This window comes from Amycolatopsis sp. CA-128772 (assembly GCF_002904295.1).
Lineage (GTDB): Bacteria > Actinomycetota > Actinomycetes > Mycobacteriales > Pseudonocardiaceae > Amycolatopsis.
In genome coordinates this window covers 72,513-129,314 of record NZ_PPHG01000052.1, presented here as the reverse complement: position 1 = coordinate 129,314, position 56,802 = coordinate 72,513, and the positions used below count along the sequence as shown (strand labels likewise).

Below are 56,802 nucleotides of genomic sequence, written 5' to 3'. Positions count from 1 at the left end.
CGCGGCCTGGCAGCAGGCGCTCGTCGAGTACGGCAACCAGCAGGGCTTCACGGTCAGCGCCGGATGACCGTCGACATCGAAGGCGACGCGGGCCAGGTCATCGGCCCCGTCCCGCGTCGCCTCTTCGGCTCGTTCGTCGAGCACATGGGCCGGTCCGTCTACACCGGGCTGTACGAGCCCGGTCACCCCACTGCTGACAACCGCGGCTTCCGCGGCGACGTCCTCGAGCTGGTCCGGGAACTCGGGCCGACCGTCATCCGCTACCCCGGCGGCAACTTCGTCTCCGGCTACCGCTGGGAAGACGGCGTCGGACCGGCCGAGACCCGGCCGCTCCGGCTGGACCCGGCGTGGCACAGCGTCGAATCCAACCGCTTCGGCCTGCACGAATTCGTCGGGTGGGCCGAAGCCGCGGGTGCCGAGGTGATGTACGCCGTCAACCTCGGCACCCGCGGCATCCAGGAAGCCGCCGACGTCCTCGAATACTGCAACCACGCCGGCGGCACGGAACTGAGCGAGCGGCGGCGCGCCAACGGCGCCGACCGCCCGTTCGGCTTCAAGCTGTGGTGCCTGGGCAACGAGATGGACGGCCCGTGGCAGATCGGCCACAAGACGGCCGACGAGTACGGCCGCCTGGCCGCGGAAACCGCGCGGCTGATGCGGATGCTCGACCCGGACCTCGAGCTGGTCGTGGCGGGCAGTTCGCACGCGGACATGCCGACGTTCGGCTCGTGGGAACGCACGGTGCTGCGCCACACCGCCGAGCTGGTCGACCACATCTCGCTGCACGCCTACTACCAGGAGCTGCACGGCGACACCGACAGCTACCTCGCGAGCGGCGCCGCGCTGGACCGCTACATCCGCACGACGGCGGGGGTCATCGACGAAACCCTCGCCGAGCTGGGCCTGGACAAGAGGATCGGGATCAGCGTCGACGAGTGGAACGTCTGGGACCTGCGGCGCTGGAACGAGGTCGACCAGGCGGAGCTCGCCGCGGGCGGCTGGCGGCAGCACCCGCGGATCATCGAGGACACCTACACCGTCACCGACGCGGTCGTGGTCGGCTCGCTGCTGAGTGCGCTGCTGCGCAACGTCGACCGCGTCACCATGGCGAACCAGGCGCAGCTGGTCAACGTCATCGCGCCGATCCGCTCCGAACCCGGCGGCCCGGCGTGGCGGCAGACGACGTTCCACCCGTTCCGGCAGGTCGCCGCGCTGGCCGGCGGCGCGAGCCTGCGCCTGTCCGTCGAAGGCGAGCGGCTCCGCACCGCGCAGCACGGGGAAGTCGACCTCGTCGACGTCGCCGCGACGGTGGCGGACTCCGGGCGGGGCGCGGTGTTCCTGACCAACCGCGCGACGGCGTCACCGACCGAGGTCCGGATCCGCCTGCGTGGCGCCCGGTTCGGCGTGTATGCCGCGGAAACGCTGACCACACCCGAGGGCGAAACCCGCCACACCGTGAACACCGCCGACGCACAACCGGTCCGGCCGGTGCCGCTACCCGGCGCCACCGCGACGTCCGATCCCGGGGGGACCACCATCACCGTGACACTGCCACCGCTGTCCTGGACCGTGCTCCAGCTGACCCCGCAGGCGGGTACGCATGCCTGAGTTCGTGATCGGGGAGCACGACTTCCTGCTCGACGGCCGCCCGTTCCGCATCCTGTCCGGGGCCCTGCACTACTTCCGCGTGCACCCGGACCTGTGGGCCGACCGGATCGACAAGGCCCGGCGGATGGGCCTCAACACCATCGAGACGTACGTGGCGTGGAACGCGCACGCCCCCGAGCCCGGCGTGTTCGACCTGTCGGGCGGCCTCGACCTGGACCGCTTCCTGCGGCTCGTCGCCGACGCCGGGATGTACGCGATCGTGCGGCCCGGCCCGTACATCTGCGCCGAGTGGGACAACGGCGGGCTGCCGGCGTGGCTGTTCCGCGACCCGTCGGTCGGGGTGCGCCGGTACGAGCCGAAGTACCTGGACGCCGTCCGCGACTACCTGACCAAGGTGTACGAAGTCGTCGTCCCGCACCAGATCGACCGCGGGGGGCCGGTGCTGCTGGTCCAGGTGGAGAACGAGTACGGCGCGTTCGGCGACGACAAGCGGTACCTGAAAGCGCTCGCCGAGCACACGCGCGACTCGGGCATCACCGTGCCACTGACCACAGTGGACCAGCCGACGCCGGAAATGCTGGCGGCGGGCAGCCTCGACGGGCTGCACCGGACGGCGTCGTTCGGCTCCGGCGCCGAGGCGCGGCTGGCCGTCCTGCGGGAGCACCAGCCGACCGGGCCGCTGATGTGCAGCGAGTTCTGGAACGGCTGGTTCGACCACTGGGGCGCCCACCACCACACGACGCCGGCCGCGGACTCGGCGGCGGAGCTCGACGCGCTGCTCGCCGCCGGCGCCTCGGTGAACCTGTACATGTTCCACGGGGGCACCAACTTCGGGCTCACCAGCGGCGCCAACGACAAGGGCGTCTACCAGCCGCTGATCACCTCGTACGACTACGACGCGCCGCTGGACGAAGCCGGCGACCCCACGCCGAAGTACCACGCCTTCCGCGACGTGATCGCCCGCTACCACAAGGTGCCCGACACGGTCCCGCCGCCGGCGCGGCCCGCGCCGACGCCATCCGGTGCGCTGGGCGACCCCGTCCGGCTGCTCGACGCCCCGGATCGCTGGGGCACCTGGGAGTTCCACGAGGAACTGCCCGCGTTCGACGACCTCACGCCGATGCCGCAGCTCGCGCTGCTGCGCACGGCCGTCGAGGGCGAGCGGCCGGGCGTGCTGACCTTCGGCGAGGTCCGCGACCGCGCCACGGTGTTCTTCGACGGCGACCTCGTCGGCACGCTCAGCCGGGACCACCACGAGCGGGCGATCCCGCTGCCGCGCGCGGCCGGTGAGCTGCTGGTGCTGGTCGAGGACCAGGGCCGCGTCGACTACGGCCCGCGCATCGGCGAGGCGAAGGGCATCATCGGCGGGGCGTCGCTGCACGGCGAACCGCTGGCCGGCTGGGATGTGCTGCCGTTCGACCTGGCCGCGCTGCCGTCGCTGCGGCCGACGCGGCCGGAGCCGGTGGCGGGCGCGGTGGCCGGGCCGGTGGTGCTGCGCGCCCGGATCGACGTCGACGAGCCCGCCGACCTCTTCCTCGACACGGGGGAGTGGGGCAAGGGTGTCGCGTGGCTCAACGGGTTCGCGCTCGGCCGGTACTGGCGGCGCGGTCCGCAGCGGACGCTGTTCGTGCCGCGCCCGGTGGTCCGGGCCGGCGCCAACGAACTGGTCGTGCTCGAACTCGCCGCGATGCTCGACCCTGCGGCCCGGTTCGTGCCGCGGCCGCTGCTCGGCCACACCGAGGCCTGAACCAGTCCCCACCGCACCGAAGGGCAGTTCGACGATGAACCTGCGGCGTTTGCTCACCGTCCTTTGTGTACCGATTGTGGCGACCGGCCTGGCGGCCGCGCCGGCTGAGGCGGCCACCGCGGTCACGGTGAAGCCGGACCCGACCTACCGGCAGCAGCCGTTCGACGGCTGGGGCGCGAGCCTGGCGTGGATGGCCGAGGCGACCGGCGGCTACCCCGACGCCGTCCGGAACAGACTGGCGGACCTGGTCTTCGGCCCGGACGGGCTGAACCTGAACATCGCCCGGTTCAACGTCGGCGGCGGCAACGCCCCCGACGTCCCGGCGTACCTGCGCGCGGGCGCCGCGGTGCCGGGCTGGTGGAAAGCGCCGGCCGGCACCACCCGCGCCGACAAGGACTGGTGGACGCCGGGCAACGCGGCCGAGTTCGACCCGAAGGCCGACCCGAACCAGCGGTGGTGGGTCGACAAGATCAAGAACCGCGTGACGAAGTGGGAGGCGTTCAGCAACTCGCCGCCGTACTTCCAGACCGTGTCCGGGTACGTCTCGGGCGGGTTCACCGCCACCGACGAGCAGCTGCGCGCCGACAAGATCGGTGACTTCACCGCGTACCTGACGCAGGTCGTGCGGACCCTCGAAAAGGCGCACGGCATCAAGTTCGCGTCGGTGAACCCGATGAACGAGCCCAACACGAACTACTGGAAGACCACGCTCGGTGCCGGCGAGCTCCCGACCGGCGGGCGCCAGGAAGGCGCGCACATCGGGCCGTTGGTCCAGTCGCAGCTGATCCCGGCGATGGCCTCGGCGCTGAAGGCGGCCGGCTCGCGGGCGATCGTCTCCGCGCCCGACGAGACCAACCCGGACATCTTCGCCGCGGACTGGAGCGGCTGGTCGGCCGACGCCCGCGCGGCGGCGGGCCGGCTCAACGTGCACACCTACGGCACCGGCAACCGGCCGGTCCCGCGTGACCTGGCCAAGGGCGCGGGCAAGCCGTTGTGGATGAGCGAGGTCGGCGGCAGCTGGCTGGACCGCCAGGACTTCACCGACATGGACCCCGGCCTCGGCATGGCCAAGCAGATCACCGACGACCTGCGGCTCCTGGAACCGAGCGCGTGGGTCAGCTGGCAGCCGATCGAGGACTACGACAACATGAAGCCGGGCGGCGAGTCCGCGGCCGGGATGAACTGGGGCGAGATCCAGGTCCCGTTCGACTGCCCGGAGAACGCCACCCTGGCCACCTGCCAGGTCAGGACGAACACCAAGTTCGACACGATGCGCAACTTCACCCACTACATCCGGCCGGGTGACCGGCTGGTCGGGGTGAACGACACCGCGTCGACGGCCGCGATGCGCGGCGAGGACCTGGCGACGGTCGTGCACACCAACGCGGGCACCGACGACCAGGACGTCACGCTGGACCTTTCCGGCTTCCGGAACGTCCGGCCCGGCGCTTCGGTGACGCCGGTGGTCACCGACGTCACCGGGGCCCTGAAGCGGGGCAAGCCGGTGCGGGTGAACGCGGGCCAGGCGACGCTGCGGGTGCCGGCGCGGTCGGTGACGAGCTTCCTCGTCGACGGCGTCTCCGCGACGGCGGCCGGCACGGGCCTCGGCTCGGGCAAGCCGGTCACCTTCACCGGGGTGCAGAGCGGCAAGTCGCTGTCGGCGGAGAACGGCTCGCTGGTCCAGCGCACGACCGACGCGTCGGAGGCGGCGCAGCGCTGGACGCTGACCGACCGCACGGGCCGCTACGGCAACCGCGACCGGTTCACCATCACCAACAGCGGGACCGGCCAGGTGCTCAGCACGGCGGGCGGCGCGGTGACGCTGGCCGCGGCGGGTGCGTGCGACCCGGCGGCGGAATGGACGTTCTCCACCACCGGGGACGGCACCTGGACATTCGTCAACGTGGCGAGCGGCCAGCTCCTCGACGTCACCAGCGAGTCGCGTGAGGACGGCGCCCGGATCGGCCTGTACAAGCCGACCAACGGGCCCAACCAGCGCTGGCAGGCCATCGCCGGCTGACCCGGACGCCCCAATGTGGCGTTAATTGCGTCCGACGCACCCAATGTGGCGTTCGGTGCGTCGGACGCACCGAACGCCACATTGGGGCGCTCTGGTCAGGCGGGTTTCAGCGGGTCGTGGCCGATCGACATCAGGCGGTGGCGCCAATGGGCCTCGCCGGCCGTCGGCTCCAGGTCGTCGCGGCGTTCCGAGTGCACCCGGTCGACGACCTTGCGCATCACGTCCGCGTCGTGTCGGTCCACGTCGGACCTGCGCTTGCGCAGGATGGCCAGCACCTGGCTGCCCGTCGGCGGACCGGCCTCGTCGGGCAGCGGCTCGGTCTCCGGGCCGGCGTCGCGCGTGCGCAGCCACTCCTCCAGCTCCCGCGACGTCATGTTCACCACACGGTGGAACTCCGCCCACAGTTCGTCATCAACGGCCGGATCGCTCATCTTCTGCGGCTACCCGGCGCGGCCGACGGCAAACGGGCCGCCCCCGGCCGGTAGAATTCCCGCGGACCCGTTGAAACGCCAGCGGTGGTCTCGGTTGACGCTGCTGGCGAGCTCATTCCCCGTGCTCGCCGCTTGACGCATGGGAGGGGTGGGCCTTGCCGACCACTGGCGACGGCATGGCAGAGCGGGTCGACGAGCTGAACGCCGTGCTGGCCGATCTCGTCGGGGTGCTCGAATCGATGTCCGACACACCGGGTCTGCTCGACGCGGTCTGCGGCGAGGCGGTCCGGGTGGTCCCGGACGCGGACCTGGCCAGCATCATGGTGGTCCGCGACGGCGTGACCCAGACGGCGGCCTTCACCGACGAGCGCGCCCGCCGCATCGACGACGTCCAGTACGCGGCGGCCGACGGTCCCGGCCTGCTCGCGGCCCTGACGGGTGAGGTGGTCCGGGTGGCGGTCGCCGAAACGGGCGACCAGTGGCCCGAGTTCGTGGCCGCGGCCAAGGAACTCGGCGTGGGCAGCTACCTGGCGGTTCCACTGCGGGTGGACGACACCCTGGTCGGCGCGATCACGCTGTTCGGCTTCGAGACGCACGGCTACCACGAGTTCGACACGAAGGTGTTGCGCCTGTTCACGTTGTGCGTGGAGACGGTCCTGCGGCTGACGCGCCGCTACCGCGAAGCCCGCAGGCTGGCGGACGAGCTGCACAACGCGATGGAAACCCGGGCGGTGATCGAGCAGGCCAAGGGCATGCTGATGCTGATCCACCGGGTGACCGAGGACGCGGCGATGCAGCGCCTGATCGTGGAGTCCCAGCACACGAACGTCAAGCTGCGCGATGTCGCGGCCCGGTTCACGAAGCGGATGAGCTCGGCGGACGGGGGCGCGGGCCGGCCCTGAACGGGTCCGGTCACGGGGGCTCGGCCGCGCCCGTGACCGGCCGGGCCGCCCGCCGCGGGTCACCCGGACTTCGTGCTCGGCCGCCGGTGCAGCAGGTCGAAGCGCGACCACATCGCCTCCGCCGCCTCGATCGAGTCGCTCGTCCGGCTCGGGTCCACCGCCGCCAGCTGGGCCACGATCGCCTGGACCAGCGCCATGCCCGCGGTCAACGACGGGAAGAACGTCACGCCCTCCGCCGGCACCATCAGCACGTGGTCCGCCGCGCCGGCCAGCGCCGGGCTGGCCGCGTCCGTGATCGCGAACACCCGCGCTCCGCGGGCCCTGGCCTCGTTCGCCGCCAGGACCGTGCTCTCGTACAGGCGCCAGAAACTGATCGCCACCAGCACGTCGTCCGAGGTCAGCTTCGCCGTCTGGTTCGCCAGCTCCGCGTCGCCCGCCGTCACCGCGTGGACGTCGTAGCCCGCCAGGCGCGCGTTGTGGGCCATCGCGATGCCCACCGCCGCGTAGCTCCCGTCGGCGATCACCACCGTCCGGCGGGCCGCCGCGATCGCGCGGGCCACCTCGCGCAGCACCTCCTCGTCGAACCGGCGGTTCAGCAGGGCGAGGCCGTCCAGGTCGCGGCGCAGGGACGCCGAGCCCGGTGAGTCGACGCCGCGGTGCTCCTCCGCGACCTGCGGGGCGCTCAGCGACGACATGTACCGCGCCCGCAGCTCCTGCTGCAGGGCCGGCCAGCCCGCGAAGCCCAGGGCCTGGGCCGTGCGCGTCACCGTCGCCACGTTGACGCCGGCCAGCTGCGCCAGCTCGGCCGTCGAACCGAACGATGCCCGCCGCGGCTGGGACACCAGCACCTCCAGCACCGCCGCCGACTTCGGCCGCAGGCCGCGCTCGGGCAGCCGGTCGCGCAGCCAGGCCTCGAAACCGTCGTCGGTCTCCGCCACCAGTGGCCTCCCCTCGAGTTGCCTGAACCGTAACCCAACGAGTTTTGCAACGAACGTTGCAGTTTTGTCGAACTGCAGTTTATGTTGTCGGCACTCCCCGAAGGAAGGCGTTCCCCATGACGCTGCTGGCCCGACTGGATCGGCTCCCGCTGAGCCGGCCCCACCACAAACTGCTGTTCATCGGCGGCCTCGGCTACACCTTCGACGGCATGGACTCGGCCGTCGTCGCGTTCCTGCTGCCCAGCGCCAAGGCCGCCTGGCACCTCGACAACGGCCAGCTCGGCCTGATCGGCTCGGCGACGCCGTTCGGCTTCCTCTTCGGCGCGATCGCCGCCGGCCTGCTCGGCGACCGGATCGGCCGCAAGAAGGTCATGATGTACGCGCTGGCCTTCTACGCCGTGTTCTCCGTCATCGCGTCCTTCTCCCCGAACTACGAAGTCTTCCTTGGCGCCCGCGTGCTGGCCGGGACCGGCGCCGGCGCCGAAAGCGCGATCATCGCGCCCTTCCTGTCCGAGTTCGTCCCGGCCAGGCGGCGCGGCTGGTTCGTCGGCGCGCTCGCCGGGTTCTTCTCCTTCGGCTTCGTCGCGGCCGCGCTGATCGGGCGGTTCGTCGTGCCGTCCTTCGCCGAGGGCTGGCGGGTCGCGCAGCTGGTCACCGCGCTGCCGATCGTGATGCTGCTGTGGTGGCGCCGGTCGCTGCCCGAGTCGCCGCGGTTCCTGCTCGCCCACGGCCGGGTCGCCGAAGCCGAGAACGTCGTCGCGAAGCTGGAACGCGACGTCGAGAAGGCCACCGGCACCGTCCTGCCGCCGGTGCCGCCCGCGGACGCGCAGCCCGCGACCGAGACGCCGAAGGTCAACCTGTTCAGCGCGCTGAAGTTCCTGTGGAGCCCGGCGATGCGGCGCCGGACGGCGGTGATCTGGACCGTCTGGTTCGTGATCACCTTCTCTTACTACGGCTTCTTCTCGTGGATCCCGACGCTGCTCGTCGAACGCGGCATCACGGTGACCAAGAGCTTCGAGTTCTCGATCATCATCTACCTGGCCCAGGTGCCCGGGTACTTCTCGGCCGCGTGGCTGTCCGAACGGCTGGACCGCAAGCACACCATCGCCCTCTACCTGGCCGGCTCGGCGGTGAGCGCGTTCTGGCTGAGCCAGACGAGCGCGCCGTGGTCGATCACGCTCGCCGGGGCGGTGCTGTCCTTCTTCCTCAACGGCACCTACGCCGGGGTGTACTCCTACACGCCAGAGGTGTTCCCGACCTGGATCCGGGCCAGCGGCACCGGCCTGTCCAGCGCGTTCGGCCGGGTCGGCAGCATCCTCGCGCCGACGATCATCGGCCTGTCCGCGGCGAGCCTCGGGTTCGCCGGCGTCTTCGGGCTGACGACGGCGGTGCTGGCGGCCGGGGTGCTCTGCGTCCTCGTCTTCGGCCTGTCGACCGCGGGCCGTTCGCTGGAGGAACTGACCGAACACGGCGCCCCGGTGGCGGCCGCGAAGGAGATGACGAAGTGAGTTTGTCCCTTGTGGAAGAACGGGTGCGCGCCGAGCTGGGCGTGCGGTTGTTCACCGTCCTCGCGTGGATCCCGGAACGCCGGGCACTGCGCCGCGTGCACAGCAGTCACCCGGCCGAATACCCGGTGGGCGGCGAGAAGACCGTCGAGGTCGCGGCGGGCTGGCTCGAGAAGTGCGTCACCGCGCAGGAGCCGTACTTCGGCCCTGATCGCGCCGCGGTGCGGGAGATTTTCGCCGACCACGAGCTGATCGGATCCCTCGGCTGCGGCTCGATCATCAACGTGCCCGTCGTCGCGGACGGCCGGACGCTCGGGGTGCTCAACATCCTCGACGCGGAAGGCGCCTACGACGAGGATTCCGTGCGTAGGGCCGAACTTCTCGCCCCGCTGGCCGTGCCGGCGCTCAAGGAGGAACAGTGAACCTGCTGCTGCGCAACGCCCGCCTGCTCGACCCGCTTTCCGGCGAATACACCGAGGGCGACCTCCGGTGCGCGGACGGCCGGATCGCCGAGGTGGGACCCGGCCTGAGCGCGGGCGACGGGCCGGCGCTGGACGTGCGGGGCGCGGTCGTGCTGCCCGGCCTGGTCGACGCGCACGTGCACGTCACGGCGTCGACCGCGGACCTGGGCTCGCTGCCGTCGTCGTCCCCGTCCTACGTGGCCGCGCACGCCGCCCGCACGATGAGCCGGATGCTCGACCGCGGGTTCACCACGGTCCGGGACGCCTCCGGTGCCGACTACGGCCTGGCCGACGCCCAGGCGGAGGGGCTCTTCCGCGGCCCGCGCCTGCTGTTCTGCGGCCGCGCGCTGAGCCAGACCGGCGGCCACGGCGACAGCCGCACCCGCGGCACTCAGGTGAAGGACGACCACCCGTGCTGCGCCGGACTCGGCCGGGTGGCCGACGGCGTGGACGCCGTTCGCGCCGCGGCCCGCGACGAGCTCCGCAAGGGCGCCCACCACATCAAGGTGATGGCCTCCGGCGGCGTGGCGTCCCCGACCGACCGCATCGACTCGACGCAGTACTCGGCCGGAGAACTGCGGGCGATCGTCGAGGAGGCCGAGGCGGCCAACCGGTACGTCGCCGCGCACGCCTACACCGCCCGCGCCGTCAACCGGGCGCTGGAGGTGGGCGTCCGGTCGATCGAACACGGCAACCTCCTCGATGACCGCAGCGTCGAGCTGTTCCGGGAGCACGACGCGTTCCTGGTGCCGACCCTCGTCACGTACTGGGCCCTGAAGGAGGAAGGCCGCGAGCACGGCCTGCCGGAATCCAGCTGGCGCAAGGTCGACGAGGTCCTGGGGGCGGGCTTGGCGGCCCTGGACCGCGCGGCCCGCGGCGGCGTCAAGCTGGTCTACGGCACGGACCTGCTCGGCGGCATGCACCGGCACCAGAACCACGAGTTCCGCCTGCGCGGCGAAGTCCAGTCCCCGCTGGAGGTGCTCCGCTCGGCGACGTCGACGGCGGCGGAGCTGCTGGACCTCACCGGCGAGATCGGCACCCTGGCCGTGGGCGCGCACGCGGACCTGCTGGTGGTGGACGGCGATCCGCTGGCGGACATCGGCGTCCTGGCCGAGCCGGGGAAGTTCCGCCACGTCGTCCAGGGTGGCGAGGTGGTCTCCGGCTGACTACCAGTTCCGCACCGCGGGCGCGTACCCCGCCGGCTTGTCGCCGATCTTCAGGCCCGGGCTGACGATCCAGTTCTGGTAGGCCGGGGTGAACATCCGGTACACCGAAGCCGGCGGGACCGCGCTCGCCTCGTCGAGCAGGGTGCGCAGCTCGGCCGGGAGCTCGAAGTCCAGCGCGGCCATGCTCTTCCCGAGCTGGTCCGCGCTGCTGGCGCCGACGATCGCCGCCGCGATGCCCGGCTGGGTGGCCACCCAGTTGACCGCCACCTGGGCCATCGTCACGCCGAGCGTGCCGGCGACCTCCTCCAGGGGCTTGAGCAGCTGCCGTTCGCGGTCGGTCCAGGTCGGGGCGTCGCTGAGCCGGCCCCCGCCGCCGTCGCGGTACTTGCCGGTCAGGAAGCCGCCCGCCAGGGGGCTCCAGGCCGTGACGCCGAGGCCGAGGGCCTGGCCCATGGGGACGTGCTCGGTCTCGATTTCCCGCTGCACCAGCGAATACGGCAGCTGCAGGGTGACCATCGGCGCCAGCGCGTGCGCCTCGGTGAGGGTCTGCGCGCGGGCCGCGTACCAGCTCGGGACGTCGGACAGGCCGGGGTAGCGGATCTTGCCCGCGCGGACGAGGTCGTCGAACGTGCGCACGACCTCTTCGACCGGCGTGATCCGGTCCCAGGTGTGCAGCAGGAAGACGTCGACGTGGTCGGTGCCGAGGCGCCGCAGGGACGCTTCGAGGGCGCGGATCATGTGCTTGCGCCCGTTGCCGCCCGCGTTGGGATCGGCGGGGTCGACGCTGTTGGTGAACTTGGTGGTGAGCACGAGCCGGTCGCGGGAGCCCGTCTCGGCGATGAGCTTGCCGAGGATCGTCTCGCTCTCGCCTGCGGTGTAGAAGTCCGCGGTGTCGACGAAGTTGCCGCCCTCGTCGAGGTACTTCCGGAAGATCGGGCGGGCTTCGGCTTCGCTTTTCCCGTAGGCGGCGTGGAAACCGCCGGTGCCGAAGTTCATGGTGCCGAGGGCGAGCCGGCTGACGCGCAGCCCGGAGCGGCCGAGGAGGTAGTACTGGTCGAGTGCCATGACCTCAGCGTGCCGAGCGAATTTTGGACCCGCAAGTCCAGTCCGCGAGCGCCTCGGGAGGGCGCTCGCGGACCGGGGCCTAGCGGCAGCGGTAGCTCGACGCCGTGGCCGGGTCGCCGCCGGTGTAGCGCGAAACCCGCGGGAGCGGGCACAGGTCGCGCGTTTTGCCGTCCGCGGACGCCGCCGCCAGGGTGGCCGGCGCCTTGCCGTGCTCGACCCAGTCGACCAGGGCGCCCAGTGCGTTCGTCGGCTCCGGGCCGCCACCGCCGAAGCAGTGCTCGACACCCGGGGCGAGGAACAGCCGGTAGAAGTCGTTGACCCGCTGCGGGCCACCCATCGTGCGCTCCACCTGCGTGCGGTAGGAAAGCGTGCCGCCCGGCGGGATCAGCTGGTCGTTCGCGCCGACGAAGGTGATCAGCTTGCCGCCGGCGCGGCGGAACGCCGAGAGGTCCGGGTCGGACGTGCCGATGACGTCGTCGTACTCCCGCACCGACTGGCGGAACAGGCTCGTGAACTGCGCGTAGGTGAGCTTCGAGGTGTCGAAGTCCGCCTGCTTCTCCAGGAACGACTGCACCCACTTCACCGCGACCGGGAAGCCCGGCGCGATGAGCGTGCCGTCGGGGCCGGGTTGGGTGCCGGCCAGCCAGGTGAAGTCCGCGCCCTTCGGCAGCCCGGACCACAGCTTGCGGCCGCGCTCGTCGGTCGGGCCGGCCCAGATCTTGCGCACGACCTCGGCGTCCGCGGCCGTCACGGTGACCTCGTGGCCGTCGCAGACCAGCTTCGTCCCGACGAGGCTGCGCGGGTCGTAGCCGCATTCGTCGGGCCGGTCGACGATCCCGTTGGCGACGCCGTCCCGCGCGTCGCACGCCTGGACCGCGGCCTGGCGGAACGCCGTGAGGACGCAGGGGCTGGGGAAGTCGTGGCTCTGGTTCATGACGACCTGCGGCCACAGCGTGGCGACCGCGAACTGCGTCCAGTCGACGGCGGGGGCGTTGGCCAGGACGCCGTCGAAGTCCTGCGGGTACTTCTGCGCCTCGGAGTAGCCCTGGCGGCCGCCGGTCGAGCAGCCGGTCCAGTAGGAGTAGGAAATCGGGCGCTGGTAGTACCGCTGCGTGACGGCCTTGCCGAGGACGGCTTCTTCGTGCACCGACCGGGTGGCGAAGTTGGTCAGCAGGGTCTGGTCGACGTGGCCGTCCTTGAGCGCCCAGGACGTGTCGAGGCCGTCCCGGGAGACGCCCGCGTCGGTCGTCACGGCCGCGTAGCCGTCCTTGACCGCCGCGGGGAGCGCGTCGAAGTTGCCGGCGGCGTAGGCGCTGCCGCCGAGCGCTTGGAGCCGGCCGTTCCACCCGGTGTCGGGCAGGGCCACGGCGACCTTGACGTGGTCCTTGCCGGTGTGGGTGAGCGTGACGGTGATCAGGCAGTACGACGGCTGGAGCGTGGCCTGCACCGATTCGAGGTGCGCGCCGGGCGGGGCGGGCACCGCGACGGCGGCGCACGGGGTGGGGGTTGCTGCCGAGGCGGCCGGCTGCGTGACGGTGGTCAGCAGGAGCGGCACGGCGGCGGCGAGAAGGAGGCGTTTCATCGGTCTCTCCGGTCGCTGGACATGGCGGGGGAACCGTAGGGGCGGCGCCCGCGGCCCGGCGCCCGTCGGATGACGCTGCCGGTGTACGTCACTGGGCCGTGAGCTGCGGAAACAGTGTTGGGTAAGGTCGTTTCCATGGCGCTGAGCGGGCGGGACACCGAGCTGAAGGAGCTGGGCGAGCTCGTCGACGGCCCGGAGGACCGCAGCGGCGTCGTCATCCGCGGCGAGGCGGGCATCGGCAAGTCCGCGCTGGTGGCTTCGGCGGCCGAGGCGGCTTCGGTGGCGGGGCTGCGGGTGCTGCGCACGACCGGCGCCGAGGCGGAGCGGAACCTGCCCTACGCCGGGCTGCACCAGCTGCTGTACCCGGTCCGGGCGGGGGTGGCGGAGCTCCCCGGACCGCAGCGCGACGCCCTGCGGACGGCGCTGGGCCTGGCCTCGGGGGCCGAGCCGGGCCCGTACCTGGTCGGGCTGGCGGCGCTGACCCTGCTGGCCGACGTGGCGGCGGCCAGGCCCCTGCTGCTGGTGGCGGAGGACGCGCACTGGCTGGACCGGGCGAGCGCGGACGTACTGGCGTTCGTGGCCCGGCGGATCGAGACCGAGCCGATCGTCCTGGTCGCGACCCTGCGTGAGGGGTTCGAGTCCCCGCTGGCCGACGCGGGTCTCGCGTCGATGGTGCTGGACCGCCTCCCGCCGGACGCGGCGGCCGCGCTGCTGGATGCGGTCGCGCCCCGGCTGGCGCCGGCGGTCCGGACGAGGCTGCTGGCGGAGGCGGCGGGGCTCCCGCTGGCGTTGACGGAGCTGCCCGCGGCGGTGGCGGACCTCGACGGCGTGGACCCGGTGCTGCCGCTGACGGAGCGGCTGGAGCGGACGTTCACGGGCCGGGTGGCGCTGCTGCCCGAGGTGACCCGGACGGCACTGCTGGTGGCGGCGCTGAACGAGACGACCTCGGTGACGGAGACCCTGGCGGCGACGGGTGCCCTGCTGGAGACGGTCGTCGAGCCGGAAAGTCTCGCGCCCGCCGTCGAGGCTCGGCTGGTCGAGCTCTCCGCCGGGGCTGTCACCTTCCGGCACCCCCTCATGCGGTCCGCCATTCCCGCCTCCGCGACCCCGCTCGACCGGCGGAACGCGCACCTCGCCCTCGTCGAAGCCCTGCGCGACCAGCCCGATCGGCGCGCCTGGCACCAGGCCGCCGCCACCGCCGGGCCCGACGAGGCCGTGGCCGCGGAACTCGAGCGCGCCGCCGAACGCGCCCGCTACCGCGGTGGGGCGGCCGCCGCCGTCGCCGCGCTCGAACAGGCCGCCCGGCTGAGTCCCGATGCCGGAGCCCGGACCGACCGGCTGCTGCTGGCCGCCGAACTGGCCGTCGAGTCCGGGCGGCGCGAAACCGCCGAGCGGCTCGTGCGCGCCGCCGATCCCGCCGATCCGCGGCGGCGGGCCACCGCCGGGCGGCTGCTCAGCGAGTTCGAAGACGGCGTCCGCGAAGATCCCGCCCGCGTCGCCGAACTGGCCCGGACCGCCGCCTCCGTCGCCGCCGACGGGCAGCACGACGCCGCCCTGCGGATCCTCTGGAGCGCCGCCATGCGCTGCTTCTGGACCGAACCCGGCACACAAGCGAGGAAAGACCTGCTGGAAGTCGCCGATCGGCTGCCCGTCCCGGACGGCGACCCGCGGATCGTCGCCGTCACCGCGTACGTCGCCCCCTTCGAACGCGGGGCGGCCGTCCTCGGGCACCTTCGCGAGCTGGTCGCCCGGACCGGCGCCGACCCCGAGGTCGACCGGTACCTGGGCAGCGCCGCCCTGCAGGTCGGCGCCTTCGACCTCGCCGCCCGGTTCTCCGCCGCCGCGGCGCCCGGGCTGCGGGCCCAGGGCCGGCTCGGGCTGCTGCCGCGGGCGCTGGCCGTCCTGGCGTGGAGCCGCGTGCGGCTCGGCGACCTCGCCGGCGCGGTGCCCGCCGCCGCGGAAGCCGTCCGGTTCGCCCGCGAGACCGGCCAGCCGTTCATGGCCGGGCTCGCCACCGCGGTGCAAGCCGAAATCGCCGCCCTGCGCGGCGACCACAAGCAGGCGAAAACCCTCGCCGACGAGGCCGAACGCGCCGGGCTCGCCGCCGGCGCCCGGCCGGTGCTGGCCACCGTCCAGCTCACCCGCGGGCTGACCGGCCTCGGCGAAGGCCGGTTCGAGGACGCCTTCGCCGACCTGCGCCGGCTGCTCGACCCGGCCGACCCCGCCTACCAGCTGGCGTTGCGCGCGTACTTCGTCGCGGAACTCACCGAGGCCGCGGTCCGGGCCGGGCGGACCGGGGAACTGCGGGACATCCTCGCCGAACTGGACCGCCCGGACACGCCGTCGCCCGCGCTGCGCATCGGCCTGCGGTACGCGCGGGCCGTGCTCGACCCGAGCGACGAGCTGTTCGCCGAAGCCCTGCACGCGGACCTCGCCGGCTGGCCCGCCGAACGCGGCCGCGTCCACCTCGCGTTCGGCGAGTGGCTGCGGCGGCAGCGGCGGGTCGTCGAATCGCGGACGCACCTGCGCACCGCCCGCAAGACCTTCGACGCGCTGGGCATGACGGCCTGGGCCGAGCGGGCCCGCCGCGAGCTGCGCAGCGCGGGCGAGTCGAGCCCGAACCGCGGCCCGGACGCCCGCGACAAGCTCACCCCGCACGAGCTGAGCATCGCGCAGCTGGCCGCGGAAGGGCTGACGAACCGGGAGATCGGGCAGCGGCTGTACCTTTCGCACCGGACCGTCGGCACCCACCTGCACCGGATCTTCCCCAAGCTGGGCGTGAGCTCCCGCGCCGACCTCGCCGGGACGCTGAAGAGCCTCGAAGGGTGACGTACACCGGCTGCGTCACCCGACGGGCGCGAAGGTAACCGAACCGCTCCTAACGTGGTGAAAGTCCCACGGTCTTTCGCACAGGAGCAGCAGATGATCAGCAGGAGAAGGTTCGGGCAGGCGTTCGCGGCGGGCCTGGCGGCGACGTCCCTGGCGGCCTGTTCGTCCGGCAGCACCGCCGTCGCGCCGGCCGCGGCACCCGACCTGCGGGCCGGGTCGGGTGAGCACACCTCGCTCGGCGAGCTCAAGCACGCCGACGCCGGGGTCGTGACGATGGCCTACCACGAGTCCGGCCCGGCCGGCGGGCCGCCGGTGGTGCTGCTGCACGGCTGGCCGTACGACCCGTACAGCTACGTCGACGTGGCGCCGATCCTGGCCGGCGCCGGCTACCGGGTGATCGTCCCGTACCTGCGCGGCTACGGCCCGACGGCGTTCAAGTCCGCCACGGCGGTCCGCAACGGCCAGCAGACGGCGGTGGCGCTGGACGTCGTCGCCCTGCTGGACACGCTCAAGATCGGCAAGGCCGTCTTCGGCGGCTACGACTGGGGCGGCCGGACCGCCGACATCATCGCCGCCCTGTGGCCGGAACGCTGCCAAGCGCTCGTCGCGGTGAGCGGATACATCGTCACGAACCTGGCGGCGAACCAGAAGCCGCTGGCCCCGGCCGCGGAACTCGGCTGGTGGTACCAGTACTACTTCGCGACCGAGCGCGGCCGCGCCGGCTACGCGGCGAACCGCCACGACTTCAACAAGCTGATCTGGAAGACCGCGTCCCCGGCGTGGAACTTCGACGACGCGACCTACGACCGCAGCGCGACGGCGTTCGACAACCCGGACCACGTCGCCATCGTGATCCACAACTACCGCTGGCGCCTGAGCCTCGCCCCGGGCGAGCCGCAGTACGAGGCCTACGAGCAGAAACTGGCCGCGGGCGCGACGATCGGCGTCCCGTCGATCACGATCGGCAGCGACTTCGACGGCGCGGCCAAGGACGGCAAGGCCTACCGCGCCAAGTTCACCGGCAAGTACGAGCACCGCGTCTTCGACGGCATCGGCCACAACGTGCCGCAGGAGGCGCCCCGGCCGTTCGCCCAGGCGATCCTGGACGCCTCCCGCAGGTGAGCGTCAGCGCAGCCGGCCGTCCTCCAGCCGGAGCCGGCGGTCGATTCCGATCTCCGCCAGGAAGCGCTCGTCGTGGCTCACCACCACGAACGCGCCGCGGAACGCGGTCAGCGCGCTCTCCAGCTGGCCGGTGCCGACCAGGTCCAGGTTGTTCGTCGGTTCGTCCAGCAACAGCAGCTGCGGCGCCGGCTCGGCGAACAGCACGCAGGCGAGCGTGGCGCGCAGCCGCTCCCCGCCGGACAGGGCGGCGACCGGCAGGTGGACCCGGGACCCGCGGAACAGGAAGCGGGCCAGCAGGTTCATCCGCTCCGACGCCGTCAGCGCCGGGGCGGCCGCCGCCAGGTTTTCGGCGACCGTGCGCTCGTCGTCCAGCAGGTCCAGGCGCTGGGACAGGAACGCGATCCGGCCGTCGGCGCGGGTGACGGTGCCGGCGTCGGGGGCCAGATCGCCGCTGACCAGCCGCAGCAGCGTCGACTTGCCGGTGCCGTTCGGGCCGGTGAGCGCGATCCGCTCGGGACCGCGGATGGCCAGGTCGGCGCCGTCACCGAAGAGGTTGCGCACCCGCAGGCCCTCGCCGAGGAAGAGCGTCCGCCCCGCCGGGACCTCGGTCTGCGGCAGCTGCAGGTTCAGCTTCTGCTCGGTGCGCAGTTCGCGTTCCGCCTGGTCGAGCTTGGCCTTCGCGGCGCCGACGCGGGCGGCGTGCGTGCCGTCCGCCTTGGCCGCCGACTCCTGCGCGTTGCGTTTCATCGTGCCGGCGAAGATCTTCGGCAGCCCGGCGTTGCCGAGGTTGCGCGACGCGGTGCTCGCGCGGCGGGCGGCGCGCTCGCGGGCCTGCTGCATCTCCCGCTTCTCGCGCTTGACCTCCTGTTCGGCGCTGCGGATGTGCTTTTCGGCGACCTCGCGCGCAGCCCGGACGGCTTCTTCGTAGGCGGTGAAGTTGCCGCCGTGGAACCGGATTTCGCCGCCGTACAGCTCGGCGATCCGGTCCATCCGGTCGAGCAGCGCACGGTCGTGGCTGACCACCAGCAGGCACCCGGACCAGTCGTCGAGCACGGCGTAGAGCCGGCGCCGCGCTTCGAGGTCCAGGTTGTTGGTGGGCTCGTCGAGCAGCAGCACGTCGGGACGCTTCAGCAGTTGCGCAGCGAGGCCCAGTGAAACGATCTGGCCGCCGCTGAGCGTGCCCAGCGTGCGGTCGAGCGCCAGGCCGCCGAGGCCGAGCCGGTCGAGCTGGGCGCGGGTGCGTTCCTCGATGTCCCAGTCGGTGCCGATGGTGGTGAAGTGCTCCTCGCCGACGTCGCCGGACTCCACGGCGGCGAGCGCGCGCAGAACCGGGGCGACACCGAGGATTTCGGCGACGGACGGCTCCCCGCTCAGCGGCAGGTCCTGCGGGAGGTAGCCGAGCACGCCGTCGGCGGAGACGCTGCCGCCGGACGGCGTCAGGACCCCGGCGACGAGCTTGAGCAGGGTCGTCTTGCCGGAGCCGTTCGGGGCGACGAGGCCGGTGCGGCCGCCGGGGAACGTGGCGGACAGGTGGGCGAACACGGGGGTGTCGTCCGGCCAGGAGAAGGACAGACCGGACAGCACGATTGCGGACATGGCGAAGACCTCGATGGGGTGAAATCGGAAAAGGGGACGTCGACGGCGGCCCGCACCGGCACGGCCGGGGGCCTGCGGACTCCGGGGCTACCCGGAGATGTCGACGTCACCTGCCACGACTGGTCTCCTCCACTGGATCTTCCCCCCGAACATAGCAGGGTTGGCGGCCCGGCTCCCGGGTAACCGCCCCGGATGCGCATCGTGGTGACCGGAGCAACGGGCAACATCGGGACCGGCGTCGTCCGCGCGTTGAGCGGCGATCCGCAGGTCGAAAGCGTCGTCGGCCTCGCACGGCGACCGGCGGACGGCATCGTCACGGCCGACGTCGAACGCGACGACCTCGTGCCGCACTTCCGCGGCGCCGACGCGGTCGTGCACCTGGCGTGGCTGTTCCAGCCGACCCGCCGTCCGGAACGCACCTGGCGCGCGAACGTCCTGGGCTCGATGCGGGTGTTCGAAGCGGCGGCCACGGCCGGTGTGCCCAAGCTGGTCTACACGTCCTCGATCGGGGCGTATTCACCGCGCGAGAACGACGAGCCGGTGACCGAGGACTGGCCGACGCACGGCTGGCCCGGGGCGGCGTACACGCGCGAAAAGGCTTATCTGGAGCGGTACCTCGACGCGTTCGAGGCCCGCCACCCGAAGCTCGACATCGTCCGGATGCGCCCGGGCTTCGTCTTCCAGCGCGCGGCGGCCACGGAACAACGCCGCCTGTTCGGCGGCCCGTTCATCCCGGGTTCCCTGGTGCGGCCGGGCCTGATCCCGGTGGTGCCGGACATCCCGGGGCTGCGTGCGCAGATCGTGCACACGGACGACCTGGCCGACGCGGTCCGCCGCGCGGTGACGCGCCCGGTCCGCGGACCGTTCAACGTCGCGACGGGCCCGGTGGTCGACCCGAAGTTCGCGGCAGACCTCCTGAACGCGCGCACGATCCCGGTCCCGGCAAGCGTGGTCCGCGCGACGGTGGACGCGGCCTGGCGGCTGCACGCGGTACCGGCCACTCCGGGGTTGTTCGACGCGGTCATGCGCCTGCCGATCATGGACACGAGCCGCGCGAAGTCCGAATTGGACTGGCACCCCCGGCACGACGCCGCGTTCACGCTGCGGGAGTTCTTGGCGGGGTTGAGGGAGGGCGCGGGCGCGGAGACGGCGCCGCTGGCTCCGGACCGGCACCGGTTGCACGAGGTCGCGACCGGGGTGGGCCGGAAGCCGTGACGGGGGTGCCGATCGTCGCCTCGCGGGGTCCGAGAGTGGGCTGGTGCTAGGCCGCGTTCACGCTGCGGGAGTTCCGCTCGGGCCTGCGGAAGGCGCGGAGACGGCTCCGGACCGGCACCGGTTGCACGAGGTCGCGACCGGGGTCGGCCGGAAGCCGTGACGCCGGGTCAGTGCCCCTGCTTCTCCGGCTCGGGGTACTGGCCACGCGCCCGGTCCACCGCCGTCGTCGCGATGCCCGCGGCGATCATCGCCACGCCGAGGGCCAGGTGGAGCCAGTCGTCGGCGTTGTCGAGGGGGATGAAGTTGGCCTTGCTGTCGTGGTCCATCGCCAGGCCGAACACCCACAGCAGGACGTAGACCCCACCGCCGAGCATCAGGAACGCCCGCGAAGCTCCGTTGGCGCGGGCGGCCAGTACGCCGAGGACGCCGAACAGCAGGTGGACCATATTGTGCAGCACCGACACGGTGAACACGCCGAACAGCTGCGCGGCCGACTCGTGGCCGGCGAACCGCAGGGCGCCGTAGTCCGTGGTGATGCCGGGGATGAACCCCAGCACACCGACGAGCAGGAACGCGATCCCGAACAGCAGGGCGGCGGTCCGGGCGGTACTCCGGCGAGGTCGAGCGTGGACGTCCGTCATGGCGCCCGGCTACCCGGGCCCCGATCCGGCAAACGCCGTCGAAGCGCGTACCTCGTCCAGGACCCGGCACAGGGGGTGCCCGCTCGCTTCCGCGGCCGCCCGCACGTCCTCGTACTCCGGCTGGGCCCAGGCCGAGTACCGGGCGTTCGGCCGGGACCTCGTGACCGTCTTCGACCTCGTCACCGGCCTGCCGCAGCGCGTGTTCGACGGCGACTTCGCCCGGTTCCGGGCCGCGCTGGGCATCGACGAGCGGCACGCCGGGTTCATGGGCCGCCTGCTCGGCGAGGGCCCGCCGCCGCTGTACGGCCGGGCCGACGTCTACCACGACGGTTCGGCGTTCAAGCTGCTGGAGTACAACATCGGCAGCGCGCTCGGCGGCCTGGACATGGTCGGGGCGCTGCCCAAGGCGTACCTGCGGGTGCCGGCGGTCGCCGCGTTCGCGGAGGATCACGGCCTCGGCTACCTCGACATGGGCGCCGACCTCGCCGCGGCGCTGCGCAACGCGGGCAAGGCGATCGGCGCCGGTGAGCCGGTGGTCGCCATCCTGGAGAGCCCGGGCGGGCTGGCCACCTACGGCCGGCAGCGGCGGTCCGCCGCGGAGATGCTGCGGGACAACGGCCTCGACTGCCGGGCCGGGGAAATCGGGGACCTGGAGTTCCGCGGCGGCAAGCCGTACCTGGCGGGCGCCGGCGTCGACGTGATCCTGCGGTACTACGGGCTCGAGGAAATGCTCGGCCACCCGGACTGCGACGCCCTGCTCGAACCGGTCTTCCGCGCCCACGAGGACGGCAAGGTCGTGGTCTGGACGCCGAGCAACGTGTACGGCAACAAGGGCACCCTCGCCATGCTCTCGGAGCACGCCGGACTGTTCACAGCGGACGAACGGGCGGCGATCGAGCGCGTGCTGCCGTGGTCCCGGATGCTCGGGCGCCCCGGCGCCGGGCCGGACGCCGGCCGGATCGAGGAGTGCGTCGAGCGGCAGGACCGGCTGGTGTTCAAGCCGACCGGGCTGTACGGCGGCCAGGGGGTCGTCATCGGCCGGGAGGTCGACGCGGCGACCTGGCGGGAGACCCTCGACGCGGGATCGCGGACCGGCTCGCTGGTGCAGGAGATCGTGCGCCCGAACCTGGAGGCGGTGATCGACCCGGACACCGGCGACCGCAGCGAGTGGTACGCGCTCTGGGCCGCGTTCATGACGCCGTCCGGGCTCTCCGGCGGCGGGATCCGCGCGATCCCGCCCGGCGGCACGACGGTCATCACCATGAGCAACAACCCCGGCGTCCGCAACACCTGCCTGTTCACCTGTTGAGCGCTGTACCTGCCGAGCAAGGAGATCCTCCGGTGGCCCGACTCGTCGACCTGACCCACGGCTTCTACGACGGAATGCCGTCCTACCCCGCCGACTGGTTCCCGAAGTTCGTCAGCGAACGCTCGATGACGCCGGAGACCGACCCGTACGGCACCAAGCGCACGTTCTCCTACCTGCACGTCTTCCCGCACAACGGGACGCACATGGAGTACCGGCTGCACTTCTACCCCGGCGCCGAAGGCATCGACGAGGTCCCGCTGGAGACGTTGATCGGCCGCGCCTGCGTCGCCGACCTGTCGGACAAGGGCGAGCTGGAACCGGTCACCGGCGAGGACCTGGAGCGGACGCTGCGGCCGGTGTGGCAGGCGGGCGACCGGCTGCTCGTGCGCACCGACTACCTGCGGCACAACTGGGGCCGCCCCGACTACTGGGACCGGCCGCCGTACCTGACGCCGTCGGCCGCGGAGTGGGCCATCGAGAACGGCGCGAGCCTGTTCGGCCTCGACTGCCTCACCGAACGGCCCGGCGACGGCGAATCACCGGTGCACCACGCCCTTCTGGCCGCCGGGATCCCGCTGCTGGAGTACGTGACCAACATGCACGAGCTGACCAGACCGGTGGTGCAGCTGTTCGCGCTGCCGACCAAGGTCGCCGGGGCCGAGGCGGCTCCCGCGCGCGTCATCGCCCTGGAGGAAACGGATGACTGAGCAGGTCGCCTTGACGGCGGTCGGCGGCGACGCCGAGGTGCCGGACGGCCTGGCCCGGCTGCTGGAGCTGCTCGGCGCGCCGCTGTCCGGGCTGCGGGCCGGGGACGAGGTGCTGATCAAGCCGAACCTCTTCCAGACCGCACCGGGGTTCCACGTCAGCCCGGCGCTGCTGGCCGCGATCGCCCGTGTCGTCGCCGAGCACGGGGCCCGGCCGGTGATCGCCGAGCGCACGCACGCCATCTACGAGATCCTGAACGACCACGAGGCCGCGAAGTACGCCAAGGTCGTCAGCTTCGACGACCTGCCGCTGCGGATCACCGGCATCCCGGGCGCGACCTCGCTGCGGGTGCCGATCGCCGTGCCCGAGCTGATCCACGACTGCGACTTCTTCATCGGCGTCCCGCAGCTGCGCACGCACGCGAGCGTCGTCTATTCGAACGCGATGAAGAACCTGGTCGGGCTGCTGCCCGGGTACACGACCCGGATCGTGCACATGGCCGGGGTGGACGAGTCCACTGTGGACCTGAACCTGATGCGGCCGCAGGACCTGGTGGTCTGCGACGGGACCACGGTGATCGAGGGCAACTACCCGATGGACGGCCAGGCGCGGGAGGTCGGGTTCCTGGCCGCGAGCCGCAACGCCGTCGCGCTCGACGTCGCCGTCGGCACGCTGGCCGGCTTCGACCCGGACAGCGTCGCGTACCTGCGTGACGCGCACGCGCGGGGCATGGGACCGCTGGCGCTGGAGGACGTCGAGCTGCTCGGCACGCCACTGGCCGAGCTGGCGTTCGACATGGTGAAGGCGCCGGTCGAGATCGTCGTGCCGCGCGAGGGCATCCACGTGTACGCCGAACACGCCTGCCCGGCGTGCAGCCGGTTCGTGGCCGGCGCGATGAAGGCGCTGGCCGGCGAGCTGTGCGCGTGGGACGGGGAGATGACGGTCGTCTCCGGTCCGCAGGTGTCGCTGCCGCCGTTGCGCGGGGAAGTGGTGCTGGTCGGCAACTGCCTGTACGAGAGCCGTGACCTCGGGATCTTCGTCGAAGGCTGCCCGCCGCGGGCGATCCAGCTGGCCGCGTTCCGGTACGCCATGGGCAAGCCGGTGGGCGACCACGAGCGGACGCAGTTCCGGGTGCCGCCGAGCCGGGCCGCGGCCCGATGATCACGTCCGCGCTCGCCCCGGGGGACCGGCTGCACCGGCACGTCGTCCCCCTGGCGTCGGCGGTCGACCCGGTGGCGGCCGCCGCGGCGCTGCGCGCGGCCGGGCGGGTCATGCTCGCCGCCGGGGCCGGTGGCGCGGACCCGGTCCTCGCCGCCGGTGAGCTGGCCGTCCTTTCGCACCCCGGTGGCGGCTCGCCGCTGACCGCCGCCGTGGACCTCCTGCGGGGCCTGGACCTCCCGCCGGAGACCACCGACGCCGAAGCCGCCTGGTACGGGTTCCTGGGCTACGACGCCGCCCGCGACTTCGAGCGGCTGCCGAGCCGCCACCCGGAGACCGGCCGCCCGGTGTACGAGTTCTTCCTGCCCGAGGTGCTGGTCCGGTTCGCCGCCGGGCGGGTGGTCGGCCGCGGCCCGACCGCCGCGGCCGCCCGCACCGCGGCCGAACAGGTCGCCCGGACGCTGAACGGCCTCTCGATCGCGCCGCTCGGGACCGTCGCGGTGGGCACCGGCCGGTTCGGGTTCGCCTACGACGAGTACGTCGACGCCGTCCGCCGCGCCCAGCAGCACATCCTCGACGGCGACGTCTTCCAGCTCGTGCTGTCGAACGCGTGGGCGGCACCGGCCACTGTGGACGGACTGTGTGTCTACAGGAGACTGACGACGATCAACCCGTCGCCGTACCACTTCTGGTTCGGCGGCCCGCACTTCGAGGCCGTGGGCGCGTCGCCGGAGCCGTGCCTGACGCTGGCGGACGGCAAGGCGCTGATCCGGCCGCTCGCCGGCACCCGGCCGCGGGGCCGCGACGACCACGCCGACCGGCTGGCCGAGGCCGACCTGCGCGCGTCGGTGAAGGAGCTGGCCGAGCACCGGATGCTGGTCGACTTGGCCCGCAACGACCTCGGCCGGGTGTGCCGCCCGGGGAGTGTGTCGGTCGGGCGGCTGATGGCCGTCGAGCGGTACTCGCACGTCATGCACCTGACGTCCGAGGTGTGGGGCGAGCCCGCGCGCGAGCGGGGCACCGACGAGCTGATCCGGGCGACGTTCCCGGCCGGCACGATGACCGGGACGCCGAAGGTGCGCGCGATGGAAATCATCGACGCCCTCGAGCCGGCGCGGCGCTGGCTGTACTCCGGCGCGGTGGGCTCGTTCGGGGTGTCCCATGTGGACCTGTACCTGACGATCCGCAGCATGGTCTGGTGCGACGGCGAAATCCGCCTGCAGGCGGGCGGCGGCATCGTGCACGACTCGGACCCGGCGGAGGAGTACGCGGAATGCCTGGCGAAGCTCGGCGCGGGCGCGCGGGCGCTCGGCGTGACGGTGGAAGGGACGGCCGCGTGATCTGCGTGCTCGACAACTACGACTCGTTCGTCTACAACCTGGTGCAGTACCTGGGCGACCTGGGTGCGTCGTGCCGGGTGTTCCGCAACGACGAGGTGTCGGTGGCCGAGGTCGCCGCCCTGGCCCCGGAGCTCGTGGTGATCTCCCCGGGCCCCGGCGCCCCGGCGGACGCGGGTATCTCGGTCGACCTGGTCCGCGGGCTGGCCGGCCGCGTCCCGATGCTCGGGGTCTGCCTGGGCCACCAGGCGATCGCGACGGCGTTCGGCGCGCGGGTGGTGCACGCGGCCGAGCCGATGCACGGCAAGTGCTCGTCGGTGGCCCATGACGCCCACGGCGTGTTCGCCGGCCTGCGCAACCCGGTGACGGTGGCCCGCTACCACTCGCTGGTGGTCGACCCGGCCTCGTTGCCGGCCGACCTGGTGGTGACGGCGTGGTCGGACACGGGCGAAATCATGGGCCTCCGCCACCGCAGGCACCCGATCGAGGGAGTGCAGTTCCACCCGGAGTCCCTGTTCACCGAGGACGGCGTGGCGATGGTGGCGAACGCGATGCGCGCCCGGTCTCTGGTGCGCAGCTAGACGAGTTCGGCGGAGACGACGGACGGCAGCGTGCGCAGCCGGTCGAGCAGGGGTTCGGTCTCGCCGGTGGCCAGCAGGACGGCGCAGACGAGGCTGCTCTCGCGGACACCGTCCTTGATGTCGACGGACAGTTCGTGCACGGGCCGCCCAGCCAGCGCACCGACCAGCGCGGGAACCTCTCCGGCCCCACCGACGAAGTAGGCGGCGATCCGGCGGCGCAGCAGCATGGCGGAGCGGGGGGCGGAAACGGCGAACGAAGTGGACACGGCGGATCTCCCTGGTGGATGACGGGATGAGATCGGGGCCAGGTCCCGGAGAAGAGCGATCGCCAACGCAGCGCGCCGGCGACCTGGGTTCAGCCGGCGCGCCGGGTTACGAGCCGCAAAGACGGCAGAAGGCGCTGCACGGCGACAGGCTAACACGGCCGCGGAAGCCTGCGCACGACTCGGCGGTGGCGCGGGGTTGCGGCTGGCGGGCCGCTGGCATGGCGGGCGGCTGCGCTGGGCGGGGCGAGGTTGTGGCCGGCGGGAGCGCGGCGGAGGCTGGCTTGTCGCTGGTGGACGGCTCGGTTTCGCGGCCGCCCGCTCGGCGAGCGCGGCCGCCCGCTCGGCGAGCGCGGCCGGCGAGGCCGGGCAGGGTTGCGGCCGGTCGGCAGCCCCCGCATCATCCGCGTCCGGCGCCGGGCGCAGCAGCCGCGGCGAGGCCGGTCGGCAGCCCCGCAGCAGCCGCGTCCGGCGCCGGGCGCAGCAGCCGCCGCCGCTCAGCTCGCGCGGATCAACCCCAGCCCCAGCGGAGTGAGCTCGTGCATCTGGGACTTGCCCGCCCGGGTGCTGCTGATCAGGCCGCTCGCCCGCAGCACCGATGCGTGCTGGCTCGCCGTCGCCGGGGAGATGCCCGTCAGCTCCGCCAGGTCGCTCGTGTTGCAGCGGGTCTTCGCCACCGTCACCAGGACCCTCGCCCGCGTGTGGCCCAGCAGCGCCGCCAGGGAGGGGCCCGGCTCCGCGTCCGTGTCGAAGCGGGGGTGGCTGATCGAATACACCAGCACCGGGGGCCGGTCCGGGGCCTTGTACGTCGTCGGCATTCCGTGCGCGAAGAACGCCGGGACCAGGCGCAACCCGCGGCCGTCCAGGTGGAGCTCCTGGTCGATCGGGAAGCGCACCCGCAGCACCGGCGGGGACCACGTGATGTCCGGGTGCAGCGTCGAGAGCAGCAGCTGCGGGCCGCCGCGGTCCAGGGCGGACTGCAGGCGGTGGCGGTCGTGGGCCACCGCCCGGCGCACCGCCGGCCAGTCCGGGGCGACGCACTGGCGGTAGTAGTCGTGCAGGGCCGTGCCCAGGCGCCGCAGCTCGCGGGGTTCGCCGTCCGCGACGCGGCGCAGCCACACCGGGACGCGGGTGCCCTGCGCCGCCAGCTCGGCCACGTCGGCCGCCAGCGTGCGCTCCGGCGTCTCCAGCACCGCCGAGATCCCCTCGTCGATGCTGCGGGCGCCCGCCGGGGTCAGGAAGTCCGGGCAGTACCCGTACGGCGGGACCGCGGACATCACCAGCCGGCCGGACGCGGGGACCGCCGAGCGGGACCCCCGGCGCCAGCGGCCGAAGAACGGCTCACCCTCCGGACGCCGGATCCGGTAGCTGCTCATCAGCAGCTCCCACATCGGGTCGGCGTCCCCGGCGATCGTCACCTTCGCCAGGTCCGCTTCCGTGAAGTGAACTTTCAACACGCCGGGCGCACCCCCTTCCGGACCGAGCGTAACCGCCGGCCGCCGGAGGCGATCACCGGCGGTCCGCCGAAAATTCACGCACTCGCCTCGCAATTGCGTGCGACACCGGCCCGTCTTCACCCTCCGCAAGGGTAAAAAGCCGTGCGGTGGCAGTTCACGCTGTGTCATTGGTGCGTACGGGGGAAACGACCGCCGTTCCTTGACAACACCACCGCCGCCGGAGTTACGTCTCCGGCTGAATTCCGCGGAAAAGGAACCGGAAATCGTTCTCGGGCCACCGGTACGAATCGAGCCAAGTCACCGATGAAAGAAGACGAACCCGCAGCACGCCGTACCGTCCCCGGCTGGAATCCCGGCAGCTGGCGGTTGCGCACCAAGATCTCCGTTGTGCTGTTGCTGCCCGTCCTGGTCGCCCTGCTGCTGGCCGGCGGCCGGGTGCAGGCCGAACTCGCCCGGGCGGGCGGGCTCAGCGCCGTCCGCGACCAAATGTCGGTCGTGCAGGGGATTGCCGAACTCGCCGGGCTGGTCGACGACGAGATGATCCACGACGGCGCGGCCGCGCAGACCGCCGAGGTCGACGGGAAAGCCGCCGTCGTCCGCCACGACGCCGCCTTTTCCCAGCTCAGCCCCGAGCTGTCCCGCGCATTGGAAGATCAGCTCGGGAAATTGGCCGACCTGCGGCAGCAGACCGGTTCACCGGCGGCGAAAATCGCGGCGTACCACGACTTCACCGTCGCGCTGAGCGAAGTGATCGCCGGTATCGCCGGGCAGGCCGGGAATGGTGATCTCGGCGCTTCGGCGGGCGTCGCCGAATCATTGGTGCAGCTGAGGACCAGCCTGGCCGGGCAAGCGGCGCCGGCGGGCCGGTCCGAAGCCGCGTCGGTCACCGCCGCCGACCGCGCCGCGGCCGAAGAAACCGTGCTCACCGGCCAGATCCGCCGCGCCCTGCCGCCCGGCGCGGCGGCCGCCCGGTTCGCGGCGGCCACGAGTGCCGGCGCCGGCGGCCCCGAGGCGAAGCGGGCCACGCTCGGCACCATCCTCGCCGAGCAGGTCAAGTCGCTTTCGGACGCGGTCGGCGCGCAGACCAACACCGCCCGGTCCGACGCGCTGCGCGACGCCGCGCTGGTGCTCGCGTCGCTGCTCGGCGCCCTCGCCGTCGCCCTGGCCGTGGCCCGGTCGGTGGTCGTCCCGATCCGGCGGCTGCACGCGGCCGCGCTCGACACCGCGCGCCGGCGGCTGCCCGACACGATCGAACGCATCCGCGAGGGCGAGGACGTCGACTGGCGGGCGACCGCGCCGCTGCCGGTCGACTCCGAGGAGGAGGTCGGGCAGCTCGCGCGGGCTTTCGACGACATGCACCGGCAGGCGGTGCGGCTGGCCGTCGGCGAGCAGGCCGAGATGCGGATCCAGGTCAGCGAGATGTTCATGACGCTGTCCCGGCGCAGCCAGTCGCTGGTCGAGCTGCAGCTGTCGGTGATCGAGGACCTGGAGGCCGACGAGCAGGACCCGCAGCGGCTCGCCGAGCTGTTCCAGATCGACCACATCGCCACCCGGCTGCGGCGCAACGGCGAGAACCTGCAGGTCCTGGCGGGCGGCAAGCCGGTGCGCCGCGACGTCGGCCCGGTCGCGACGGTCGAGCTGCTGCGGGCCGCGACCTCGGAGGTCAAGGACTACCAGCGCGTCTCGCTCGGCAACGCGCCGCGCGGGTCGGTGCAGGCCGAGGCGGCCGCGGACGTCGTGCACATCCTCGCCGAGCTGCTGGAGAACGCCATCCGCTCGTCCCCGCCGGACGAGCGGGTGGTGCTCACCGCCGACCGCGGCTTCGACGGCGGCCTGCTGATCGAGGTGGTCGACGTCGGGCTCGGGATGACCCGGGAGGACCTCGGCGCGGCGAACGCCCGGCTGGCCGCCGGGGCCGCGGTGAGCCCGGAAACCACCCGGCGGATGGGCCTGTTCGTGGTCAGCCGGCTGGCCGCGTCCCACGGCATCACCGTCCGGCTGCGGCCCACGACCACGCGCACCGCGAGCGCCGGCATCACCGCCAGCGTGCACGTCCCGGGGGTGCTGATCCTGGTCGACCTGCCGCCGCGGGCCGTGCCGCCCGCGCTGACCCCCGCGGTCAACGGCTCGGCCAACGGCGCTGCCCGCCACGAGCTCGAACCCCGGTGGCCGGCCGAGGAGCCGACGCCGGTGGCCGACCCGCCGACGCCGATCTTCGACCAGATGCTGTCGCACTGGTTCGCCGAGACCCCGGCGAAGGCGGAGCAGCGGCCCGGCGCCTGGGCGTCGCCGGCCGACCAGGTCCGGCAGGCCGCGGAGGCCGCGGTCGGCACCCTGGACGACTTCGAGTTCACCGGCTCGGGACTGCCGACCCGGGAGCCGGGCGCACAGCTCGCGCCGGGGTCGGCCGCCCCGCGCCGCCCGCAGCCGCCGGACCCGGCCTTCCGCGATCCGGCCGCGGTGCGGAGCAACCTTTCCCGGCACTACAGCGGCATGCGCGCGGCCCGCCACCGGGTCGCGGGCGAACCGGAGGCGGAGCAGTGATGAGCACCCGGCAGGAAGGAACACAAGTGGCCGAGGGGTCCCGGAACTGGCTGGTGTCGGCGTTCACCCAGGAGGTGCCGGGCGTCGCGCACGCCGCGCTCGTCTCGGCGGACGGCCTGCTCGTGGCGGCGAACGAAACGCTGCCGCGCGACCGCGCCGACCAGCTCTCGGCGATCGCGTCCGGTCTCTCCAGCCTCGCGCTGGGCACCGCGGACCTGTTCACCGCGGGCCGGGTCGTGCAGTCGGTGATCGAGATGGAGCAGGGCTTCCTGCTGCTGATGAACGTCGGCGACGGCTCGAACCTGGTCGTGCTGGCCAACCCGGGCTGCGACATCGGCCTGGTCGGCTACGAGATGACGTTGCTGGTGGACCGGGTCGGGAAGGTGGTCGAGACCCCGGCGCGGCCCGCGGCTTCCCCGGGGGCGGCCCGGTGACGGAAGGCCGGCGACGCGAGGGCGGGCGGCACGCGGCGTCGCTGGCCCGCCCCTACGCCTGGACCGCCGGGCGCACCCGGCCGACGGTCGACCTGGCGGTGGAAGCCCTCGTGGAGACGACGGTGGAAGGCCGGACGGCGCCCTTCAGCCCGACCAACCCGCTGGCGGTGGTGACGCAGCTGTGCCTGCACCAGCGGTCGGTCGCGGAGGTGGCCGCCCACCTCGGGGTGCCGCTCGGCGTGGCCCGGGTGCTCATCGGCGACCTGCTGGCCGCCGGCCAGGTGTCGATCCGCGACACGCTCACCGCGGACGCCTCCTGGGACGAACGGAACGACCTGCTCGAAAGGGTCCTCAGTGGACTACGTGCGCTCTGACAAAAGGATCACCTCGGCGAAGATCGTCGTGGCCGGGGGGTTCGGGGCCGGCAAGACGACGTTCGTCGGTGCCGTCTCGGAAATCGACCCGCTGCGGACCGAGGCGCTCATGACGAGCGCGGCCGTCGGCGTGGACCGGACCGAAGCGGTGCCGGGGAAGTTCGCCACCACGGTCGCGATGGACTTCGGCCGCCTCACCCTGGCCGACGACCTGGTGCTCTACGTGTTCGGCACACCCGGCCAGCACCGGTTCTGGTTCATGTGGGACGACCTCGTCTGCGGCGCGGTGGCGGCGATCGTCCTGGTGGACACGCGCCGGCTGGCGGACTCCTTCGCCTCGATCGACTTCTTCGAGTCGCGCGGCCTGCCGTTCCTGGTCGCCATCAACCAGTTCCAGGACACCCGCCAGCACGGGCCCGACCAGGTTCGCGAAGCCCTCAAGATCCCGGCGGCGGTGGAGGTCGTCACGTGCGACGCGCGTTCGCCCGAGTCGACGAAGCACACCCTCATCGCCGCGGCCGAGCACGCGCTCGCCGAGCACCACGCCCCCCGATCACGGAAAGCCTGAAGGAGCCGGGAAATGCCCATGGACCACCAAGACTTCGCGATGGGCAACTGGCTCATCGTGCTCGCGTACCTCACCTCGGTGGTGGGCTGCGCCCTCGGGCTGGCCTGCACGCTGCAGGCGCGCTCCACCGACAGCTCGCGCGCCCGGCTGACCTGGCTCGTGCTGGCGGCGGTGTCGATCGGCGGGGTCGGCATCTGGGTCATGCACTTCATCGCCATGCTCGGGTTTTCCACGCCCGGCCTGCCGGTGCGGTACGACATTCTGCGCACGGCGCTGTCGGCGATCCTGTCGGTGGTGGCGGTGTTCTGCGGGCTGCTGGTGTTCGGCGTCCGCAACCGGTTCGCGTGGAGGCGGCTGCTGCTCGGCGGCCTGCTCACCGGCCTCGCGGTGAACGTCATGCACTACACCGGCATGTGGGCGGTCCAGATCAAGGGCACGATCGGCTACGACCCGACGCTGGTGGCGCTTTCGGTGGTGATCGCCGTGGTCGCGGCCACGGCGGCCCTGTGGTTCACGGTCGGCTTGGACAAGCTCCTGCCCCGCCTGGCGGCGGGCCTGGTGATGGGCGCGGCGGTGACGGGCATGCACTACACGGGCATGGCGGCGGTCCGCGTGCACCTGGACGCGTCCGCACCCGACCCGTCGGGCACGGAGGTGTTCTCGTTCCTGTTCCCGGTGTTCGTACTGGCGGCGCTGGCGATGGCGGTCCCGATCTGCGCGGTTTTGATGGCGACGTCGAGCTCGGAGGCCCCGCGGCACACGACGCTGGTGCCCTAGTCCGGTGTGGACACCGGGAACCGATCGGCGCTGAAGTGGACGAGGATCGCCGTCGCTGATGCGCAGACGACGTCGCCCGCTCTGAGCTCGCCGGTTGCGTGCAGCTTTCGGCCGTCCCGGTGGACCAGGCGGGCCTCTGCGGTGAGCGGGACCGCGTACGGCGTTCCGTGGTGGTAATCGACCGTCAGGGACGCGGTCATGCCGGGGAAACCGGCGGCGGCCGTGGCGCGGCCGAGTACGTGGTCCAGCACCGCGGCCACCCAGCCGCCGTGTACGCGTCCCGGTGGCCCTTCGTGCGCGGCGCCGAGGAGGACCTCGGCGCACACGGAATCGGGGCCGACGCGCACCCACGACAGCGGTGGGGCCAGCGGGTTCCCGGGCCCCTCCAGGGGGTTGTTGATGCTGAGGTGACCCCCGCCTTCGAGCGCGGCCAGCAGCAGCGGCCTGGTGCTGCCGGCGGCGCGCAGGGCCGCGGTGACGGCTTCGACCCGGCTCGCCGCGGCGGTGAGGTCGGCTTCGTCGTCGCGCACGCAGACGGAGGCCTCGATCAGCTCGCGGATCCGGGAGCCGAGCAGGGCCCGGCCCGGCGGCACGCCGTCGACGACCGGAAACGGGTGTTCGGACATCCTGCGCTCCCCGGGGCCCGCAACTAGAACACGTTTCACTCTAGCAGGGCGTCACCAGGTCGGGCGGGCCGTGACACCGCCGTCGACGACCAGGTCGTGGCCGGTGATCCAGGACGCCAGCGGGGAGGCCAGGAACACGCACGCGTTGCCCACGTCGGCCGGCGTCCCCAGCCGGCCCAGCGGGGCCGCGCGGTGCCAGCGTCCGACACCCTCCGGCCAGGCCTCCTCCAGGCCCTCACGCGCGATCAGGCCGGGCGACACCGTGTTGACCCGGATCCCGCGCGGCCCGTACTCCAGCGCCGCGCCGCGGGCGTGCGTCACCAGCGCCGCCTTGGCCGCGCTGTAGTGGACGTGCCCCGGGGCCGGGTGGCGGGCCTCGATCGAGGCGATGTGCGTGATGGTCCCGCCCTCGGGCAGCAGCCGGGCCGCTGCCTGGGTGCAGGAGAACGCGCTCGTCAGGGTCGCGTCCAGCATCGCCCGCCAGCGCTGCGCGGTCAGCCCGTCGAGGGGCTCGACCGGCTGGACGCCGGCGTTGTTGACCAGCGCGTCGAGCCGGCCGCCCCAGTCCGCGACGGCGTCGAGCAGCGCGTGGCAGGCGGGGTCGTCGGTGAGTTCGGCGGTGAACGCGCGGGCCCGGCCGCCCGCGGCCTCGATGGCCGCGACGACGGCGTCGGCCGCGCCGGGGCGGCGGTGGTGGACGGCCACGGCCGCGCCCGCTTCGGCGAACCGGAGCGCGATTCCGCGGCCCACGCCGCCGGAAGCGCCGGTCACGCAGGCGACCGTGCCGGAGAGGTCGGGGGTCACCGCGCCGATCGTAGCTGCGCGCCCGCGATCGTCGTAGGTTGTGGGGCATGGCCAAGACCCGGAAGTTCGCCGAGCTGCTGCAGGCGCAGATCCGCCACGAGTTCACCGCCGCCCAGCAGTACATCGCCCTGGCCGTCTGGTTCGACGCGCGTGACCTGCCCCGGCTGGCCAAGCGCTTCTACCGCCAGGCGATCGAGGAACGCAACCACGCGCTGGCGATGGTCCGCTACCTGCTCGACCGCGACGAGCCGGTGGCCGTCCCCGGCAGCGGCGACGTGCGCAACGACTTCTCGAGCGTGCACGAAGCGATCGAACTGGCTCTGAAGCAGGAACGCGCGGTCACCGCCGACATCGAGGCGATGGCGAAGGCCGCGCGGGCCGAGGAGGACTACCTCGGCGAGCAGTTCGTGCACTGGTTCCTCAAGGAGCAGGTCGAGGAGGTCGCGCAGATGTCGACGCTGCTGACCGTCGTCGAACGGGCCGGCGGGAACCTGTTCGAGGTGGAGAACCACCTGTTCCGCGAGGCCGGCACGGAGACCGGCGACGCCCCGGACATGCCCCCGGTCGCGGGCGGCAAGCTCTGAGCGTCACGCCGGCCTGAGAGCGCTTCCAGGCCGGCCGTTGTCTTGGGGCGGTTGTGAGTTCAAGCTGTTGCCCGTCCACTAATGTTATCGCTAACAGTAATAGCGGAAGTTTCGTGAGTTCGACTGTTCCGGATCCGGCTCTGACAGCTCGGCCTGCTCACTCAGAAGAATTCGACCTGCTGAGGAGGAGAACGACGATGAAACGGTTACCGGCCGCCGCGACAGCCCTGGCGCCGGCGTTCACCGGCCCGACCGGGATCGCCCACGCGGAGTCGAACGGCGGCGTGCGGATCATGCCGCTCGGCGACTCGATCACCTACGGCACGGGCGTGCCCGGCGGGTACCGGATCGGCCTGTGGCAGCGCCTCGCCGCGGGCCGCTACACCAACGACTTCGTCGGCTCGCAGTTCAACGGGCCCGCCAGCCTGTGGGACCACGACCACGAAGGCCACCCCGGCTGGCGCATCGACCAGATCGACGCGAACATCACCGGCCGGCTGCGCACGTGCAACCCGCGTTCGGTGCTGCTGCACATCGGCACCAACGACGTCCTCCAGAACTACAACGTCGCCGGCGCGCCCGGCCGGTTGTCCACGCTGATCGACCACATCACCGCGACCGCGCCGAACGCCGACGTGTTCGTCGCGCAGCTCATCCCGATCGGGTGGGCGAGCGGGGACGCGGCCGTGCGGACGTTCGACAACGCGGTGCCGGGGATCGTGCAGAGCAAGGTGAACGCCGGCAAGCGCGTGCACCTGGTGGACATGCACAGCGCGGTGTCCGCCGCCGACCTGCCCGACGGCGTCCACCCGAACGCCGGCGGCTACGGCAAGATGGCCGCCGTCTGGTACAACGCCCTGCGGGCGGTCCCCGGCAGCATCGGCAACCCACGGGCCGCCGCGGCCGGCGAAGAACTCGCCGCGGCGACCCTGGGCTCGGCGGCCGCGGCCAGGGGCCGGACGTTCGCCGCCGCCGTCGCCCACGGCCACCTCGGCGAATCCGCGTACGCCACCACGCTGGACCGCGAATTCACCGGTGTCACCCCGGAAACGAGCTGAAGTGGGACGCGACCGGGCCGACGCGCGGCTCGTTCCGGTTCTCCGGCGGTGACGCCATCGTCAGCCACGCCCAGAGCCACGGCCGGAAGGTCCGCGGCACACGCTGGTGTGGCACGCCCAGCTGCCCGGCTGGGTGGGCGGCATCGGGTCCGGCTCGGACCTGCTCGCCGCGATGCGCAACCACCAGCTACATCGAAGAGGCGTTCCGCGCCGCCCGCGCGGCCGACGGTTCGGCGAAACTCTGCTACAACGACTACAACACCGACAACCAGAACGCCAAGAGCAACGGCGTCTACAACATGGTTCGCGACTTCAAGGCCCGCGGCGTGCCCATCGACTGCGTCGGCACGAGCATCACCACGTGGGGCGTCACCGGCAAGTACTCCTGGCGCAGCGGCAGCACCCCGCTGCTGTTCGACGGCAACTACGCCAAGAAGCCGGCCTACACCGCCGTGCTCCAGGCCTTCGGTGCGGCATAGGGAAAACCGTGGTGAAACGCATGCTCACCGCCGCCGCGGCCCTGCTGGTCATGGCCATCGGCCTGGCCGCGCCCGCCCACGCCGCCGCGCTGACCAGGGTGACGAACTTCGGCTCCAACCCGACCAACCTGAACATGTACGTCTACGTTCCCGACCGGGTCGCGGCCAAGCCGGCGCTGCTGGTGCTGGTGCACTACTGCGGCGGCTCGGCGAGCTCGGTCTTCGGCTGGAACGGCAAGGACTACGCCACCGCGGCCGACCGGTACGGCTACATCATGGTGCTGCCGGCGGCGGGGATTCGACCGGGATCATGTCCATGGTCGCCTACGCCGAGTCCCGCTACCACGTCGACCCGGCGCGGGTTGTCGTCAGCGGGTTCTCCTCCGGGGCGATGATGACCAACGTACTGGCCGCCCAGTACCCCGACGTGTTCGCCGCGGGTTCGGCGTTTTCCGGCGTGCCCGCCGGGTGCTTCGCCACCACGAACGGTTCGCTGTGGAACAGCACCTGCTCGGGCGGGAAGTCGATCAAGACCGCGCAGCAGTGGGGCGACACGGCCCGGGCGATGTACCCGGGCTACACCGGCCGCTACCCGCGGATGCAGCTGTGGCACGGCACCACCGACACGACGCTGTCCTACCCGAACTTCGGTGAAGAGCTCAAGCAGTGGACCAACCTGGAGGGCGTCAGCGTCGCCGGCGTCGGGCACTCCCTGCCTCTGACCGGCCAGCTGGCGTACGCGATCGCGTTCTTGCCGGAAGAACGGCGGAAGCGGGCACCCCCAGTGCCGCTTCCGCCGTCCACTTCAGTGGCAGAACGTGATTTTCGGATATCCGGGCCGGTCGAGCACCGGCCGCGGCTCACCCCGCAGGTGCTGGTCGAAGAACGCGGTGACGTACGTCCGCGTGATTTCCTGGGTCCGCAGCGCCGTCGTCTTCGCGCCGTAGCCGACGCCGAACTCGTCGCCGAACAGGCCCACGTCGGTGAAGGACGCGTGTTGCGCGCCCCGCACGCCGGCCCAGCGCCGCCAGCCGGTGAGCTGCGCCCAGTCCCGTTCCCACGTCGGGTCGCCCGGCACGCAGGCGGTCTCCCCGAGCTGGTGGCCGAGGAACATGAACGGCCGCGACAGCCCGGTCAGCGGGACGTGGGTCGTGCCGTCGATGTTCATCCCGGCCTTGATCCGGCTGTCGGCGACCATCGCGGGCAGGGTGCTCGCGCCACCGATCGAATGCCCGGCCATGCCGATCCGGGACCGGTCGATCAGCGGCGCCCACTTCGAGCGGGTCAGCGAGTTCAGGACGAACGACACGTCGACGGCCCGGCCCTGCTCCAGCTTCTGCCAGAACGCCTCGTCGTGCGGGAGCTCGCAGGACGCACACCCGGCGAAGCGGCCGCCCGGGAAGCTCTGGCCGGCGTTTTCGTAGGTGTGGCCGATCAGCGCGACGGCGTACCCGTGACTGGCCAGGTCCTCGGCCAGCGCGCTCAGCGTGGCGCGGGGCTTGGTGTAGCCGGGAGAGAGCACGATCAGCGGCAGCCCGCGGCCCGCCGGCCGGGCGCCGTCGACGGAGTTGGTCACGGTCCCGGCGAGCGTGTCCGGGGGCACGTCGAGCCCGCTGCCCCGCAGCAACGCCGCCGACTCCTCGGGCGTCAGGTACGGCGTCTTGGGCCCCTCGGCCGATGCCGCCGGGTAGAAGAGGGAGACCATCAGCTCCCGGTAGGGGACCGACGGCACCCACGGGTCCGGCCGCGAGGTGTCCTTCAGGTACACCGCCGCGCTGCCCACCGGCCGGTCACCGGTCGGGGCGGGCAGGTACGGCGTCGACGTCCGGGCCACGGCCACCTCCGGGTACCGGGCGGACGGCTGGTCCAGCAGCGGCTGCGGCCGGCCGCGCAGGTGCTGGTCGAAGAACGCCCGGACGTACGCGGCGGTGATCGCCTGACCGCGCACGGCCGGGGTGGTCGCGCCGAAGTCGATGCCCAGCTGCTCGCCCACCAGGCCGATGTCGGTGAACGACGGGTGCACCATGCCGGCCGCGGTGAGCCAGCGCTTCCAGCCCTTCAGCTGGTTCCAGTCGTCTTCCCAGCTTTTCGACTCGACGCCGGTGCCGGGGGCGTACAGGCTCTGGCGGCCGAAGAACAGGAACGGCCGGTCCAGACCGGACGCGAGCAGGGGGTCGCTCTGCGTGCCGTCCAGGTCGATCCCGGCCTTGATCCGGGCGTCGGTCACCATCGCGTTCACCGTGCTCGTGCCGCCGACGGAGTGCCCGGCCATGCCGATGCGCGAGGCGTCGAGCAGCGGTGCCCACTTCGAGCGCGTCAGCGAATCCAGCACGAACGACACGTCCTTCGCCCGGCCGCGCTGCAGCTTCTGCCAGAACTCGGTGCTGTAGCTGCCGCAGGCCGCGCAGCCGGTGACCCGGCCGTCCGGGAAGGTGGTGGCCACGTTCTCGTAGGTGTGGTCGACCAGGACGACCAGGTAGCCGTGGCTGGCCAGGTCTTCGGACAGCGAGGTCAGCTCGGCGCGGGGCCGTTTGAAGCCGGGGGACAGGACGACAGCCGGCAGGCCCCTCCCGGCCGGGCGGGCGTCGACGACGGCGTCGGTGTGCACGGTCGTCAGCACCGACGGCGGGATGCCTTCGATGCCGGCTTCGTCGAAGACAGCCTTCGCCTCGGCCTCGGACATGAACTGCTTCTTCGGCCCGGTTGCGGAAGCCGCCGGGTAGAAGAGGGATACCATCAGCTCGCGGTACGGGACCGAGGGCACCCACGGGTCGGCGCGGGCGGTGTCCTCGAGGTGGAGTGCGGTGGTGCCCACCGGCCGGTCGCCGGTCGGCTTGGCCAGTGTGAGCGCCGGCTCGGCCGACGCGGCCGGCGACGTCAGGGCGAGGGTGACTGCGGTGGTGGCCATGAGGCTTCTGATTCTCATCCGACGAACGTCACTTCCGGGTAAGCGGGCGAGGGCGCGGCCAGCAGCGGCTGCGGGCGGCAGCGCAGGTGCTGGTCGAAGAAAGCGCTTACGTAGTTCCGCGTGACGGACAGTGCGCGATAGGGGTCGATCGAGTCGCCGATGTCGACGCCGAGCTGCGCGGCGAGCACGCCGAGGTCGGTGAACGACGAGTGCACCGTGCCCGAGACCATGATCCAGCGCTTCCAGCCGGTCAGGTGCGGCCAGTCGGTTTCCCAGTCGTCGTACGGCCCGGGCGCGCCCGGCGTGTAGTTGTCCATGCTGCCCACGAACATGAACGGCCGGGCCAGCCCGGACGCCGGCAGCGGGACGTGGACGCTGCCGTCGAGGTCGGCCCCGGCGCGGATCCGGGGGTCGGCCAGCATCGCCTGGGTGGTGACTGCGCCGCCCGCGGAGTGGCCGGTCATGCCGATCCGCTGCGGGTCGATCAGTGCGCCCCACTTCGAGCGCAGCAGCGCGTCGAGCACGAACGACGTGTCCTTGGTCCGGACCTGCGCGAACTTCTCCCAGAAGCCGGGCTGGTCATCGACCTCGCAGGCGGCGCAGCCGGTGACGTGGCCGTCGGGGAAGGTGGTGGCGCGGTTCTCGTAGGTGTGGTCGATCGCCGCGACGGCGTACCCGCGGCTGGCCAGCTCCTCGGCCAGCGCGGTGAGCGTCGCCCGCGGCTGGGTCCAGCCCGGGGACAGCACGACCAGCGGCAGGCCGTGCCACCGCCCGGCCGGTTTCGCGTCGACGACGGCGTTCGTCCGGACCGTGCTGAAGACGTCCAGCGGGAGACCCGGGATGTTCTGCCGCTCGAGGTTGCGTTCCGACTCGAGCGGGGTCATGTACTGCTTCTTCGGCCCTCCTCCCGAGGCCGCCGGGTAGAAGACGGAGACCATCAGCTCCCGGTAGGGCACCGACGGCATCCACGGATCGGGCCGCGATGTGTCCTTCAGGGACAGTGACGTGACGCCGACGGGCGAATGGCCCGTCGGGTGGGGCAGGTACGGCGTCGTGGCCGCCGAAGCGGGTGCCGACAGAGCGACGGTGAGAGCGGTGACTACCGCGAAAGTGCGCATGGATTCCCCCAGTCGGAATTCGTCAGGACAGGTGGCGGAGGCGGCGGAAGCAGAACCAGGTGAGCAGGGCCGTCATGGCGAGGTACAGCGCGAGTTCGAGCCACTGCAGCGGCCAGAAGCGGGAGGCGGGCTGGTAGGTGAGCCGCTGCTGGTAGCCGTGCGTGCCCAGCTGGGCCACGCAATCTTCCAGAGCACCGTGGGGTGGCGGCCCCGCGCCCGGCCTCGGGGAGCAGCCCTGCACGAAGGACGGCAGCGGGTCGGCCACGTTCCCGGCCGGGTCCACGGTTTCGTTCGCCAGCACCCACGCACCGGCCGGCTGCCGCATCCCGACTTCCGTGATCCCCTGCTTGTCGTTGGCGGTGATGTTCGTGACGTCTTCGCCGACGATCGCGACCGTCTGGACCTGCGGCGGCAGCAGGTACGGCCGCACGAAGTTGGGTACCAGGAGCAGGACGGCGGCGAGCGTCACGAGGGTGACGGCCATGGCGGCCACGGTCCGCTTCAGCAGCATCCCGACCGCGACGCCGAGCGCGAGGGCGAAGGCCGCGTAGCCGATCGGAACGATGCCGCGCGCGCCGAAGATCACCGGCGCCATGCGCGAGAGCATGCCCCGGTCGGTCTGTTTCGCGGCGAGCGCGTCGATCGGGCTCGCCCACCACGACACCGCCACGCTCAGGACCGCGGCGGCGACGATCGCGGCGAGCAGGCCGAAGCCGAGTTTCGTGGTGAGCCACCGCTTGCGCGTGACGGTCTGGTTCCAGACGAGGTTGTGCGTGCCGCTCTCCAGCTCGCGCGTGATCATCGGGACGCCCCAGAACACGCCGATCATCGCGGGCAGCAGGTACAGCACGAGGACGGTGCCGACGTTCAGCGCCTCCTCGTCGGAGAAGTCCGTGCGGCCGACCAGGTCCGGACCGGTGATCGCGAGCACGACGGCGATCGCGAGCAGGCCCGCGAACACGGACAGCGCGGGAACGCGGAGCTGGCGCCAGGCGAGCCAGGTCATCGGAGGACCTCCAGGGCGGGGCGGGCGGCGGTGGGGTTGCTCATGTACTCGAGGACGAGGTCCTCCAGGCCGAGCTGCCCGACCGTCCACGCGGGATCGAGGATCGGGGCCTCGGTGCGGACGAGGACGGTGGTCTGGCGGTCGGTGTGCGTCGCGGAGACGACGTGCTGGCCGGCCGGCAGCGTGTCGAGGTCGCGGCGCGGGCCGGAGAGCCGGTGGTGGGTGGCGAGCAGCGTCTCCACCTCGCCGATCACCCGGACCTGCGAGGCCACCAGCACGACGAGGTGGTCGCAGACCCGCTCGAGGTCGTTGACCAGGTGAGAGGACATCACGACGGACAACCCGTGCTCGGCGACGGCTTCCATCAGGTCCTGCAGGAACTCCCGGCGCGCCAACGGGTCCAGCGCGGCGACCGGCTCGTCGAGCAGCAGCAGCTCGGGCCGCTTGGCGATACCGATCGTGAGCGCCAGCTGGGCGCGCTGGCCGCCGGAGAGCTTGCCCGCGTGCTGCTTCGGGTCCAGCCCGAGCCGCTCGATGCGCTTTTCGGCCAGCGAGGCGTCCCAGCTCGGGTTGAGGTGGGCACCGAGCCGCAGGTGCTCCTCGATGGACAGTCCACTATAGACCGGGGTGTTCTGGGCGACGTAGCCCACCTTGGCCAGCTGCTCCGGGCCGCTGCCCGGCACCCCGCCACACACCTCGATCGTGCCGCTCGTCGGTTCCAGCATGCCGGCCGCGATGTTCAGCAGCGTCGACTTGCCGGCGCCGTTGGGCCCGACGAGCCCGGTGACGTGCCCGGCCTCGATCTCCAGCGTGCAGCCGGAAAGGGCTTGCTTGCGCCCGTACTTCTTGCCCAGCCCCTGGGCGGTCAGGACAGTCACGCTATGTCCTCTCTGGCGGAGTCGCGAAACGTGGACATCAATAAGGCTTCGATGCTCTCCTCTTCGAGACCCGCCTTGCGGGCCTGGGAAAGCCAGCGCCGCAGGTCGCGCCGCAGCGAGCCGAGCACGGCGAACGAGGCGCCGCCGTTCAGCGTCGCGGTGACGAACGTGCCGACGCCGGGGCGCGCCGCGACCAGCCCGTCGTGTTCCAGTTCGCGGTAGGCCTTGAGCACGGTGTTCGGGTTGATCGCGAGGCTCGCGACGACGTCCTTGACCTTCGGGAGCTGGTCCCCCTCGGTGAGCAGGCCGAGGCGCAGCGCGTGCCGCACCTGCTGGACCAGCTGCTGGTACGGCGACAGGCCGGACCTCGCGTCCAGGTGGAACTCGATCATCGGCAACTCCATTTATCTAGTTACCTAGTACTATAGCTATGCCGGGGAGTCCGGCGCCAGAGATCTTTTTCGGGCGGACGATCAACCTCGCCGCCTCCTCGCCCGTCTGAGGTGGCGAACTGATCGTGTACCTCTCCGAAGGGATTTTCCGTTGCGTCGATTTTCTGGGGGAGGCATCGTGCGCGGCGTCGTCGTCGCGCTCGGGGTCTCGATGGCCGTTGCGGCGGGACCGGCGGTCGCGTCCGCGGCTCCGGCCGCCATCGACAAAGTGCCGACGCCGCAGCTGAACTGGGCCGACTGCGCGGACGGCTTCCAGTGCGCCAAGGCTTCGGTGCCGCTGGACTACGACCGGCCGTCCGGTGCGAAGATCGACCTCGCGCTCATCAAGCTGCCCGCCACCGATCCCCAGCACCGGATCGGCTCGCTCTTCGTCAACTTCGGCGGCCCCGGCGCGTCCGGGCTGCAGCGGCTGCGGGAGCGCGGCAAGTGGCCGTGGCTGTTCTCCGACGCGCTGCGCGCGCGGTTCGACCTGGTCTCGTGGGATCCGCGCGGGATCGCCGACAGCGCCGCCGTCCGGTGCTTCGGCTCCGTCGACGAGCAGCAAGCCTTCTTCGGCTCGTTCCCGGAGATGCCGGGCGACCCGAGCGGCAACGCGGCCTTCTACGCCAAGTCGAAGGAGCTCGCCGACCGGTGCGCGGCGAAGGCCGGCCCGATCCTCGAACACGTCTCCACCGCCAACACCGCGCGTGACCTGGAACTGCTGCGCCGCGCGGTCGGCGACCCGAAGCTCAACTACCACGGCATTTCCTACGGGACGCAGCTCGGCGCGACCTACGCGAACCTGTTCCCGAACCGGATCCGGGCGATGGTGTTCGACGGCACCATGGACTTCGCCGGCAACTCGACCGGCCAGAACGGCAACGGCAAGAGCGTCCCGCTGGACACCCGCCAGGACGTCGCCACCGGCATCGCGCAGACCTTCGAGCAGTTCCTGCGGCTGTGCACGGAAGCCGGCCCGAAGTGCGCGTTCTCCTCGGGGGACCCGAAGGCGAAGTGGGCGGCGTTGACGGCCCGCGCGAAGCAGGCGCCGATCGTCAGCGACGGCGAGACGTGGACCTACTCGGGCATCATCAACGCCGCGGCCGACCTGTCGGACTCGCGGGGCTGGCCGGACATCGCCGCGCTGCTGCAACGGCTTTACGACGCCCCGGCCACGCCGGCCCGGCGCTCGGCCGCCGTCGCCGTCGCCGGCGAGCAGTACTCCTCGAACCGCACCGAGGCGTTCAACGCCATCCAGTGCAGCGACAGCGACGTGCCGACCGACCCGGCGGTCTACAGCCGGTACGCCGAGTCGGAAGACCAGCGCGTGCCGTACTTCGGGCGGATCGCGGTGCTGGACATGATGAGCTGCGCGTACTGGAAGGCGAAGGACACCGACCGGTTCACCGGCCCGTGGAACCGCCCGACGTCGGCGGAGATCCTCGTGCTGAACAACCGCTACGACCCGTCCACGCCGCTGCCCGGCGCGCGCGACGGCGCCGCGGAACTGGCGCGGGCGCGGGTGTTCGTGACCGAGGGCTACGGCCACTCGTCGATGTACGTGCCGAGCACGTGCACCGAGCAGGTCAAGAGGGATTACCTGATCTCGGGGACCTTCCCCGCGGCGGGCAAGACCTGCGCGATCGACGCCAGCCCGTTCGCGGGCTGACCCCGATCACGGCGGGCCGCACCGTCGCCGGTGCGGTCCGCCGCTACGAAGGCCGCGAGGACACGGACCTTGCGTTCCCAGGTCGGCACGGCCGGCACGTGGTAGCCGCGGTGCATGAGCCACGCCGGGGGTCCTTTGCGGACGATCCGGTTGTACTGGAAGATCCCGCGCACCCGCCCGGCGTGCTGGGCCAGGCTGATCACCCCGCACACCCGGCGCGGGTCGGCGCGGTCGACGACCAGGGCCTGGGTGACGTGGCCGGCCGCGACCTTGTTGGCGATCTCGCGCAGCGTGTCGTCGGGGTGGCACGTCGCGAGGGCCGCCGTGGTCGCGTCGGCGACGGTCCGGCTTTCGCGGCCGAGGAGCGCGTGGCGGGTCGTGACACCGGCCAAGCGGTGCGCGCCGTCCACCACGGGGTAGAGCGTGGCGTGGCGGGTGTGCGACAGCGTCTCGTCCACCGGCTCGTCGCGGCCGAGGACGACCGGGTTGGCCGTCATCACTTCGTGCGCGAACAGTGAACTATCGAGGTCAAGCCGAGGTCCGCTGGAGTGGCCCGGTTCACCTCGCCGATGCTTGCGTGCGGGCCGTAGCTGGGCGAACACGCGCGGATCGTGCGCCGGATGATCTCGCCCGGGTGAGCTGCGCCCGCCCGGCTTGACAGCGGGCCCGCTCGTCTCGCAGTATGCGAACAAGTGTTCGATAAGTGTTCTGGGTTCGCCTGTGGCTTCCTCACGCGGGTGTCTCCGGTGCGAGTACGTGGTGCTGGAGGTGGGTGGTGGCGGTACCGGAGGCGCTGGCCGGGCTCACGGCGATACCGGGGGTGGGCACGGCGGCGCAGTTGCGCGAGCCGGCCCCGGACGCGGAGCTGCTGGCCGGGCTCACGGCGATACCGGGGGTCGGCACGGCGGCGCAGTTGCGCGAGCCGGGCCCGGATGCGGAGCTGCTGGCGGTCCTGCCCCCGCTGGCGGCCCTCCTCCCCGGCGGTGGCCTCCGCCGCGGCAGCACGGTCGCGGTCCGCGGAGCGAGGTCCCTGGTCCTCGCCCTGCTGGCGGCGGCCACCCGCAACGGTTCCTGGGCGGCGGTGACGGGCCTCCCGGACCTGGGCCTGGCCGCGGCGGCGGAACTCGGCGTCGACCTGGAGCGGATCGCCCTGGTCCCGGACCCGGGAGCGGAGCTGGTACCGGTGGTCTCGGCGTTGGTGGACGGATTCGACGTGGTGGTCCTCGGCCCGGCCCGCGGGCTGGCCCCGGAGACGGCCCGCCGCTTGGCGGGCCGGGTCCGCAACCGCGGAACGGTCCTGCTGGCGGCGGGCCCCTGGCCGGGCGCGGACCTGGAGCTGCAGGTATCGGGCCGCCGCTGGCACGGCCTGACGCAGGACGGGTACGGGCATTTGAAAAGCCGCGAGGTCCTGGCGACGAGCCGGGGGAGGGGAGCGGCGGCGCGGCCGAGGACGGTGCCGTTGCAGCTACCGGGCCCGGAAGGAGCGCTGGCGGGTGGCGCGGCACCGCCGCGGCGGCTGGTCGAGGTGGCGGGGTGAGGTGCGGTACGGGCGCGCCCACGCGGCTGCGCCGCCCTTCGCGCCCGGCCGACCGGGCGCACCGCGGCCTGCGGCTTGGTGGGCCGGTGCCCTGTGAGCTGCGGCCTGCCGGCCAAGTCCGGCGCGGGTTGCGGGCTGGTGGGCCGGTGTGCGGCGGGGTGCGGCTTGGCGGCCGGGTGCGCGGCGGGTGGTGGCCTGCCGGCCGGGCCCGCGACGGGCTGCGGCCTGCCGGCCGGATGCGCTGCGGCCTGCGGGCTGCCGGCCGGATGCGCTGCGGCCTGCGGGCTGCCGACTGGGCGCGGCTTGGCGGCCGGGCGCGCCGCGGGTTGCGGGCTGGTGTGCTGATGTGCGGCGGGGTGCGGCTTGCCGGCCGGGCGCGGTTCGCCGATCGGGCGGGCTGCAGTGATGCGTACCGGGCGCGCCAGCGACGGCCGCGGCTTTGTGATGCCTCCTCAGTCACGCGTGATGCCCGTTGCGTGGCATCCGGGAATGGCTGACGCGTCACGGCTGCTTGTCCTGTGGTGTCCCGACTGGCCGGTCGTCGCCGCTGGGGCGGTGGCTGGTACTTTGCCCGGCTTGGCCGCTGCCGTTTTCTCCGGTAATCGTGTTGTTGCCTGCTCTGCTGCCGCTCGGCGGGGTGGGGTTGGGCGGGGGATGCGGCGGCGGGATGCGCAGGCCCGGTGTCCGGAACTCGTTGTGCACCAGCACGATCCCGATCGGGACGCCCGGCTCTTCGAACCCGTTGCCGCCGCCGTGGAGGCGCAGGCCGTCGGGGTCGAGGTGGTGCGGCCCGGGATCGTTGCCGTGCCCGTCGACGGGGCCGCCGGGTACTTCGGCGGGGAAGGCGCCCTCGCCGAGCTGCTCATCGACGAGGTTGCCGCCCGGGCCGGTGTCGAATGCCAGGTCGGAGTGGCCGATGGGCTGTTCGCCGCGACCCTCGCCGCGCGGCGGGCCGCCCTCGTTCCGCGCGGGGGGACCGCCGCTTTTCTCGCGCCGCTGCCGATCACCGAACTGAACCAGCCCGGCGACGAGCGCGGGGAGCTCGTCGACCTGCTCAAACGGCTCGGCCTGCGCACCCTCGGCGCCTTCGCCGCGCTGACCGAACGTGACGTCGCCGGCCGCTTCCCGAAGGACGCCGTCCTCGCCCACCGGCTCGCCCGTGGCCTCTCCGAACGGCCGCCGCTGCGTCGCGTCCTGCCACCCGACCTGGCGGTCACCGAGACCTTCGAGACGCCGCTGGCCAGGGTCGACGAAGCCGCCTTCGTCGCGAAGACGCTCGGCGAGCGCTTCTTCGCCGGGCTGGCGAACCACGGCCTCGCCTGCACGCGCCTGGCCATCGTCGCGGTGACCGAAGCCGGCGAAGAACGCGTGCGCGTGTGGCGGTGCGCCGAGCCCCTCACGGCCCGCTCGACGGCGGACCGCGTGCGGTGGCAGTGCGAAGGCTGGCTCACCGCCCGCGACCGGCCCACGGCGGGGATCGTCCGGCTGCGCCTCGACCCCGAAGAGGTCGTCGGCGGGCAGGCGTTGCAGCTGCAGCTCGGCTCGGTCGGCCGGGACGCCGACGCTGCCGAGCGAGCCGCCCGCGCGCTGGTCCGGATCCAGGGCCTGCTGGGCCCGGACGCGGTCGTCACCCCCCTGCTGGACGGCGGCCGCGGCCCGGCCGAGCGCGTCCGCCTGATCCCGTGGGGCGAGCCGCGCCGCCCGCTGGCCGCCGACCGCCCGTGGCCGGGCCGGCTGCCCGCGCCCTCGCCGACGGTCGTGCCCCGCCGCCCGATGCCGGCGGAGGTGCTCGACGCGGTCGGTGACGTGGTCCGCTGCACGGCCCGCGGCGAACTCGGCTACCCGCCGTCGACGGTGGCGGTCGACGGCGGCCCGCCCCGCCGGGTCCTCGGCTCGGCGGGACCGTGGGTGGTCCACCCGGCATTGCCGTCCCGCCGCGCCGAGCGGCCGCTCGTGCGGCTGCAGGTGGTGCTGGAAGGCGACGCCGACGGCGAAATCGCGCTGCTGCTCACGGCTCCGATCGGGGACAGTCCACAGTGGATGGTCGAGGGTGGTTACGACTAGGGCGGCTCAGCCGGAGCCGCCAGCATCGCGTTGTCGGTCATAGTTCGAGAATACCGGCTCTCGAACACCTGTCATCACACGAAAAGGTGACTCGACCCGAAAGAGTGAGAGCGCGTCACCGAAAGAAACCATTCCCCGGAAAAGATCCCCACATCGGAAAGAGCCGTCAGACTTCCGGCCGATCGACGCGTCCCCCGACCAGCGCATATAACCGAAAGACGCGCGGGGAAAGGAGAAACGACGTGGCCGGTTCGACCGTTCTGCTGGCGTTGAACGACATCCCGCCGGGGTCGGTGCTCGACGCCCAGCTGGCCGAAATCCGCGCGCACCTCGCCGAAGACGGCCACGACGTCGTGCGGGCCGGCACCGACGACGACGCCCTCGCCCTCGTGCAGAGCCGGGCCGACCTCACCGCCGCCCTCGTCAGCTGGGACCTCGGTGACGGGGAAGCCGTGCTGAAGGCCCTGGTCGGGCGGTTCACCCGGCTGCCCGTCTTCCTGGTCACCGCCTCCGCGTCGGTCGACGACCTCCCGCTGTGGGTTTCCGAAGTCATCTGCGGGTACGTCTGGCTGCTGGAAGACACCCCCGGGTTCATCGCCGGGCGGATCGGGGTGGCCGCCCGGCGGTACCGGGACGAAATCCTGCCGCCGTTCTTCCGGGAACTGCGGCGGTTCGACGACACCCACGAATACTCGTGGCACACCCCCGCCCACGCCGGCGGGGTCGCGTTCCTCAAATCCCCCGTCGGGCGGGCGCTCTTCGACTACTACGGGGAACGGCTGTTCCGCACCGACCTCTCGATCTCCGTGGCCGAACTCGGGTCGCTGTTCGAACACACCGGGCCGATCGGCGACGCCGAGCGCAACGCCGCCCGGATCTTCGGCGCCGACCTCACGTACTTCGTGCTGCACGGCGACTCCACCGGCGACCGCATCGCGCTGCACGCCAGCGTGGCCACCGACGAACTCGTGCTCGTCGACCGCAACTGCCACAAGGCGATCTACCACGGCCTGACGCTGACCGGCGGCCGGCCCGTCTACCTCGTGCCCACGCGCAACGGCTACGGGCTGATGGGCCCGATCCCGCCCGCCGCGCTCACCCGCGAAGCCGTCGGCGAGCTCGTGCCGCGCAGCCCGCTCGCCGCCGATGCTGCCGCGCCCGATCCGGTGTACGCCGTCATCACCAACTCGACCTACGACGGCCTGTGCTACGACGCCGTGCGGGTGGCCGAACTCCTCGGCGCCAGCGTGCCGCGGCTGCACCTGGACGAGGCGTGGTTCGCCTACGCCCGGTTCCACCCGCTCTACGCCCGCCGCTTCGGCATGGCCGTCGACGGCGACGCCGTGCCCGACGCCGTGCGGCCCACCGTGTTCAGCACGCAGTCCACGCACAAGCTGCTCGCCGCGATGTCGCAGAGCGCGATGCTGCACGTCAAGAACTCGCCGCGGGCGCCGGTCGAGCACCGGCAGTTCAACGAGACCTTCATGATGCACGCGACCACCTCGCCGCTGTACCCGATGATCGCCGGGCTCGACGTCGCCGCCGGCATGATGGACGGGCCCGGCGGGCGGTGGCTGGTCGACGAGGCCGTCACCGAAGCCATCCGGTTCCGGCAGGCGGTGGCCCGCATCGGCCGCCGCATCGCCGCGGCCGGGGACCGGCCCGCCTGGTTCTTCGGCACCTGGCAGCCGGACGAGGTCGACGACCCGCGCACCGGGCAGCGCCACGTCTTCGCCGACGCCCCGCTGGACCTGCTGCGCACCGAAACCGCCTGCTGGGGTCTCGAACCGGGCGCGGCCTGGCACGGCTTCCCCGGCTTGGAGGCCGGCTACTGCCTGCTGGACCCGGTCAAGGTCAGCGTCACCTGCCCGGGCACCGACGCCCGCGGCACCGCGGCCGAGCAGGGCATCCCGGCCCGGATCCTCACCGCCTACCTCGAGACGCGGCGCATCGTCGTCGAGAAGACCGACGCCTACACCTGCCTGATCCTCTTCTCCATGGGGATCACCAAGGGCAAGTGGGGCACGCTCGTCGACGGCCTCCTCGACTTCAAGTCGCTCTACGACGGCGGCGCGCGCCTCGCCGACGTCCTGCCCGCCCTGGCCGGCGCCCACCCCGCCCGCTACGACGACCTCACCCTGCGGGACCTGTGCGACCAGATGCACGCCCACCTGCGCAAGAGCGACCTGATCCCGCTGCTCGACGCGGCCTTCACGCACCCGCCGCGTCCCGAGCTCACGCCCGCGCAGACGTACCAGCGGCTGCTGCGCGGCGGCACCGAGCCGGTCCGCCTCGCCGAACTCGCCGGCCGCACGGTCGCCACGCAGGTCGTCACCACACCGCCGGGCATCCCGGTCCTGATGCCGGGCGAGAACGCCGGCGGGCACGACGAGCCCACGCTGCGGTACCTGCGGGCGCTGGAGGACTTCGACCGCCACTTCCCCGGGTTCCCCAGCGAAACCCACGGCGTCACGCGCGGCCCGGACGGCGACTACCGGATCACCTGCCTCCGCGCCCGGTGATCGTTGTGACGGAGCCGACTTCACACCGTCCACAGTTGACACCGCGGGCGTCCCGACGCAGGATCGGACCACAGCAGTAGTACGTGTGTTCGAACAGTAGTCGCTGGCTTCCCCACAGCGAAATCCGTGGTGGGAGCCGGCTTTGGCGTTCAACAATCCACGCGTGCCGTGGTCCGAAGTGGAGCGGATCGCCTCCGGGCGCCCGCCCGTGCCCGGGGACGGCAGCGACGCCCCGGCGTGGTCGCGCAAACGCGAAGGGTATCCCGGCGCGCCACCCGACCTGGCGGAGCGCCGGGGGCGCGACGACGGCGGCGACCGGATCCGGGCGCCCTACGCCGAGCTGCACGTCCACTCCAACTTCAGCTTCCTCGACGGCGCGAGCCACCCCGAGGCGCTCGTCGAGGAGGCCGCGCGGCTCGAGCTCGACGCGCTCGTCCTCACCGACCACGACGGCATGTACGGCGCCGTGCGGTTCAACGACGCCGCGCGGGCACTCGGCGTACGGGTCGGGTTCGGGGCCGAGCTCTCGCTGGGGCTGCCCGGCCCGCAGGCCGGCGTGCCCGATCCGGCCGGGTCGCACCTGCTGGTGATCGCCCGGCAGCAGACCGGCTACCACCGGCTGTGCCGGGTCATCTCCCGCGCCCAGCTGGCCGGCGGGGAGAAGGGGCGGCCCGTCTACGACTTCGACGAGCTGGCCGACGAGCTGGCCGGGCACGTCGTCGTCCTCACCGGCTGCCGCAAGGGCGCCGTCCGGCAGGCGCTCGCGCACCAGGGCCCGGCCGCCGCGCGGGCCGAGCTCGCCCGGCTCGTGGACCGGTTCGGGCGGTCGCACGTCGCCGTCGAGCTGATCGACCACCGGCAGCCCCAGGACGACACGGCCAACGACCTGCTGGCCGCGCTGGCCAAGGACCTCCGGCTGCCGACGATCGTGTCCAACAACGTGCACTACGCCCGCCCGGACGACGCCGTCGTGGCCGCCGCGGTCGCCGCCGTCCGGGCCCGGCGGCCGGCCGAGGAGCTCGAGGGGTGGCGGCCGCCCTCGGGGCAGGCGTTCCTGCGGTCCGGGATGGAACAGCGGCGCCGCTTCGAACGCCGTTACCCCGGGGCCGTCGGGCGGGCCGCCGTCCTGGGCGTCGAAGTGGCGTTCGACCTGCAGCTGGTCGCGCCGGACCTGCCGCCGTTCCCGGTGCCCGCCGGGCACGACGAGATGTCCTTCCTGACCGAGCTGACCCGGCGGGGCGCGGCGAAGCGCTACGGGCCGCGGGAGGGCAACCCGAAGGCCTACGCCCAGCTCGACCACGAGCTCGCCGTCATCGAGCAGCTCGGCTTCCCCGGCTACTTCCTCGTCGTGTGGGACATCGTCCGGTTCTGCCGGGAGGCGGACATCCTCTGCCAGGGCCGCGGCTCGGCGGCGAACTCCGCGGTCTGCTACGCGCTGGAGATCTGCCACGCCGACCCGGTCAGGTGGAACCTGCTGTTCGAGCGGTTCCTCGCGCCGGAGCGGGACGGGCCGCCGGACATCGACGTCGACATCGAGTCCGGCCGCCGCGAGGAGGCCATCCAGTACGTCTACGAGAAGCACGGCCGGTTCCACGCCGCGCAGGTCGCCAACGTCATCACCTACCGGGCGCCCTCGGCGATCCGCGACGCCGCCAAGGCGCTCGGCCACAGCCCCGGGCAGCAGGACGCCTACGGCAAGCTCGTGGACCGCTGGGGCGGGGTCGCCGCGACCAGGCAGCAGGCCGCCGGGGCGATCCCGGACGACGTCCTCGAGCTGGCCGCGCGGATCGAGGACTTCCCGCGCCACCTCGGCATCCACTCCGGCGGCATGGTCATCTCGAAGCAGCCGGTGTCCGAAGTGGTCCCGGTCGAGTGGGCGACCATGAAGGACCGCAGCATCCTGCAGTGGGACAAGGACGACTGCGCCACCGTCGGCCTGGTCAAGTTCGACCTGCTCGGCCTGGGCATGCTCTCGGCGCTGCACCACATGCTGGACCTCGTGGCCGAGCACCACGATTCCGCCGTGGACATCGGGAAGCTCGACCTGGCCGACCCGGCGGTCTACGACATGCTCTGCGAAGCCGACGCCGTCGGAGTGTTCCAGGTGGAGTCCCGCGCTCAGCTGGCCACGCTGCCGCGGCTGCGGCCGCGGAAGTTCTACGACCTCGTCGTCGAAGTGGCGCTGATCCGGCCCGGCCCCATCCAGGGCGGCTCGGTGCACCCCTACATCCGGCGCCGCCGCGGTGACGAGGAGTGGGAGCACGCGCACCCGCTGCTGGCCGCGTCCCTGGACCGCACCCTCGGCGTGCCGCTGTTCCAGGAGCAGGTGATGCAGATGGCCGTCGACGTCGCGAGCTTCACCCCGGCCGAAGCCGACCAGCTCCGCCGGGCGATGGGCGCCAAGCGGTCCAGCGCGAAGATGAAGGCGCTGATGGCCCGGTTCTTCGCCGGCTGCGCCGCCAACGGCCTCGACCGCGAGCTCGCCACCCGGATCTTCGAGCAGATCCACGCCTTCTCCGGCTACGGCTTCCCCGAAGCGCACTCGATGTCCTTCGCGCTCCTGGTGTACGCGAGCGCGTGGTTCAAGCGCTACTACCCGGCCGCGTTCTGCGCCGGGCTGCTGCGCGCCCAGCCGATGGGGTTCTACAGCCCGCAGTCACTGGTCGCCGACGCCCGCCGCCACGGCGTGCACGTCCGCGAACCCGACATCAACACCAGCCTCGCCCACGCCACCCTCGAACCCGATCCCGGAAGCACCGGCGGGGTCGCGCTCCGGCTCGGCCTCGCCGGGATCCGCCACCTCGGCGACGACATCGCCGAGGAGATCGTCGCCGAACGCGACGCCCACGGCCCGTACGCGAGCATCGGCGACCTGACCCGCCGGGTGCCGCTGAAGAAGAACGTGGCCGAGGCGCTGGCCACGGCCGGCGCGTTCAGCGGGTTCGGCGGCGACCGGCGCCAGGACCTGTGGGCCGCCGGCGCGGCCGCGGCCACCCGGCCCGGCCACCTGCCCGGCCTGGCCCCGGGGCTCGACGCGCCGGCGTTGCCCGGGATGACGCGGCTGGAGGTGACGGCGGCGGACCTGTGGGCCACCAGCGTGTCCCCCGACAGCCACCCGGTGGAGTACCTGCGCGAAATCCTCGACGAGCGCGGCGCGCTCACCGTCGCCGAGCTCATGCGCGCCGAGGACGGGACGCGCGTCTGGGTCGGCGGCGCGGTCACCCACCGGCAGCGGCCCGCGACGGCGGGCGGGATCACCTTCCTGAACCTCGAAGACGAGACCGGGATGGCCAACGTCGTCGTCTCGGAAGGGCTGTGGCACCGGCAGCGGCTCGTCGCCCGCACCAGTTCCGCGTTGCTCGTGCGCGGGCGGGTGCAAGCCGCCGAAGGGGTTGTCACGCTCGTCGCCGACCGCCTCGAAAACCTCGAACTCCCGATGCGGGGCGGGCCTTCCCGAGACTTTCGTTGACTTCCGCGACGCCCGGTGGTTCTCTCGCTGAGAGCGCTCCCAGTCATCCGTTCGTGCCCGACGAAGTGAGGATGGACCTTCATGACAGCTCGACGTCTGCGCTGGGCAGCGTGGCCGGTGATCGCCGTGCTCGCCGCGGCGGTGGGGGGAACGGGGGCCACCGCCGGGGCGGCGACCACGCCCACGGCGACGGTCACCATCAACGCCCGGGCGGGGCTGGCCACCGTGCCGGACACCGGGATCGGCATCAACCATGCGGTGTGGGACAGCCAGCTGGGGACCGACGTGGTGGCCGACCTGTTCGGCGCGGCCGGCGTCCGCACGATGCGCTACCCCGGCGGGTCCTACGGCGACATCTACCACTGGAAGGACAACACCGCGCCGGGCGGGTACGTGGCGCCGAACACCGATTTCGACACCTTCATGGGCGGGGTCCGGCGGGCCGGTGCCCAGCCGATCATCATCGCCAACTACGGCACCGGCACACCGCAGGAAGCCGCGGACTGGGTGCGGTACGCCAACGTCACCAAGGGCTACGGCGTCAAGTACTGGGAGATCGGCAACGAGCTCTACGGGAACGGGCACTACGGGGCGAACTGGGAAGCCGACAACCACGCGGACAAGAGCCCGACGGCGTATGCCAACGGGGTTGTCGCCTACGCCGGCGCGATGAAGGCGGCCGACCCGGGCGTCAAGATCGGCGCCGTGCTGACCACGCCGGCGAACTGGCCGGACGGCATCGTCGGTTCCGGCGACACGGCCACCTGGAACCAGACCGTGCTGTCGATCGCGGGCCCGCACATCGACTTCGTCATCCTGCACTGGTACCCGACCGGCTCGACGGCGGCCGAAGCGCTGACCAAGCCGGAGCAGATCGACGACATGATCTACGCGGCGCGCGAGCAGATCACGCGGTACGCGGGCGCGAACGCCGGCCGGATCGGCATTTCGATGACCGAAACGAACACCCCGGTGGGCATGGACACCCAGCCCGGCGCGCTGTTCGCCGCCGACACCTACAGCTCGCTGCTGGAGAACGGCGTGTTCACCGTCGACTGGTGGGACACGCACAACGGCGGGACGAAACTGTCCACTGTGGCCGGTTACCCGGACTACGGCGACTCCGGCCTGCTCTCCAGCGCGACCTGCCTGGAGGGTGGCGCCTGCGAGCCCGCGCTCAACACGCCGTTCGCGCCCTACTACGGCCTGAAGCTGCTGAGCACGTTCGCGCGCCCGGGTGACCAGTACGTCCGGGCGGCCGCGGACGACCCGCTCGTCGGCGCGCACGCCGTCCGGCGGCCCAACGGCGACCTCGCCGTGCTGCTGCTGAACAAGGATCCCGATCAAGCCAGGATGGTGACCCTGGACTACGCGGGCTACACCCCGTCGGCCGCCGCCCCGCAGGTGTTCACCTTCACCAACGGCGCAACGGCCATCGCGGAATCGGCGACCGGGACGAGCGCATCCCAGACCCTGCCGCCGTACTCGCTGACCACGGTGGTGCTGCACCCGGCGACCGCGGCGTCCGGCGGCCCGGGCCGGCCGGGGCAGCCGTCCGGCACGGCCACCGACCGCACGGCGGCGATCAGCTGGCCGGCGGCGGCGCCCGGCGCCCACCCGATCGCGAAGTACGAGGTGTACCGGCAGGTCGGCGCGGTCAGCGAGCAGTGGGGCGAGACGACGGGCACGTCACTCGACGTCGGCAACCTGGTCCCGGGCACCAGGTACACGGTGAACGTGCTGGCGCGCGACACGGCGGGCAACGTGTCCGCGGCCTCCCCGCCGCTGACCATCACGACCGGCGCACCGGCGGCGAGCACCTGCACGGTCCGGATGACCGACGTGACGGACTGGGCGAGCGGTTTCGTGGGCGGCATCCACGTGACGGGCACCGGCGTGGTGGGGGACTGGACGTTGACGTTCAGCTGGCCGACAGCGCGCCAGCGGCTCACGGGCGGCTGGAACGGCACATGGGCCCAAAACGGCACGACGGTGACGGTGTCATCATCGGCACCCCCGGCGGCGGGGGTGGACGTGGGGTTCACCGCGGACTACACCGGGCCGAACATCCTCCCGGCGGCGTTCACCCTCAACGGGGTGCTCTGCGCGGCGGGCTGAGCACCGGGTGGGTGGCAGACCCTGCCACCCACCCCGGTTCACCGGCTTTCGACGCGCTCGCGGACCGCACGCAGTTCCTCGCCCACGACCGCCATCTGGGCGTCGACCGCCGCAGGGTCGGTGTCTTCGGGGAAGAACAGGCTGAAAATCAGCTCCGCGCCGGCCAGGTTCGGCACCACGCGGGTGAAGAGGCCCACGGTCGGCGCGTCGGCACTGACGACGTCGACCACCCCGTGGTCGGCCGCGACCCGGACGGCCACGCGTTGCGGGCCGCCTTCGGTCTGAACGTGCCAGATGTCGTCGTGGTCATGGTCGACCGCGGTGGCGAATCCCGGTGCCCACTCGGGGAAGTGACGCGGATCCGCCAGGTAGTCGAACACTCGTGTCGGAGGTGCAGCGATGGAGATGGTGCGGGTTTCGGCTCGGCCCAGTGTCATGGCCAAAACGGTACGCACCTGCTTATCATTTGTCCACGCGTAAGATCCGCCCGGTGACCGAGGACGACGATCTGGCGGCCCTCTGCGCCGGCGCGGGGAGAAGCTTGGCCGAAGCCGAGCGGCCGGTGCTGGACCAGCACGGGCTCTCGATGTGGCAGTACGTCGTACTGTCGGCATTGTCGGCCGGGGCGGTGCCCAGCCAGCTGGTCCTGGCCCAGCAGATCCGCTACGACAAAACCCGCTTGATAGCCCTCCTCGACACCCTCGAGGCGGCGGGCTTGGTGGCCCGCGAGCCTGACCCGGCCGACCGCCGCGCACGAGTGGTCCGGCTGACATCGGAAGGCAGCCGACGGCATGCGGCGGTCCGGGACGCGATCCGCGAGGTGGAGGAGCGGAAGCTGGCCGGGCTATCGCCGGAGACCCGGCGGCAGCTGCGGTCGGCCTTGGCGCACCTGGCGAATTCGGACTGACCCGGCAGCCGGCGGCGCAAGACCGGTGCTGGTACGGCCGAACCGGCAGCCGGCGGCGCAAGACCGGTGCTGGTACGGCCGAACCGGCAGCCGGCGGCGCAAGACCGGTGCTGGTACGGCCGAACCGGCAGCCGGCGGCGCAAGACCGGTGCTGGTACGGCCGAACTGGCGGCCGGCGGCGCAAGACCGGTGCTGGTACGGCCGAACTGGCGGCCGGCGGCGCAAGACCGGTGCTGGTACGGCCGAACCGGCAGCCGGCGGCGCAAGACCGGTGCTGGTACGGCCGAAC

At 72.5% G+C, this 56,802-nt stretch carries 49 protein-coding genes and 2 pseudogenes (1 of these 51 cut by a window edge); 34 read left to right on the top strand and 17 right to left on the bottom strand.

Features of this window, described 5'->3' with window-relative positions:
- From C2L59_RS18920 to C2L59_RS18905, 4 genes are all read left to right on the top strand, one after another.
- Positions 1-67: the final stretch of a sugar ABC transporter substrate-binding protein gene (locus tag C2L59_RS18920; protein WP_103350818.1), read on the top strand. 1,280 nt of this gene lie to the left of the window's left edge; only the last 67 of its 1,347 coding nucleotides appear in the window; the start codon falls outside the window, past its left edge; it ends in the stop codon at positions 65-67.
- Positions 64-1,608 (top strand): alpha-N-arabinofuranosidase, encoded by a 1,545-nt coding sequence (locus C2L59_RS18915; protein ID WP_103350817.1) that lies wholly within the window; start codon positions 64-66, stop codon positions 1,606-1,608. The genes C2L59_RS18920 and C2L59_RS18915 overlap by 4 nt, the downstream gene beginning before the upstream one ends.
- Positions 1,601-3,355, top strand: a complete 1,755-nt coding sequence (locus tag C2L59_RS18910; protein ID WP_103350816.1) for a beta-galactosidase family protein — start codon at positions 1,601-1,603, stop codon at positions 3,353-3,355. Before C2L59_RS18915 ends, C2L59_RS18910 begins: the two co-directional genes overlap by 8 nt.
- A gap of 76 nt (positions 3,356-3,431) precedes the next feature.
- Positions 3,432-5,375: a glycoside hydrolase gene (locus tag C2L59_RS18905; RefSeq protein ID WP_233223568.1), complete on the top strand. Its 1,944-nt coding sequence runs from the start codon at positions 3,432-3,434 to the stop codon at positions 5,373-5,375.
- 95 nt (positions 5,376-5,470) lie between these two features.
- On the opposite strand, the gene C2L59_RS18900 is transcribed toward C2L59_RS18905, so the two are convergent.
- Positions 5,471-5,806: a DUF3140 domain-containing protein gene (locus tag C2L59_RS18900; RefSeq protein ID WP_103350814.1), complete on the bottom strand. Its 336-nt coding sequence runs from the start codon at positions 5,804-5,806 to the stop codon at positions 5,471-5,473.
- A 176-nt stretch (positions 5,807-5,982) separates the two neighbouring features.
- Here C2L59_RS18900 and C2L59_RS18895 point away from each other — a divergent pair, with 176 nt between their 5' ends.
- Positions 5,983-6,708, top strand: coding sequence for an ANTAR domain-containing response regulator (locus C2L59_RS18895; protein WP_199199144.1), 726 nt, complete (start codon positions 5,983-5,985; stop codon positions 6,706-6,708).
- Between the two features lie 59 nt (positions 6,709-6,767).
- Here the strand turns inward: C2L59_RS18895 and C2L59_RS18890 are convergent, their stop codons facing one another.
- Positions 6,768-7,646, bottom strand: a complete 879-nt coding sequence (locus tag C2L59_RS18890; RefSeq protein WP_103350812.1) for a MurR/RpiR family transcriptional regulator — start codon at positions 7,644-7,646, stop codon at positions 6,768-6,770.
- A 116-nt stretch (positions 7,647-7,762) separates the two neighbouring features.
- On the opposite strand from C2L59_RS18890, the gene C2L59_RS18885 reads away from it, so the two are divergent.
- Genes C2L59_RS18885 through C2L59_RS18875 form a run of 3 tightly spaced genes read left to right on the top strand, consistent with a single transcriptional unit; the run spans position 7,763 to position 10,778 of the window.
- A complete protein-coding gene (locus C2L59_RS18885) occupies positions 7,763-9,154 on the top strand; it encodes an MFS transporter (RefSeq protein ID WP_103350811.1) in 1,392 nt (463 codons plus the stop codon).
- On the top strand, positions 9,151-9,573 hold the full coding sequence (locus C2L59_RS18880; protein WP_103350810.1) for a GAF domain-containing protein: 423 nt from the start codon (positions 9,151-9,153) through the stop codon (positions 9,571-9,573). The genes C2L59_RS18885 and C2L59_RS18880 overlap by 4 nt, the downstream gene beginning before the upstream one ends.
- On the top strand, positions 9,570-10,778 hold the full coding sequence (locus tag C2L59_RS18875) for an amidohydrolase family protein (protein WP_103350809.1): 1,209 nt from the start codon (positions 9,570-9,572) through the stop codon (positions 10,776-10,778). Before C2L59_RS18880 ends, C2L59_RS18875 begins: the two co-directional genes overlap by 4 nt.
- On the opposite strand, the gene C2L59_RS18870 is transcribed toward C2L59_RS18875, so the two are convergent.
- Positions 10,779-11,843: an aldo/keto reductase gene (locus C2L59_RS18870; RefSeq protein WP_103350808.1), complete on the bottom strand. Its 1,065-nt coding sequence runs from the start codon at positions 11,841-11,843 to the stop codon at positions 10,779-10,781.
- Positions 11,844-11,922: 79 nt separating this feature from the next.
- Positions 11,923-13,425, bottom strand: coding sequence for a tannase/feruloyl esterase family alpha/beta hydrolase (locus tag C2L59_RS18865; RefSeq protein ID WP_103350807.1), 1,503 nt, complete (start codon positions 13,423-13,425; stop codon positions 11,923-11,925).
- Positions 13,426-13,560: 135 nt separating this feature from the next.
- On the opposite strand from C2L59_RS18865, the gene C2L59_RS18860 reads away from it, so the two are divergent.
- A complete protein-coding gene (locus tag C2L59_RS18860) occupies positions 13,561-16,254 on the top strand; it encodes an AAA family ATPase (protein WP_103350806.1) in 2,694 nt (897 codons plus the stop codon).
- Positions 16,255-16,347: 93 nt separating this feature from the next.
- Positions 16,348-17,376: an alpha/beta fold hydrolase gene (locus C2L59_RS18855; RefSeq protein WP_103350805.1), complete on the top strand. Its 1,029-nt coding sequence runs from the start codon at positions 16,348-16,350 to the stop codon at positions 17,374-17,376.
- Between the two features lie 3 nt (positions 17,377-17,379).
- On the opposite strand, the gene C2L59_RS18850 is transcribed toward C2L59_RS18855, so the two are convergent.
- A complete protein-coding gene (locus C2L59_RS18850; RefSeq protein WP_103350804.1) occupies positions 17,380-18,972 on the bottom strand; it encodes an ABC-F family ATP-binding cassette domain-containing protein in 1,593 nt (530 codons plus the stop codon).
- Positions 18,973-19,164: 192 nt separating this feature from the next.
- Between C2L59_RS18850 and C2L59_RS18845 the strand changes: the two genes are divergently transcribed.
- The gene (locus tag C2L59_RS18845) at positions 19,165-20,187 is read left to right on the top strand and encodes an NAD-dependent epimerase/dehydratase family protein (protein ID WP_103350803.1); all 1,023 of its coding nucleotides are present in this window, start codon (positions 19,165-19,167) and stop codon (positions 20,185-20,187) included.
- Between the two features lie 167 nt (positions 20,188-20,354).
- Here C2L59_RS18845 and C2L59_RS18840 read toward each other — a convergent pair whose 3' ends face one another.
- Complete coding sequence (locus C2L59_RS18840; RefSeq protein ID WP_103350802.1) at positions 20,355-20,828, bottom strand: DUF4383 domain-containing protein; 474 nt, start codon at positions 20,826-20,828, stop codon at positions 20,355-20,357.
- Between C2L59_RS18840 and C2L59_RS18835 the strand changes: the two genes are divergently transcribed.
- The 5 genes from C2L59_RS18835 to C2L59_RS18815 are packed head-to-tail and all read left to right on the top strand — an operon-like array spanning position 20,827 to position 25,918.
- Positions 20,827-22,137: a hypothetical protein gene (locus tag C2L59_RS18835; RefSeq protein WP_199199143.1), complete on the top strand. Its 1,311-nt coding sequence runs from the start codon at positions 20,827-20,829 to the stop codon at positions 22,135-22,137. The two genes, C2L59_RS18840 and C2L59_RS18835, sit on opposite strands and share 2 nt — an antisense overlap.
- A 32-nt stretch (positions 22,138-22,169) precedes the next feature.
- Positions 22,170-22,844 (top strand): cyclase family protein, encoded by a 675-nt coding sequence (locus C2L59_RS18830; RefSeq protein WP_103350801.1) that lies wholly within the window; start codon positions 22,170-22,172, stop codon positions 22,842-22,844.
- The gene (locus C2L59_RS18825) at positions 22,837-24,003 is read left to right on the top strand and encodes a DUF362 domain-containing protein (RefSeq protein WP_103350800.1); all 1,167 of its coding nucleotides are present in this window, start codon (positions 22,837-22,839) and stop codon (positions 24,001-24,003) included. Before C2L59_RS18830 ends, C2L59_RS18825 begins: the two co-directional genes overlap by 8 nt.
- Positions 24,000-25,340 carry an anthranilate synthase component I family protein gene (locus C2L59_RS18820; protein WP_233223567.1) on the top strand — a complete coding sequence of 447 codons (1,341 nt, stop codon included), beginning with the start codon at positions 24,000-24,002 and terminating at the stop codon, positions 25,338-25,340. Before C2L59_RS18825 ends, C2L59_RS18820 begins: the two co-directional genes overlap by 4 nt.
- A complete protein-coding gene (locus C2L59_RS18815; RefSeq protein WP_199199142.1) occupies positions 25,337-25,918 on the top strand; it encodes an aminodeoxychorismate/anthranilate synthase component II in 582 nt (193 codons plus the stop codon). The genes C2L59_RS18820 and C2L59_RS18815 overlap by 4 nt, the downstream gene beginning before the upstream one ends.
- Here the strand turns inward: C2L59_RS18815 and C2L59_RS18810 are convergent.
- Entirely contained in the window at positions 25,915-26,184 is a 270-nt protein-coding gene (locus C2L59_RS18810; RefSeq protein ID WP_103350798.1) for a hypothetical protein, read from the bottom strand. The genes C2L59_RS18815 and C2L59_RS18810 overlap by 4 nt on opposite strands.
- A 494-nt stretch (positions 26,185-26,678) precedes the next feature.
- Positions 26,679-27,638: a helix-turn-helix transcriptional regulator gene (locus C2L59_RS18805; protein WP_103350797.1), complete on the bottom strand. Its 960-nt coding sequence runs from the start codon at positions 27,636-27,638 to the stop codon at positions 26,679-26,681.
- Between the two features lie 303 nt (positions 27,639-27,941).
- Here C2L59_RS18805 and C2L59_RS18800 point away from each other — a divergent pair, with 303 nt between their 5' ends.
- Genes C2L59_RS18800 through C2L59_RS18780 form a run of 5 tightly spaced genes read left to right on the top strand, consistent with a single transcriptional unit; the run spans position 27,942 to position 32,335 of the window.
- The gene (locus C2L59_RS18800; protein WP_233223566.1) at positions 27,942-30,182 is read left to right on the top strand and encodes an ATP-binding protein; all 2,241 of its coding nucleotides are present in this window, start codon (positions 27,942-27,944) and stop codon (positions 30,180-30,182) included.
- On the top strand, positions 30,182-30,616 hold the full coding sequence (locus tag C2L59_RS18795) for a roadblock/LC7 domain-containing protein (RefSeq protein WP_199199141.1): 435 nt from the start codon (positions 30,182-30,184) through the stop codon (positions 30,614-30,616). Before C2L59_RS18800 ends, C2L59_RS18795 begins: the two co-directional genes overlap by 1 nt.
- Positions 30,613-30,990 (top strand): DUF742 domain-containing protein, encoded by a 378-nt coding sequence (locus C2L59_RS18790; RefSeq protein WP_103350794.1) that lies wholly within the window; start codon positions 30,613-30,615, stop codon positions 30,988-30,990. The genes C2L59_RS18795 and C2L59_RS18790 overlap by 4 nt, the downstream gene beginning before the upstream one ends.
- Positions 30,971-31,558: an ATP/GTP-binding protein gene (locus C2L59_RS18785; protein WP_199199140.1), complete on the top strand. Its 588-nt coding sequence runs from the start codon at positions 30,971-30,973 to the stop codon at positions 31,556-31,558. Before C2L59_RS18790 ends, C2L59_RS18785 begins: the two co-directional genes overlap by 20 nt.
- 18 nt (positions 31,559-31,576) lie before the next feature.
- Positions 31,577-32,335, top strand: coding sequence for an MHYT domain-containing protein (locus C2L59_RS18780; protein WP_199199139.1), 759 nt, complete (start codon positions 31,577-31,579; stop codon positions 32,333-32,335).
- Here C2L59_RS18780 and C2L59_RS18775 read toward each other — a convergent pair.
- Both C2L59_RS18775 and C2L59_RS18770 read right to left on the bottom strand, forming a co-directional pair.
- Positions 32,332-32,961 (bottom strand): PaaI family thioesterase, encoded by a 630-nt coding sequence (locus C2L59_RS18775; RefSeq protein ID WP_103350792.1) that lies wholly within the window; start codon positions 32,959-32,961, stop codon positions 32,332-32,334. The two genes, C2L59_RS18780 and C2L59_RS18775, sit on opposite strands and share 4 nt — an antisense overlap.
- Positions 32,962-33,012: 51 nt before the next feature.
- Complete coding sequence (locus tag C2L59_RS18770; protein ID WP_233223565.1) at positions 33,013-33,765, bottom strand: SDR family NAD(P)-dependent oxidoreductase; 753 nt, start codon at positions 33,763-33,765, stop codon at positions 33,013-33,015.
- A 47-nt stretch (positions 33,766-33,812) separates the two neighbouring features.
- Here C2L59_RS18770 and C2L59_RS18765 point away from each other — a divergent pair, with 47 nt between their 5' ends.
- The 6 genes and pseudogenes from C2L59_RS18765 to C2L59_RS49070 all read left to right on the top strand — a co-directional run.
- A complete protein-coding gene (locus tag C2L59_RS18765; RefSeq protein WP_103350790.1) occupies positions 33,813-34,349 on the top strand; it encodes a ferritin in 537 nt (178 codons plus the stop codon).
- Positions 34,350-34,546: 197 nt separating this feature from the next.
- On the top strand, positions 34,547-35,407 hold the full coding sequence (locus tag C2L59_RS50110) for an SGNH/GDSL hydrolase family protein (RefSeq protein WP_103350789.1): 861 nt from the start codon (positions 34,547-34,549) through the stop codon (positions 35,405-35,407).
- Positions 35,347-35,697 (top strand): annotated as a pseudogene (locus tag C2L59_RS50105) (endo-1,4-beta-xylanase); the annotation flags it as partial. The gene C2L59_RS50110 and the pseudogene C2L59_RS50105, both read left to right, overlap by 61 nt.
- A gap of 9 nt (positions 35,698-35,706) precedes the next feature.
- Positions 35,707-35,886, top strand: a complete 180-nt coding sequence (locus C2L59_RS50100) for an endo-1,4-beta-xylanase (protein ID WP_304485942.1) — start codon at positions 35,707-35,709, stop codon at positions 35,884-35,886.
- 11 nt (positions 35,887-35,897) lie between these two features.
- Positions 35,898-36,281, top strand: a complete 384-nt coding sequence (locus C2L59_RS49075; protein ID WP_233223564.1) for a hypothetical protein — start codon at positions 35,898-35,900, stop codon at positions 36,279-36,281.
- Positions 36,197-36,523: pseudogene (locus tag C2L59_RS49070) on the top strand (PHB depolymerase family esterase); the annotation flags it as partial. The gene C2L59_RS49075 and the pseudogene C2L59_RS49070, both read left to right, overlap by 85 nt.
- 168 nt (positions 36,524-36,691) lie before the next feature.
- Here the strand turns inward: C2L59_RS49070 and C2L59_RS18745 are convergent.
- From C2L59_RS18745 to C2L59_RS18725, 5 genes are read right to left on the bottom strand one after another with little or no spacing between them, the layout of a single operon-like run.
- Positions 36,692-38,794 carry an esterase gene (locus C2L59_RS18745; RefSeq protein ID WP_103350788.1) on the bottom strand — a complete coding sequence of 701 codons (2,103 nt, stop codon included), beginning with the start codon at positions 38,792-38,794 and terminating at the stop codon, positions 36,692-36,694.
- 14 nt (positions 38,795-38,808) lie between these two features.
- Positions 38,809-39,912, bottom strand: coding sequence for an alpha/beta hydrolase (locus tag C2L59_RS18740; RefSeq protein ID WP_103350787.1), 1,104 nt, complete (start codon positions 39,910-39,912; stop codon positions 38,809-38,811).
- Positions 39,913-39,934: 22 nt separating this feature from the next.
- Entirely contained in the window at positions 39,935-40,918 is a 984-nt protein-coding gene (locus tag C2L59_RS18735; RefSeq protein WP_103350786.1) for an ABC transporter permease subunit, read from the bottom strand.
- Complete coding sequence (locus C2L59_RS18730; protein WP_103350785.1) at positions 40,915-41,796, bottom strand: ABC transporter ATP-binding protein; 882 nt, start codon at positions 41,794-41,796, stop codon at positions 40,915-40,917. Before C2L59_RS18730 ends, C2L59_RS18735 begins: the two co-directional genes overlap by 4 nt.
- Entirely contained in the window at positions 41,793-42,188 is a 396-nt protein-coding gene (locus C2L59_RS18725; RefSeq protein ID WP_199199137.1) for a GntR family transcriptional regulator, read from the bottom strand. Before C2L59_RS18725 ends, C2L59_RS18730 begins: the two co-directional genes overlap by 4 nt.
- A 178-nt stretch (positions 42,189-42,366) precedes the next feature.
- On the opposite strand from C2L59_RS18725, the gene C2L59_RS18720 reads away from it, so the two are divergent.
- Positions 42,367-43,896, top strand: a complete 1,530-nt coding sequence (locus C2L59_RS18720) for an alpha/beta hydrolase (RefSeq protein WP_103350783.1) — start codon at positions 42,367-42,369, stop codon at positions 43,894-43,896.
- Here C2L59_RS18720 and C2L59_RS49065 read toward each other — a convergent pair.
- The gene (locus C2L59_RS49065; RefSeq protein WP_103350782.1) at positions 43,824-44,393 is read right to left on the bottom strand and encodes a CBS domain-containing protein; all 570 of its coding nucleotides are present in this window, start codon (positions 44,391-44,393) and stop codon (positions 43,824-43,826) included. The two genes, C2L59_RS18720 and C2L59_RS49065, sit on opposite strands and share 73 nt — an antisense overlap.
- A 341-nt stretch (positions 44,394-44,734) precedes the next feature.
- On the opposite strand from C2L59_RS49065, the gene C2L59_RS18710 reads away from it, so the two are divergent.
- From C2L59_RS18710 to C2L59_RS18690, 5 genes are all read left to right on the top strand, one after another.
- A complete protein-coding gene (locus C2L59_RS18710) occupies positions 44,735-45,433 on the top strand; it encodes a hypothetical protein (protein WP_199199148.1) in 699 nt (232 codons plus the stop codon).
- Positions 45,434-45,922: 489 nt separating this feature from the next.
- On the top strand, positions 45,923-47,497 hold the full coding sequence (locus C2L59_RS18705) for a DNA polymerase Y family protein (RefSeq protein ID WP_199199136.1): 1,575 nt from the start codon (positions 45,923-45,925) through the stop codon (positions 47,495-47,497).
- A 242-nt stretch (positions 47,498-47,739) separates the two neighbouring features.
- Positions 47,740-50,019, top strand: a complete 2,280-nt coding sequence (locus C2L59_RS18700) for an Orn/Lys/Arg decarboxylase N-terminal domain-containing protein (protein ID WP_103350780.1) — start codon at positions 47,740-47,742, stop codon at positions 50,017-50,019.
- Positions 50,020-50,161: 142 nt separating this feature from the next.
- On the top strand, positions 50,162-53,488 hold the full coding sequence (locus C2L59_RS18695; protein WP_103350779.1) for an error-prone DNA polymerase: 3,327 nt from the start codon (positions 50,162-50,164) through the stop codon (positions 53,486-53,488).
- A gap of 81 nt (positions 53,489-53,569) precedes the next feature.
- A complete protein-coding gene (locus C2L59_RS18690) occupies positions 53,570-55,606 on the top strand; it encodes a cellulose binding domain-containing protein (RefSeq protein WP_233223563.1) in 2,037 nt (678 codons plus the stop codon).
- Between the two features lie 38 nt (positions 55,607-55,644).
- On the opposite strand, the gene C2L59_RS18685 is transcribed toward C2L59_RS18690, so the two are convergent.
- On the bottom strand, positions 55,645-56,043 hold the full coding sequence (locus C2L59_RS18685) for an SRPBCC family protein (protein WP_103350777.1): 399 nt from the start codon (positions 56,041-56,043) through the stop codon (positions 55,645-55,647).
- Positions 56,044-56,096: 53 nt separating this feature from the next.
- On the opposite strand from C2L59_RS18685, the gene C2L59_RS18680 reads away from it, so the two are divergent.
- The gene (locus C2L59_RS18680; RefSeq protein ID WP_103350776.1) at positions 56,097-56,513 is read left to right on the top strand and encodes a MarR family winged helix-turn-helix transcriptional regulator; all 417 of its coding nucleotides are present in this window, start codon (positions 56,097-56,099) and stop codon (positions 56,511-56,513) included.
- Positions 56,514-56,802 lie beyond the last annotated feature (289 nt).

What these genes read in the sequence shown, in the direction of transcription:
- C2L59_RS18775 (WP_103350792.1), bottom strand. Translation starts at nt 32,961, where the DNA reads ATGTCCGAACACCCGTTTCCGGTCGTCGACGGCGTGCCGCCGGGCCGG.
- C2L59_RS18745 (WP_103350788.1), bottom strand. Translation starts at nt 38,794, where the DNA reads ATGGCCACCACCGCAGTCACCCTCGCCCTGACGTCGCCGGCCGCGTCG.
- C2L59_RS18850 (WP_103350804.1), bottom strand. Translation starts at nt 18,972, where the DNA reads ATGTCCGCAATCGTGCTGTCCGGTCTGTCCTTCTCCTGGCCGGACGAC.
- C2L59_RS18725 (WP_199199137.1), bottom strand. Translation starts at nt 42,188, where the DNA reads ATGATCGAGTTCCACCTGGACGCGAGGTCCGGCCTGTCGCCGTACCAG.
- C2L59_RS18735 (WP_103350786.1), bottom strand. Translation starts at nt 40,918, where the DNA reads ATGACCTGGCTCGCCTGGCGCCAGCTCCGCGTTCCCGCGCTGTCCGTG.
- C2L59_RS18795 (WP_199199141.1), top strand. Translation starts at nt 30,182, where the DNA reads ATGAGCACCCGGCAGGAAGGAACACAAGTGGCCGAGGGGTCCCGGAAC.
- C2L59_RS18820 (WP_233223567.1), top strand. Translation starts at nt 24,000, where the DNA reads ATGATCACGTCCGCGCTCGCCCCGGGGGACCGGCTGCACCGGCACGTC.
- C2L59_RS18860 (WP_103350806.1), top strand. Translation starts at nt 13,561, where the DNA reads ATGGCGCTGAGCGGGCGGGACACCGAGCTGAAGGAGCTGGGCGAGCTC.
- C2L59_RS18840 (WP_103350802.1), bottom strand. Translation starts at nt 20,828, where the DNA reads ATGACGGACGTCCACGCTCGACCTCGCCGGAGTACCGCCCGGACCGCC.
- C2L59_RS18835 (WP_199199143.1), top strand. Translation starts at nt 20,827, where the DNA reads ATGGCGCCCGGCTACCCGGGCCCCGATCCGGCAAACGCCGTCGAAGCG.
- C2L59_RS18825 (WP_103350800.1), top strand. Translation starts at nt 22,837, where the DNA reads ATGACTGAGCAGGTCGCCTTGACGGCGGTCGGCGGCGACGCCGAGGTG.
- C2L59_RS50110 (WP_103350789.1), top strand. Translation starts at nt 34,547, where the DNA reads ATGAAACGGTTACCGGCCGCCGCGACAGCCCTGGCGCCGGCGTTCACC.
- C2L59_RS18765 (WP_103350790.1), top strand. Translation starts at nt 33,813, where the DNA reads ATGGCCAAGACCCGGAAGTTCGCCGAGCTGCTGCAGGCGCAGATCCGC.
- C2L59_RS18855 (WP_103350805.1), top strand. Translation starts at nt 16,348, where the DNA reads ATGATCAGCAGGAGAAGGTTCGGGCAGGCGTTCGCGGCGGGCCTGGCG.
- C2L59_RS49065 (WP_103350782.1), bottom strand. Translation starts at nt 44,393, where the DNA reads ATGACGGCCAACCCGGTCGTCCTCGGCCGCGACGAGCCGGTGGACGAG.
- C2L59_RS18865 (WP_103350807.1), bottom strand. Translation starts at nt 13,425, where the DNA reads ATGAAACGCCTCCTTCTCGCCGCCGCCGTGCCGCTCCTGCTGACCACC.
- C2L59_RS18845 (WP_103350803.1), top strand. Translation starts at nt 19,165, where the DNA reads ATGCGCATCGTGGTGACCGGAGCAACGGGCAACATCGGGACCGGCGTC.
- C2L59_RS18705 (WP_199199136.1), top strand. Translation starts at nt 45,923, where the DNA reads ATGGCTGACGCGTCACGGCTGCTTGTCCTGTGGTGTCCCGACTGGCCG.
- C2L59_RS50100 (WP_304485942.1), top strand. Translation starts at nt 35,707, where the DNA reads ATGGTTCGCGACTTCAAGGCCCGCGGCGTGCCCATCGACTGCGTCGGC.
- C2L59_RS18915 (WP_103350817.1), top strand. Translation starts at nt 64, where the DNA reads ATGACCGTCGACATCGAAGGCGACGCGGGCCAGGTCATCGGCCCCGTC.
- C2L59_RS18780 (WP_199199139.1), top strand. Translation starts at nt 31,577, where the DNA reads ATGGACCACCAAGACTTCGCGATGGGCAACTGGCTCATCGTGCTCGCG.
- C2L59_RS18885 (WP_103350811.1), top strand. Translation starts at nt 7,763, where the DNA reads ATGACGCTGCTGGCCCGACTGGATCGGCTCCCGCTGAGCCGGCCCCAC.
- C2L59_RS18895 (WP_199199144.1), top strand. Translation starts at nt 5,983, where the DNA reads ATGGCAGAGCGGGTCGACGAGCTGAACGCCGTGCTGGCCGATCTCGTC.
- C2L59_RS18870 (WP_103350808.1), bottom strand. Translation starts at nt 11,843, where the DNA reads ATGGCACTCGACCAGTACTACCTCCTCGGCCGCTCCGGGCTGCGCGTC.
- C2L59_RS18800 (WP_233223566.1), top strand. Translation starts at nt 27,942, where the DNA reads ATGAAAGAAGACGAACCCGCAGCACGCCGTACCGTCCCCGGCTGGAAT.
- C2L59_RS18685 (WP_103350777.1), bottom strand. Translation starts at nt 56,043, where the DNA reads ATGACACTGGGCCGAGCCGAAACCCGCACCATCTCCATCGCTGCACCT.
- C2L59_RS18910 (WP_103350816.1), top strand. Translation starts at nt 1,601, where the DNA reads ATGCCTGAGTTCGTGATCGGGGAGCACGACTTCCTGCTCGACGGCCGC.
- C2L59_RS18740 (WP_103350787.1), bottom strand. Translation starts at nt 39,912, where the DNA reads ATGCGCACTTTCGCGGTAGTCACCGCTCTCACCGTCGCTCTGTCGGCA.
- C2L59_RS18690 (WP_233223563.1), top strand. Translation starts at nt 53,570, where the DNA reads ATGACAGCTCGACGTCTGCGCTGGGCAGCGTGGCCGGTGATCGCCGTG.
- C2L59_RS18900 (WP_103350814.1), bottom strand. Translation starts at nt 5,806, where the DNA reads ATGAGCGATCCGGCCGTTGATGACGAACTGTGGGCGGAGTTCCACCGT.